Source organism: Pseudomonas sp. GZJR-8 (genome assembly GCF_002916705.1).
Classification (GTDB): Bacteria; Pseudomonadota; Gammaproteobacteria; order Pseudomonadales; family Pseudomonadaceae; genus Aquipseudomonas; species Aquipseudomonas synxantha_A.
This window is the reverse complement of sequence record NZ_JXSI01000002.1, coordinates 115,344-171,377: the sequence shown is the minus strand read 5'-3', so window position 1 is coordinate 171,377 and position 56,034 is coordinate 115,344. Positions and strand designations below refer to the sequence as shown.

Sequence of the window (56,034 nt, the reverse complement as noted above, 5' to 3'; positions counted from 1 at the left end):
CGACTACCTGGACATGAATGCCGGGCAGAAGAGCTGGTTCAACGACACCCTCAAGGAACACCTGGCCTGGCATTGCACCACGCAATTACCGGGCTACCTGGACTGGCTGGACCACCTGCAGCAGATGGTCGACAGCCAGCAAATCACTGACGCCGCGCTGCAAACCCGAACCGTGGAAGCCAAGCAGGCGATTGCCGAGATCGCGCGGGAGATCACCCCGTCCGCCGTGCAGTTGCTGCAGGGTCTGGATGATCAACAGGTCAAGGACATGAGCGACGCCCTGGCCAAAGACCTGCGCAAACGCCAGGATGAATACCTCAAACCGCCGCTGGCCCAGCAGATCAAGGAACGCGCCCAGCGCATGAGCAAGCGCCTGGATGCCTGGATCGGCCCGCTAAGCGCTAGCCAGCAAAACCGTGTAACGGCGTGGTCCAACGCTTTGGGCGAACAGAACCAGGCGTGGATCGGCAACCGCGCCCATTGGCAGGCGCAGTTTATCGAGGCCGTTGAACACCGCCACGACGCCGACTTCCCGCAGAAAATGCAACGTTTGCTGGTGGACAGGGAGAGCCTATGGACGCCTGAATACCGCGCTGCCTATGCCCAGACCGAAGCGGCGGCGCGCAGTCTGATCGTGGACCTGATGGCTGAGAGCACCGAGCAACAACGTCAGAAGCTGAGGCAAAAAATCGACGGCGTACGAGGCGATTTCAAAGCGCTTAAATGCCTCAAGGCCGGCGCAAATCAATAGGGAGGGGAGCAGGGCTCCCACCCACATTGGATTCAGGGGTTAGATAGAGCCACCGGCAATCGCAGCTTTGGAAGAGACTTGATCGAAGGTCGCCTCCTCCAGCGCGTCCTCCTGCTCGTCCATCACTTGACGGGGGTGCTCATTGCCAGGAATCGAGCTGTCGATCAACGCCAGCAGACTTGCACCCCGCTCAGTCAAGATGAAGTTTTCACCATTGCCGCCTTCCTCTTCGGGACGCGACTCAATAAACCCGCGCTTGAACAACAACGCCTCGTAATCCGCAGCGGTTTTTTTCAGCGCATCCAGGTTCCCGGTGTCCTCGCCAGCCGCAGCCTTATCAGCGGCTTCCTGCTCGGCGTATTTACGCGGGGCGAAGCTGCCCTCGCCGTTCTGCACTTCGTGCAGCAGACGTTCGATCAGATCCCAGTTGTAAGTCGTCATCCTGATTCCTCCTGCAGGCCGATGAAAAATTAGCCCGTCATAGGTAGTGACACGTGGGGGCACTGGCCGTTCACCCGGATAGACGGGCGTCATTTCTCTGAACTTTCCAGACGTTCGCCGCCTCAACTGCCTATACCGCCAAGGAGGTCCGACCATGAAAACCCTGATGAACCTGGCGATTGCCGCCACATTGTTAAGCGCCCTGCCCGCCTGGGCTTGCACGCCTGAAGAGGCCACGGCCAAACGCGAAGAACTGGCCAAGCAAGTGACCCAGCTAACGGAGCAGAATCCCCAGAAAGCCAAGGAGATGAATGCCCAGTTGCAGAAAATGGACCTGGACACCGAAAGCGCCGAGTTTCCCGACAAATGCCAACTGATCGACGCCCGGCTCAAAGAACTGAAAGAAGCCGCCTCCAAAGCCAAAAACTGATGGCGAAAAAAAACCGGACATTGTCCGGTTTTTTTCTGCCTGGCTGCTTATTCGGCAGCCGGTGCTTCTGGCTTGCGGCGCTTGAGCGGCGCCATGCCATCCTTGCTGACGAGCGACAGGTTGTCGGTCTTCGGCCGGTTGGCGATCTTGCGCTTGGTCGGCGATTTGGCGCCGGTTTTCTTTTTGTCGCCCTTGGCGTCAGTCTTTTTCTTCTTCACGCCAACGGCCTTGCCCGACGCCTTGACCTTCTTCGGCCCGGTGTAAGTGCCTTTGACTTCCTTGATGGTACGGCGCTCGAACGACTGCTTGAGGTAGCGTTCAATGCTCGACATCAGGTTCCAGTCGCCGTGGCAGATCAGCGAGATGGCCAGGCCATCGTTGCCGGCACGCCCGGTACGGCCGATACGGTGCACGTATTCGTCGCCGCTGCGGGGCATGTCGAAGTTGATCACCAGATCCAGGCCATCAACGTCCAGGCCACGCGCAGCGACGTCGGTGGCTACCAGGATCTTCACGCCGCCAGCCTTGAGGCGGTCGATGGCCAGCTTGCGGTCCTTCTGGTCTTTCTCGCCGTGCAGCACGAACGCCTTGTATTCCTGCGCGACCAGACGCCCGTAGATACGGTCGGCGGCGGCACGGGTGTTGGTGAACACGATGGCCTTCTGGTAGGTCTCGTTGGCCAGCAACCAGTTGAGGATCTGTTCTTTGTGCACGTTATGGTCAGCGGTCACGATCTGCTGACGCGTGGTGGCGTTCAGGTCACTGACGTTGTTGACCTGCAAGTGCTCAGGGTTGTTCAGCACCTTGGCAACCATGTCGCGCAGGGTTGAACCGCCGGTGGTGGCGGAGAACAACATGGTCTGCTGGCGATTGACGCATTCAGCAACCAGGCGCTGCACGTCATCGGCAAAGCCCATGTCGAGCATACGGTCGGCTTCGTCGAGCACCAGTACTTCGACTTCCTTGAGGTCGAGGTTGCCGGCGTTGAGTTGCTCGATCATGCGCCCCGGGGTACCGATCAGGATGTCCGGCACCTTGCGCAGCATGGCAGCCTGGACCTTGAAGTCTTCGCCGCCGGTAATGATGCCGGACTTGATGAAGGTGAATTGCGAGAAGCGCTCGACTTCCTTGAGGGTCTGCTGGGCCAGCTCACGGGTCGGCAGCAGGATCAGGGTCTTGATGCTGACGCGGACCTTGGCCGGGCCAATCAGACGATTCAGAACCGGCAAGACGAAAGCGGCGGTCTTGCCGCTGCCGGTTTGAGCCGTCACCCGCAGGTCACGCCCTTGGAGCGCGAGCGGGATGGCCGCTGCTTGCACAGGCGTAGGCTCGACAAATTTAAGCTCGGCCACGGCTTTGAGCAGGCGTTCGTGCAGGGCGAATTGGGAAAACACGGGTGCTACCTCGAAGAAATACAAAATATCAGCGCCATAGGTTACCGGTTTCGGGCGGCCAAACCGAGTTTCTTTACGCGAACAGGGCTAATCAGCTGCTTTTTTGTGAGCGATTTTGTCCAGAGCGTCAACTTTGTTGCACTTAAATGCTCTAATCGCCCCGTGTTGTCTTACAGAAGAATCGGTTCACTCATGGATATCAAACAGCTCTGGCTCAACGTCCAAGACCTTTGGGGCGCCCTCGATGAACACCCGGTCCTGCATTCCAGCCTCGGCTTGCTGGTGCTGCTGGTGGTGGCATTGCTGGTTGGACGGGTAGCGCGTTACCTCATCCTGCACGCGGTCAAATTGCTTGGCCGGCAACCGGCCCTGCACTGGCTGAACGATCTGCGACATAACAAAGTCTTCCATCGGCTGGCGCAAATGACGCCGTCCCTGGTGATCCAGTTCGGCCTGTACCTGGTACCTGACCTGAGCAAGACCGCCATTCTGTTTATCGGCAATGTGGCCCTGGCGATCACCATTCTGTTTATGGTGCTGGCCATGAGTGCCCTGCTCAATGCGCTGCTGGATATCTACGCACGCACCGAACACGCACGCACCCGCTCGATCAAGGGTTATGTGCAGTTGGCAAAAATGGTGTTGTTCGTGTTTGGCGCAATCATCATCGTCGCCACCCTGATCGACCGTTCGCCGCTACTGCTGCTGTCGGGCCTGGGTGCGATGTCGGCGGTGATTCTGTTGGTGTACAAGGACACGCTGCTGTCGTTCGTCGCCAGTGTGCAATTGACCAGCAACGACATGCTGCGGGTCGGCGACTGGATCGAAATGCCCCAGGTCGGCGCCGACGGCGATGTGGTGGACATCACCCTGCATACGGTCAAGGTGCAGAATTTCGACAAAACCATCGTTTCCATCCCGACCTGGCGCCTGATGTCCGAGTCGTTCAAGAACTGGCGCGGTATGCAGGCCTCCGGCGGGCGGCGCATCAAGCGCAGCCTGTATATCGATGCCAGCGGCGTGCGCTTTTTGCGCGATGACGAAGAAGTGCGCATGACCCAGGTGCACCTGCTCACCGGCTACATCGGTCGCAAACAGGCCGAACTCAAGGCCTGGAACGAGGCCCAGGGCCACAGCGCGCAACTGTCGGCCAACCGCCGGCGCATGACCAACCTCGGCACGTTCCGCGCCTATGCCCTGGCGTATCTGCAAAGCCACCCGGACATCCAGCCGAACATGACCTGCATGGTGCGCCAGATGCAAACCACCGCCCAGGGCGTGCCGCTGGAGATCTACTGCTTTACCCGCACCACCGCGTGGGCGGATTACGAGCGGATCCAGGGGGATATTTTCGATTATCTACTGGCAGTGTTGCCGGAGTTCGGGCTGAGCCTGTATCAGCAGCCGAGTGGCAACGACCTCCGCGCCGGCGTATTGCCGGCGTTGGCCGGGGCCGCGCAACTACCCGCCATCGAAACGGCGTGAAGTGATCCGAACGGGATTACGGCAGTGATGCCGTAATCTCCTGGCGGCAAACCTCAAGCACTTCATCAGCCAAAGCGGAATCATCCGGGCACGCCCGCGATAACATGATTGCGCCAATGGCATGGGCCATCCTGTTGAGCATTTTCGCGCGCACGTCTTGCTGTGGCTCGTCCTGCGTCGTGTTGTACTTTGCCTCCAGGGCTTGCAGCGTGTTTTCCAGCCCGTTGGCGAAAGTCTCCTTAAGCGTGTCCGATTGACGCGCAGCGTCTGCACACAACGCCGCCAACGTGCACCCGCCGCCGCGATGATCGCGGTGCTGCCTGGACAGGTAAACCTCGAAAAACTCCCCCGCCTCCATCTCCACGCTGCTGGCGAGCGACTGCGCCAGGCCATTGGCGGCCGCTTCTGCCATCAAATCCGCCTTGGAGCCGAAGTGCTTGTAGAAGCCGCCCTGGGTAAAACCAGCGGCAGCCATCAATTCGGCCACACCCACCCCATCGAAACCACGTTCACGAAACAGCGCGGAAGCCGTTGCGACGATATGCGCTCGATTGTTCTGTGATTGCGTCTTGGTGATCTTCATTTCTATGCGCTCCTGCTGCCCTGCGATAGAGGGATCTTACTATGATGTCGATCATAATCAAAACCGTTGACAGCTTTGATTATGATCGACATCATAAAACCTCCCTGCACTCACTGAGCATCACACCATGAGCACTTCCAAGACCGTTCTCATCACTGGCGCCTCGACCGGCATTGGTGCCGCCTACGCCGAACGTTTTGCCCAGCGTGGTCACGACCTGGTTCTGGTCGCCCGCGATACCAAGCGCCTGGAAGCGCTCGCTGCACGTCTGCGTGAAGAGCACGCCATCACGGTTGATATCCTCCCCGCTGACCTGACCCAGATCGCTGACCTGGCAGCGGTCGAAGCACGTCTGCGCGAAGATTCCAGCATCGGTACGCTGGTCAACAATGCCGGTGCCGCACAGTCCGGCAGCTTCATCGAACAGTCCACCGACAGCGTCGCTCAATTGGTCGCGCTCAACACCACGGCGCTGGTACGGCTTGCCAGCGCCATTGCCCCACGCCTGGCGGCAGCCGGGAATGGCGCTATCATCAACATTGGCTCGGTGGTGGGCCTGGCGCCGGAGTTCGGCATGACCGTATATGGCGCGACCAAAGCATTCGTACTGTTCCTGTCCCAGGGCATGAGCCTGGAGTTGGGCGCCAAAGGTGTCTATGTACAAGCCGTGCTACCGGCCGCTACGCGTACCGAGATCTGGGACCGGGCAGGCATTGACATCAACACCCTCACGGACGTGATGGAAGTAGGTGACCTGGTGGATGCGGCGCTGGTCGGTTTCGACCGTCGTGAGCCCGTGACCATCCCGCCCTTGCAGGACGGCGCACGCTGGGATGCCTTGCAGGCAGCCCGACAAGGCTTGCTGTCGCAGATCAAGCAGTCCGAGGTTGCCGAGCGGTACCTGACCCAAGCCTGATCAACCTGTTGCAGGCGCGCTCTATGCGCCTGCCCTTCCTCTCGAAGCGATGAGCGTTGAACCATGAAGGCATTTTCCATCGAACGTTACGGCAAACAGACCGGTCGCATCACCGAAGCGCCAACACCAGTGGTGGGTGAGCATGACGTGCTGGTTCAAGTACATGCCAGCAGCGTCAACGTTCTGGATGCAAAAATCGCCAAGGGCGAATTCAAACTGATTCTGCCGTATGCATTGCCGTTGATACTGGGCAATGACCTGGCTGGCGTGGTACTCAGCGTCGGGGCCGCGGTGCGACGCTTCAAGCCGGGTGACGAAGTGTATGGCCGCCCTCCACAGCAGCGTATCGGCACGTTCGCCGAGCTGATTGCGGTACGCGAGGACGCACTGGCACGCAAACCTGCAAACATCACGATGGAGCAAGCCGCCGCCCTGCCTCTGGTCGCATTGACGGCATGGCAAGTACTGGTTGAAACAGCGAGGCTGAAAAAAGGCCAGAAGGTCTTCATTCATGCCGGTTCCGGCGGAGTCGGCAGTATCGCCATCCAGCTTGCCAAGCATTTGGGCGCATTTGTCGCAACGACGACCAGCACCGCCAATGTCGAGTGGGTCAAGGCACTGGGTGCCGATCTAGTGATCGACTACAAGCAGCAAAACTTCGAAACCCTGCTCAATGATTATGACGTCGTCTTGAACAGTCTCGGTCCGGACGCACTGGCAAAGTCACTCGACATTCTCAAACCGGGCGGTCAACTCATCTCCATCTCCGGGCCACCGACGCAGGCGTTTGCTCGCGAGCAGCAGCTGTCGTGGCTATTGGGCCTGGTCATGGGTGTGTTGAGCAGCGGTATACGCCGCAAAGCGCGCAAACAAGGCGTGCGTTATGACTTCCTCTTCATGCGCGCCAGCGGCGCCCAATTGGATGAACTGACCGCGCTGGTGGAAGCCGGCATTATCAAGCCGGTGATCGACCGCACCTTCCCTTTCGAGTCCACAGCCCAAGCCCTGAGCTATGTCGAACAAGGCCGCGCCAAAGGCAAAGTGGTGATCACGATGACAGCGCCGCCCGCGCCTGGCGTGCGCCGAGCCGACTGATCCACACCGCGCCCAGAATCACCAGGCCGCCCAGGGCCAGTCGGCCCAGCGGCTCATGCTGATTCCAGATCAGCAGGTTCAACAGCAGCCCCACCGGTACATGCAGGTTGTTCATCACCGCCAGGGTACCGCCATTGACCAGACAGGCGCCCTTGTTCCACCAGTACATGCCCAGCGCGGTGCTGACCAAACCAAGGAACACCAGCACGCCCCATTGCAGCGGCGCTTGCGGCAAGAAGTCAGCCTTGCCGAACAGCAGGAACGCCGGCAACACCACCAGCAAGGCGCCCAGGTAGAAATAACCGAAACGCCGGAAGTGCGGTTGGTCACTGGGATAACGCGCCACCAGATGCTTGTACATGACTTGCCCGGCGGCGTAGGTGAAGTTGGCCAATTGCAGCAGCAAGAATCCCATCAGGAAGTGCGGGGTGATCTGATCGAAACGAATCACCGCCGCACCGCCCACCGCCACCAGGGCCGCGACCAGTGCCCAAGGATTGAAGCGCCGATTAAGCGCGTCCTCGATCAGGGTCACATGCAGCGGTGTGAGGATGGTGAACAGCAGCACTTCCGGCACCGTCAGCACGCGAAAGCTCAAGTACAGGCATACGTAGGTCACACCGAACTGCAATGCACCGATCACCAACATGCCGCGCATGAACGCAGGCTCCACCGAGCGCCAGCGCGTCAGCGGGATAAAGATCAGCCCGGCCAGCACCACGCGCACCAGCACTGCGAAGTAGCTGTCGACGTGACCGGCGAGGTATTCGCCGATCAAGCTGAAGGAAAATGCCTGAATCAGGGTGACAACCAGTAAATAGCCCATGCGCGCCTCGTTTCGAATGGGCGCGACATTAAAGCTTTTCCAGCCTTGAAGAAACTCAAGGCAAAAAAAACCCGACCTCGCTAAAGCGGCAGTCGGGCAGGAGCACTCAGGAGCAACAAGTGCAAAGGGAGGTTCGATACGCGTACTTGAAGGGTTGGCGTGGCGTTATATAAACAGCCCGCGATTATCTGGCGATTAACGGATCACGCCACCTGTGCGAGCAGGGCTTTGGCATGGTTGATGCCTTTTTCCTGAAAATCGCTGCTCAGGTTCACCCCTTCGGCGTGAATGAAGGTCACGTCGTGAATGCCGATAAAGGCCATCACCTGGCGCAGGTAGGGTTCCTGGTGGTCCGAGGTGGCCCCGGTGTGAATGCCGCCACGGGCGGTCAGCACAATGGCACGTTTGCCGGTCAGCAAGCCCTGCGGCCCGGTGGCGGTGTACTTGAACGTTACGCCGGCGCGCAGGACGTGATCCAGCCAGGCTTTGAGGGTGCTGGGGATGGCGAAGTTGTACATCGGTGCAGCCATTACCAACACATCGGCGGCGAGCAATTCGTCGGTCAATGCGTTGGAACGCTCCAGGGATACCTGCTCGCTGTCGTTACGCTGATCTTCAGGTTTCATCCAGCCGCCAAGGAGGTTGGCGTCCAGGTGTGGAACCGGGTTGAGTGCCACGTCGCGCACGGTGATCTGATCGGCTGGGTGGGCAGCCCGCCATTGGCTGATGAACTGTTGCGTGAGCTGGCGAGAGATAGAATCCTGCTGGCGCGCACTGCTTTCGATGATCAGAACGTTGGACATGGCTATGTAGGCTCCATCGGTGAATGTTGTAAGTCGATGGAGAAGAGATTAACCAGGGCTCATTCGATAAAAAAGCGCAAAAAACTGCTATAACCCATCTATAAATTTGTTTATAAGCGGAGTACTCCTGTAGAAAGGCTCCGCTATCGCTTTATTTGGGGCTGCAGTCCAAGGCAATGCGCATCTTGATGATGGAGCGGTTGAACTTGACCGTGGTGTTGGTGCTTTTGCCTGCTGGCACGCTCACGGTGCGACGGCGCGGCGATTCCGGGCCGTTGGTGAAGATTACCGAACACACAGCATCCTGGGTGCCGTAGTTGTTCAGCTGAATCGAGCTGATGTCTGCGTCCACGTCGGAGGCGGTGTAATCAATGCTGACGCCATCGATCTTTTTCGTCACGTCGATAGGGTAGGCAAATACGCTCATCGGCAGCAGCGCCAGCAACACACAACACAATTTTCTCATTCGGCAGTCTCCAATAAGGACCGCCAGCTTAGGACAAGAGGAGCTCATGTTGAAAGCGCCCCGCGTTACCCTCGATCAATGGCGCACGTTGCAGGCCGTGGTTGACCATGGCGGCTTCGCCCAGGCGGCTGAAGCGCTGCACCGTTCGCAATCCTCGGTGAGCTACACCGTGGCTCGTATGCAGGATCAACTCGGCGTGCCGCTGCTGCGCATCGACGGGCGCAAGGCGGTGCTGACCGAGGCCGGTGAAGTGCTGCTGCGTCGCTCCCGGCAGTTGGTGAAGAACGCCAGTCAACTTGAGGACCTTGCCCATCATATGGAACAGGGATGGGAGGCCGAAGTGCGCCTGGTAGTGGATGCGGCCTATCCCAATGCGCGCCTGGTGCGCGCCCTGACTGCGTTTATGCCGCAAAGTCGCGGCTGCCGCGTGCGCTTGCGTGAAGAGGTGTTGTCCGGCGTCGAAGAACTGCTGATCGAAGGCGTAGCCGACCTGGCAATTTGCGGTTTCAGTATCCCCGGTTACCTGGGCACCGAAATGAGCGATGTGGAATTTATCGCCGTGGCCCACCCCGAACATGCGTTGCACCGCATGAATCGCGAGCTGAGTTTCCAGGACCTGGAAAGCCAGATGCAGGTGGTCATCCGCGACTCCGGCCGCCAGCAACCGCGCGACGTGGGTTGGCTGGGCGCCGAACAGCGCTGGACCGTCGGCAGCCTGGCTACCGCCGCCGCCTTCGTGGGCAGCGGCCTGGGCTTTGCCTGGCTGCCACGGCACATGATCGAGCGCGAACTGGCCGAAGGTGTACTCAAGCAACTGCCCCTGGAACAAGGCGGCAGCCGTCACCCGACGTTCTATCTCTACTCCAACAAAGACAAACCCCTGGGGCCGGCGACGCAGATTCTCGTGGAGCTGCTGCGCACGTTTGACACCGCTCCCCTGGACGCGCCTTTCGCCGCTCCCCGACAAGCCTGAAACGGAGTTCATCCATGGCCTGGTTCGACCACGAAGGCTGCAGCCTGCACTACGAGGAATACGGCCACGGCACGCCGCTGATCCTGATCCACGGCCTGGGCTCCAGTAGCCAGGATTGGGAGCTGCAAGTGCCGGTACTGGCTCGGCACTATCGCCTGATCGTGGTCGACGTGCGTGGGCATGGCCGCTCCGATAAGCCCCGCGAGCGCTACAGCATCCAGGGCTTCACGTTCGACCTGCTCGCCCTGATCGAGCACCTGGACCTGCCGCCCGCCCACGTTGTGGGTTTATCCATGGGCGGCATGATCGCCTTCCAACTGGCGGTGGACGACCCCGCGCGAGTCAGAAGCCTGTGCATCGTCAACAGCGCGCCCGAAGTCAAGGTGCGCAGCGCAGGTGACTATTGGCAGTGGGCCAAACGCTGGACCCTGGCCCGCGTACTCAACCTGCGCACCATCGGCAACGCCCTGGGCGAACGACTGTTTCCCAAACCTGCCCAGGCAGACCTGCGCCGCAAGATGGCCGAACGCTGGGCAAGCAACGACAAACGTGCTTATCTCGCCAGCTTCGACGCGATTGTGGGCTGGGGCGTGCAGGAACAACTTTCGCGAATTACCTGTCCAACCCTGGTCATCAGCGCCGACCACGACTACACCCCCGTGGCGCAGAAAGAAATCTATGTAAAACTGCTGCCCGATGCGCGACTGGTGGTGATCGAAGATTCCCGCCATGCCACGCCCTTGGATCAACCCGAAGTCTTTAACGCGACCTTGCTCGATTTTCTAAAGACAGTCGAAACCACTACCCAGGATCACTGACCCATGCTGAAAAAAATCGCCTTCTTTGCCGGTTCTGTTTTGTTCGCTGCCAACCTGATGGCGGCCGAACCGGCCAAGGCGCCCCACGTATTGATCTCCACCACCAATGGCGACATTGAAATCGAACTGGACCCGGTCAAGGCGCCGATCAGCACCAAGAACTTCCTCACCTATGTCGACAAGGGTTTCTATACCAACACGATTTTCCACCGCGTGATCCCGGGCTTCATGGTCCAGGGCGGCGGGTTCACCCAGCAGATGTCGCAAAAACCGACTGAAGCACCGATCAAGAACGAAGCCAGCAATGGCCTGCATAACGTGCGCGGCACGCTGTCGATGGCCCGCACCAATGACCCGAACTCGGCCACCAGCCAGTTCTTCATCAACGTAGCCGACAATGCCTTCCTCGACCCGGGCCGCGATGCCGGTTACGCCGTGTTCGCCAAAGTGGTCAAGGGCATGGATGTGGTCGACATCATCGTCAACTCCCAGACCACCACCAAACAAGGCATGCAGAACGTGCCAATCGATCCTGTGTTGATCAAGTCGGCCAAGCGCATCGACTGAGGTCTGCAGGTAGCTTCGCGTGGTGCCCACACGGCACCGCGCGCATTTGAAAGGAGAGCCCGCCCGGCGGGCGTCAAACCCAATGCTCTATCGTCGCTTTGAACAACTGATCGATATTTTCCGCGACGCTCCCAGCGCGGCCCCTCCCGAAAAAGTCCTGCCCTTCTATCTCTATTACCTGCGCCAGGTCTGGCCCTGCTTCGCCGCACTGTTGGTGGTGGGGCTGGTCGGTGCGCTTATCGAAGTGGCGCTGTTCAGCTATCTGAGCCGCATCATCGACCTGGCCCAGGGCACACCACCGGCGAATTTCTTCCAGATCCACAGCGCCGAGCTGATCTGGATGGCCGTGGTCGCCCTGCTGCTGCGCCCGGTTTTCAACGGCCTGCATGACTTGCTGGTGCACCAGACCATCAACCCAGGCATGACCAGCCTGATTCGCTGGCAGAACCACAGCTACGTGCTCAAGCAGAGCCTGAACTTTTTCCAGAACGATTTCGCCGGGCGCATCGCCCAGCGGATCATGCAAACCGGCAACTCCTTGCGTGATTCGGCAGTGGCGACGGCAGAAGCCATCTGGCACGTATCGATCTATGCCATCAGTGCCCTGGTGCTGTTTGCCGAGGCCGACTGGCGGCTGATGATCCCGCTGATCACCTGGATCATCTGCTACAGCCTGGCCCTGCGTTACTTCGTACCGCGCGTGAAGGAGCGCTCGGTGATTTCCTCGGAGGCGCGCTCCAAATTGATGGGCCGAATTGTCGACGGCTATACCAATATCACCACCTTGAAGCTGTTCGCCCATACGCAGAATGAACAGGAATACGCCAAGCAAGCGATCATCGAGCAGACCGAAAAAACCCAACTGGCCGCCCGTGTGCTCACCAGCATGGACACCGTGATCTGTATCTTGAACGGCCTGCTGATTGTGACCACCACCGGCCTGGCCCTGTGGTTGTGGACGCAGTCGCTGATTTCCGTCGGTGCGATTGCCTTGGCCACTGGCTTGGTTATCCGCATCGTCAACATGTCCGGTTGGATCATGTGGGTGGTCAATGGCATCTTCGAAAATATCGGCATCGTGCAGGACGGCCTGAAAACCATCGCCCAGCCACTGGCCGTGACCGACCGTGAAAACGCCCCGCGCCTGAAAGTCCCCAATGCCCAAGTGCACTTTGAGCAGGTGGATTTCCACTACGGCAAGAAGAGCGGGATCATTGGCGGCCTCAACCTCAACATCAAGGCCGGGGAAAAGATCGGTTTGATCGGCCCGTCCGGCGCGGGCAAGTCGACCCTGGTCAACCTGCTGCTGCGCCTCTACGACCTGCAAGGCGGCCGCATCCTGATCGACGGCCAGAACATCGCCGAAGTGGCCCAGGAAAGCCTGCGTGCACAGATCGGCATGATCACCCAGGACACATCGCTTCTGCACCGTTCAATCCGTGACAACCTGCTGTATGGCAAGCCCGACGCAACTGAGGAAGAACTCTGGGCTGCGGTGCACAAGGCTCGCGCCGATGAGTTCATCCCGCTGTTGTCGGATTCCGAGGGCCGCACCGGGCTGGACGCCCATGTCGGTGAGCGCGGGGTGAAACTCTCTGGCGGTCAACGTCAACGTATCGCCATCGCCCGCGTGCTGCTCAAGGACGCACCGATCCTGATCATGGACGAAGCCACCTCGGCATTGGACTCGGAAGTGGAAGCGGCAATCCAGGAGAGCCTGGAAACTCTGATGCAGGGCAAGACCGTGATTGCGATCGCCCACCGGTTGTCGACCATCGCACGAATGGACCGCTTGGTAGTGCTGGAGAAAGGCCAGATTGCCGAAAGCGGCAGCCATGCCGAGTTGCTGGCGCAGGGCGGGCTTTATTCGCGGTTATGGCAGCACCAGACCGGTGGATTCGTCGGAATAGACTGATTTCATTGGATAGGTGCCCGGGCAATTCCGAACAATTCTGACAGTTTTCTCTATCGAACTGGTCTTGCGACACAATCCTGCTGTACTGCAATCAGGCCCCAGGAGGGCCCTGATTTAGGCGGCAGGGAAGCTTCACAGACCGTTAATCAGATAGAGCAATCTAAGGAAGTGTTCATGTCACTGTTCAAACGTTCCGTAACGGAAGGGCTGGGTACGTTTTGGCTGGTGTTGGGCGGTTGCGGGAGTGCGGTGCTGGCCGCAGCGTTCCCCAATGTCGGAATCGGCCTGCTCGGCGTGGCCCTGGCCTTCGGGCTCACAGTGCTGACCATGGCGTTTGCCATCGGGCACATCAGCGGCTGTCACCTCAACCCGGCCGTTTCGGTGGGGCTGGTAGTGGGCGGAAGATTTCCGGCCAGAGAGTTGCCAGCCTACATCGTGTCTCAGGTGATCGGTGCCACCATCGCCGCTGCGCTGCTGTACTTTATTGCCAGCGGCAAACCCGGCTTTGAACTGGCGAGTGGCCTGGCCTCCAACGGCTATGGAGAACACTCACCCGGTGGTTACTCGATGGCAGCAGGATTGGTCTGTGAGCTGGTGATGACGGCGATGTTCGTGCTGATCATCCTGGGCGCTACCGACCGCCGTGCCCCCGCGGGCTTTGCCCCCATCGCCATTGGCCTGGGGCTGACGCTGATCCACCTGATCTCGATCCCGGTCACCAACACCTCGGTCAACCCGGCCCGCAGCACGGGGCCCGCGTTGATTGTCGGCGGCTGGGCGCTCGAACAGTTGTGGCTGTTCTGGCTTGCGCCGATCCTGGGCGCGGTGATCGGTGGCATTACGTACCGATGGTTGGGCGCAGAAAAGCCTGCCTGACCAAACCCCTCTAGGAGCGAGCTTGCTCGCGAAAAACGTCAACGATGACGCAGGCTTCCAGATGCAGCCCGCTTCGCCTAAGCGTTCTTCGCGAGCAAGCTCGCTCCTACAAGGTGTTTCACTTGCTGTCAGGTTGCCGATAAGGCAAAGCCGCCCTCGCCTCTTCGGCATACGCCAGAATCCCCACCCGTTCACGTTCAAGAAAGTCGTGCACGGCACTCTTGAGCCCCGGATGGCGCAGGTAGTGCCAGGACCGCGTGATCACCGGCTCAAACCCGCGAATCAATTTGTGCTCGCCCTGGGCCCCCGCATCGAAGCGTTGCAGGCCGTGGGCGATGGCGTAGTCCATGCCCTGGTAGAAACAGGTTTCGAAATGCAGCCGGTCGAACTCCCCCAGGCAGCCCCAGTAGCGGCCGTAGAAGCTGTCGCCACCGATCAAGCTGAACGCCATGGCCACCGGACGCGGGCCTTGCTTGGCCAGCACCACGCGGATCGCCTCGGGCATACGTTCGGCCAACAGGCTGAAAAACGCCCGTGTCAGATAGGGCGCTTGGCGGCGCACCGCATAGGTGTTGGCATAGCAGGCATAAACAAAATCCCATTGGGCCTCGCTCAATTGATGACCTTGCAGCCACTCGAACTCGATGCCCTGCCCGGCCACTTGTTCACGCTCTTTGCGCATCTGCTTGCGCTTGCGTGAACTCAAGGCATCAAGGAAGTCCTGGAAGTCGCGATAGCCACGGTTCTGCCAATGAAACTGGCAGCCCAGGCGTTGCATCCAGTCGGGCTGCCGGGCCAAGGCGTCGTCGGCCAAAGCGTCGGTGAAATTGATATGGGCGCTGGAGAGCCCTTCGATTTCCAGGTAACCCGGCAAACTTTTGAGCAACTCAAAGCCGTCTTCGGCACTGGCGGCCAATAAACGCGGCCCGCTGACCGGACTGAACGGCACGGCTGTCAGCAGCTTCGGGTAGTAATCAATCCCGGCACGCTCGCAGGCGTCGGCCCAGCCATGGTCGAACACGTACTCGCCATAGGAGTGCCACTTGCGGTAACTGGGTAATGCCGCCACCAAACGCGGGCCTTCCCAATGCAGCAGATGTTCCGGCTGCCAGCCTGTTTGCGGGCCCAGGCTGGCGCTGTCTTCCAGCGCGCTCAAAAACCCATGCCGCACAAAAGGCTGGGCCTGCGGCACCAGGGCATCCCAAGTGTGAGCAGCGATTGCGGACAGGCTGTCCAGGCGTTGCAGTGGCATCGACATCCTCATTGTTTCGCGGCATGAAAGCCTGGGCAGTATCGCTTATCGCAGCCTGGCGTACATCTGCAAAACGCGCCGACAGAACGCCCAAGCGTTAGTTCCTTCCCGTTACAAGCTGTCATCTACATGAAATCACTTAGCCACTACTCCGTCATAAACGGCCGCGATACTGACGCCAGTTTTTAGAGCGTCCGGATCTACCGGGCGACATTTTTTCCGTCCGTCATGGGTCGGTTGTGTCCTGGATGGTTTGCCATCCCTCCTCACTTTCGGAGATTGATATGCGTCTTGCTTCCACTAAAACTGCGGCGCTCCTGTGTGGCGGCCTGTTGCTGGCCCTGAGCGTACCGGCCAGCGCTGCAGTCGACGCTAAATTGCTCGACATGCTCAAGGCCAACGGCCAGATCACCGCGTCGCAGTACACCGAACTGCAAGCGGAACTGGCCAAGGACCAGAAAGAACAGCAGATCGCACGCCAAGCTCAACAAGAGACCAACGAGCAGATCGCAGCCACTGCGAAAAAAACCAACGAGCTGAGCAGCTTCGACCAAAAGCTGGCCTGGGCCGCCAAGACTCAATTCAAGGGTGATGTACGCTTCCGCCAGGAAACCATCAAGATCGATGGCGAACCCAACAACGGTGGGCGTGACAAAGACCGTCAACGTATCCGCGCCCGCCTGGGTGCCTACACCGAAATCAACCCGCAGGTGGACACCGGTATCCGTATCGCCACCGGCGGTGGTGACGATGCGCGTTCTACCAACCAGGATCAGGACGGCTACTTCGATAAAAAATCGATCTGGCTGGACCTCGGTTACATCGACTACCACCCGGACCAGATCAAGAACCTGCACGTGATCGGCGGCAAGATGCTTCAGCCTTGGGTAAACATGGGCGACGTGATCTGGGATAGCGATATCAACCCTGAAGGCCTGGCCGTCACCTACAAATACCCACTGGGCAGCAGCGCCGAACTGTTCGGCAGCCTGGGTAACTACAACCTCAAGGACAACGTCGACGGCGACGGCGTGCAGTTCCGCCACGACCTGCGCCTGACGTCCGGCCAGTTGGGTACGCGTTTCTCGGTCACCGACAACCTGAAAATGACCCTGGGCGGCAGCGTCTACGCCTACAAAAATGACGAGGACAGCCGCTGCACAACCACTACCACACCTTGCGCGTTGGCGGTCAACGGCAACTCAGCCAACAACGAGTTCCGCCTGTACGAAGGCTTTGCCCAGGCAGACATCGGCGGCTTGGCAGTGCCACTGTCGTTCTACGGCCAATACGTGAAAAACAACGATGCCGTGACCGACCAGGACACCGCGTGGTTGCTGGGTGCCAAGTCCAAGGTGTTCGGTTTCAACCTGGACTACAACTACCGCGATGTTCAGCGTAATGCCGTCGTAGGCGCGTTCACCGATTCGGACTTCGCCAACGGTACCACCGGTTCGCGCGGCCACAAGATGAAGGTCAGCTACGACATCGACAAGAACTTCGCCCTGGGCGCCACCTACTTCCTGACCAAGGCGGACTACGCCAGCCGTACCCAGCGGGATGCCAACACCAACACCCTGCAGCTGGATGCTGAAGCCAAGTTCTAACCGTTACTGTAGGAGCGAGCTTGGTGAGCTCGCTCTTACATATCCTTACGGCGCTCGGCTGCCATCTGTTCAGCCAGCGCATCAGCACCGTCCACCGGCTCCTGCGGCATACGCTTGAGCGTCGCCTGCAACAGGCGCATCTGCCGGATAAACCGTCGGCAGTTCGGGCAGAACATCAAGTGATGACGCACCATCAGACGTTCACGGAAGGTCAATTGACCATCCAGATAGTCACTGGAGCGCGCTACTTGCTCTTTACAGGTCAACATTCGCCCGTCTCCTCAAAATGCTCCACCGTAGCAAAGACTTTAAGCCGTGCTCGATGCAGGAGCACACGAACGTTGGAGAGCGAAAGGCTCAGAAGATTACAGATTTCCTCCAGTTCCAGACCCTGGCGTTCACGCAACACCAGCACGCTGCTTTGCAGTTCGGACAAACTCAGAATCGTATGCTCCAGGCATTTGCGCAGTTCATCTTCGGTCAGCAGCGCTTCAGGGGTGTCCTGGTGCCAGGCATACGGGGCGACAGCCCAATGGCCATCATCCGGGCTGAAGCGATCATCACCAATGGTGCCGTGGGGCGAAGGCAAATCGTCGAGCAGCACTTCCCGACGATTCTGTTTGTAACGTCCCTTGGCGGCGTTGGCGGTAATGGTCAATAACCATGTCTTGAGGCTCGATCGCCCTTCGAATCTGGCCAGGTTGCGTACGACCGAAACCCAGGCGTCTTGCACGATTTCGTCGGCGTGGCGCTGACCGACGATGGCGTAGGCCACCGCCCGCATTGCGCTCTGGTAAGTGGTGACCAATTCCTTGTAGGCCCGCTGCTCACCCTTGAGCAGGCGTTCAAGCAGGTGCGCGTCGTCCGCTGCTGCCATTCAAACCTCTATTTAAAAGTGCACACCCGGTCCTGTGGGAGCTGGCTTGCCTGCGATGCAGACACCTCGGTGTATCAGTCACACCACAGTGATGCCATCGCACGCAAGCCAGCCCCCACACAATCAGCGTTTGCGCAGGATCACACTGCCAATCGAATACCCGGCGCCAAAGGAGCTGAGTACGGCAACCGAGCCCTTGGGCAAGTCATCCTGGTAAGTGTGAAACGCAATCACCGAGCCGGCCGAGCTGGTATTGGCGTAAGTATCGAGGATCACTGGCGCTTCTTCCACCGACGCGTCGCGCCCCAGCAGCTTTTTCACGATCAGGTGGTTCATGCTCAGGTTGGCCTGGTGCAGCCAGAAGCGCTTCACATCGGTCACACTCAACTGATTTTCCGCCAGGTGCGCGCCGATCAATTCGGCCACCATCGGGCAGACATCGCGAAACACCTTGCGGCCTTCCTGCACGAACAGCTTGTCGGGGGCACCGACACCTTCTTCCGCCGTGCGGTTGAGGAAGCCGAAATTGTTGCGGATGTTGTTGGAGAACTTGGTCAGCAGCTTTGTACTCACCACATCGAACTGGTGCTCGGACGTCGCCAGGTCAGCGCGTTCCAGGATCACCGCAGTGGCGGCGTCACCGAAGATGAAGTGGCTGTCGCGATCGCGGAAGTTCAGGTGGCCGGTGCAGACTTCCGGGTTGACCATCAAGATCGCCCGGGCCTGGCCCAACTGGATGCTGTTGGCCGCGTTCTGGATGCCGAAGGTGGCCGAAGAACACGCCACGTTCATGTCAAAACCGAAGCCCTGGATACCCAAGGCTTCCTGGACTTCAATGGCAATCGCCGGGTAGGCACGTTGCAGGTTGGAACAGGCAACGATCACGCCATCAATGTCGGCGGCGGTCTTGCCGGCGCGTTGCAGGGCTTGTTCGGCGGCACCGACCGCCATCTGGCAGAGCACCGACCATTCGTCGTTGCTACGCTCGGGCAGGCGTGGCGCCATGCGCTGCGGATCGAGGATGCCGTCCTTGTCCATCACAAAACGGCTCTTGATGCCGGATGCCTTTTCGATGAATGCCGCGCTCGACTCCGTCAGCGCCTGCACCTCGCCACGCTCGATGGCGGCGGCGTTGTCTGCGTTGAACTGTTGCACATAGGCATTGAAAGACTGCACCAGCTCTTCGTTGGAGATGCTGTTGGCCGGGGTGTACAGGCCAGTGCCGCTGATGACGACGTTATGCACGGTCGTTCCTCTAAATCTGTCAGGCAGAAGATATTGGTACCGTCGTACCAAACTTAAAGTCGTTTGATTCCGTCCAGCAGGCATCAAACTGGCGACGCTTTATTCAATCTTGTAACCGCGAAGTTTGCCACAACCCTGGAGATTTGGCGCTATAGGCCAGACAAACACCTTGAATGTGGGAGGGGCGGTGCGACGATTCGACTTGCTCCCTCCCACATTTGGCCCTGCCCGGATCGGGAAACCCGGAAAGGTTCAGGGCTCTACCTGGCTCCACTGCTTGCTCAAGCGTTTATCGGAAATCGGTACCTTGGTGCCCAACTGCTGGGCAAACAACGACACCCGGTATTCCTCCAGCCACCAGCGGTACAGCTCCAACTGTGGGTCACGCTTGCCTTCCTGGGCGTGTTTGTTCAAGCGGTTCTGGTATTGAGCCCACAGGCCGCCCAATTCGCTGCTCCACACGCGGTCCTTTTGCACCTGGCTCGGCAGTTTTTCCAGGCGCAGTTCAATAGCCTTGAGATAGCGCGGCAGCTCCTTGAACCATTGCGCCGGGGTTTCGCGCACAAAACCTGGGTACACCAGGTTGCTCAGTTGCTGCTTGATATCATTCAAGGCCACCGCCTGGGCCAGGTCGATCTTGCCTTTGAAGCGCTTTTGCAGGCCGTGCCAGAGTTTCAGCACCTCCAGGGTCAGGCGTGCCAGGCGCTCGGCGTGTTCGGTCCAACCGCCACGCTTGCGCTCGGCCAGGGCAGCCAGGCCCGCGCCATCACGCGGCAGGCTGTCTTCGCCATCAAGTACACAGGTGTCGAGGCTGGCCAGCAGAATGTCTTCCACCAACGCGTCAATACGCCCCAGTTCGCGGTACATCAAGCCCAGCTCGGTCAGGCCCGGCAATTTGCCGCGCAGGAATTTCGCCGGTTCCGCCAGTTGTTGCATCAGCAGGCGCTGCAACGCGCGGCGATGCTGGAACTCGGCTTCGGCGGCGGTGGAGAAACGCCCTTCCTTGACCGTGCCGTTCTCTTCCACCAGCGCCGGGTACACCGTCATCGACAGGCCGGCGATGTTTTGCTGGGTCTTTTCAGCCACCGCCGCGAACACCTTGGCTTCTACCGGCTGTTGGCTTTTTGCGGTTTGCGGTACGGCCAACGCGGCCTGGCTGGCCTCTGCAAAACGTGCGGTCAGTTCGGCCAGGTCGCGACCTTCGCCAAGGAACTTGCCTTGGCCGTCGACCACTTCCAGGTTCATCTTCAGGTGGCTTTCTACCTGCTGCGCCGCTTCGGCCCAGGCTTCATCGCTGACCCGCGCACCGGTCATGCGCAGCAACTCGCGCCCCAGCGCCTGGGGCAGCGAGCCCTGGCCGAATTCGATGCGTTGCAGCGCCGCCTTGACGAAGTCCGGCACCGGCACGAAGTTCTTGCGCAATGCCTTGGGCAGGTTGCGTACCAACGCGATGCATTTGGCTTCGATCACGCCCGGCACCAGCCACTCCAGGCGCTCGGCCGGCAACGCCGGCAGCAACGGCGCAGGTACACGCAGGGTGACGCCATCGCGAGGGTGGTTGGGTTCGAAGTGGTAGCTCAAGGCCAACGCCAGGTCACCCAGGTGCAAGGTGTCCGGATAATGCGCAGCGGTAACCTCACTGGCCTCGCGGGCCAGCACATCTTCTTCGCGCATGATCAGCAGTTGCGGGTCTTTCTGGCTGTTGACCTTGTACCAGCTGTCGAACGTGGCGGTCTGGTGAATCTCCGCTGGCAGGCGCGCATCGTAGAACGCGTAGAGGGTTTCTTCGTCGGCGAGGATGTCGCGGCGGCGTGCCTTTGCCTCCAGTTCGTCGAGCTGCTCCAGCAATAGCTGGTTGGCCGCCAGGCACTTGGCCCGGGATTGAATCTCGCCGCGCACCAGGCCCTCACGAATAAACAACTCGCGAGACACCACCGGGTCAATCGGCCCGTAATGCACCGGCCGACGCCCGACCACAATCAGCCCGAAGAGGGTGATCTGCTCAAACGCCACCACCTGGCCGCGCTTCTTCTCCCAATGGGGTTCGAAGTGGTTTTTCTTGATCAGGTGCCCGGCCAGCGGCTCGATCCAGTCGGCATCGATCTTCGCCACCATGCGCGCATAGAGCTTGGTGGTTTCCACCAGTTCGGCGGTCATCAGCCATTGCGGGCGCTTCTTGCCGATGCCGGACGAGGGATGGATCCAGAAACGCCGCTGCCGCGCACCGAGGTAATCGCCGTCTTCGGTCTTCTGGCCGATCTGGCTGAGCAGGCCGGACAGCACCGCCTTGTGCAGTTTGGGGAAGTCCGCCGGCTCTTTATTGATGTTCAGCTGCATGTCGCGGCAGATCAGGCTCAACTGGCGATGGGAGTCGCGCCACTCGCGCAGGCGCAGGTAGTTGAGGAAGTTCTTGCGACACCAGTTACGCAACGGGCTGGCGGTCAGTTCCTGGCGCTGCTCTTCAAACCCGCGCCACAAATTGACCAGCCCGGCGAAGTCCGAATCCGGGTCTTTCCATTGTGCGTGGGCCTGGTCGGCCGCTTGTTGGCGCTCCGGCGGGCGCTCGCGCGGGTCCTGGATCGACATGGCGCTGGCGACGATCAGCACTTCCTGCAGGCTGCCGAGCTTGGCGGCTTCGAGCAACATGCGGCCCATGCGCGGGTCCACTGGCAAGCGTGCAAGCTGGCGGCCCAACGGCGTGAGCTGGCTGTTACGGTCCACCGCCGAGAGTTCCTGCAGCAGGTTGAAACCGTCGCTGATCGCCTTGCCATCTGGCGGTTCGATAAACGGGAAATCGGTGATTTCGCCCAGGCGCAGGTGCAGCATCTGCAGGATCACGGCGGCGAGGTTGGTACGCAGGATTTCCGGGTCGGTGAATTCCGGGCGCCCGATAAAATCTTCTTCGCTGTACAGGCGCACGCAAATGCCCGGCTCAACCCGGCCGCAACGGCCTTTACGCTGGTTGGCGCTGGCCTGGGAGATCGCCTCGATCGGCAGGCGCTGCACCTTGGCGCGGTAGCTGTAGCGGCTGATGCGCGCCGTGCCGCTGTCGATCACATAGCGAATGCCCGGCACCGTCAGCGAGGTTTCCGCAACGTTGGTCGCCAGTACCACGCGCCGGCCTGGGTGGGATTGGAAAATGCGCTGTTGCTCGGCCGGTGACAGCCGTGCGTACAACGGCAAAATCTCGGTGTGCTTGAGCTGGGCCTTGCGCAGCATGTCGGCGGCATCACGAATCTCGCGCTCTCCGGGCAGAAACACCAGCACATCGCCGGGGCTGCGTCGCTCGCTGCGCTCATAGGCGGCGATTTCATCGAGGGTGGCGAGGATCGCCTGGTCGACGGTCAAGTCATCCTCGACGCGGTTGCCCTCTTCGTCCTGTTCCAGGGTCAGTGGGCGATACCAGGTGTCCACCGGGAAAGTACGGCCCGAGACCTCGACAATCGGCGCATCGTCGAAGTGCTTGGAAAAGCGCTCCAGGTCGATGGTCGCCGAGGTGATGATGACTTTCAGGTCAGGGCGACGCGGCAGCAGGGTCTTGAGGTAGCCGAGCAGGAAGTCGATGTTCAGGCTGCGTTCATGGGCTTCGTCGACGATGATCGTGTCGTAGCGTTCCAGATAACGGTCGTTCTGGGTTTCGGCCAGCAGGATGCCGTCGGTCATCAGTTTGATCAGGGTGTTGGAATCACTCTGGTCTTCGAAACGCACCTGATAGCCGACCAAGGCGCCCAATGGCGTGGCCAGCTCTTCAGCGACACGGCTGGCGACGCTGCGCGCTGCGATCCGGCGCGGCTGGGTGTGGCCGATCAGGCCGTACTGGCCGCGGCCGATTTCCAGGCAGATTTTCGGCAACTGGGTGGTCTTGCCCGAGCCGGTCTCGCCGGCAATGATCAACACCTGGTGTTTGAGCAGCGCGTCCTTGATCTCATCGCGCTTGGCGGCAATCGGCAGGCTGTCGTCGTAGCGAATCACCGGCAGGCTGGCGCGCCGCGCCGTGACCTGGGCACAGGATGCCTGCATCCGCGCCACCCACTGCGCCAGCTTGTCCTCATCGGGTTTCTTGCGCAGCTCAAGCAACTGCCGGCGCAAGCGGTGGCGGTCGGCGAGCATGGCGTGATCGAGGGTTTTGAGCAGTTGGTCGATGGTGGGTGCTTGGTCAGTCATCAGCTACTTCGACGGTCATCTATGTTATGCGCGGCCGGCAAGTGTGGCAGAAAATCGACTTATCTGGCAGGTCAAACATGTGGGAGGGGGCTTGCTCCCGATGAAGGTGGGTCAGCCAATGAAGGTGTTGACTGATTCACCGTCATCGGGAGCAAGCCCCCTCCCACAAGAGAAAGCGTTATAGCGGGTCTTTTCGGCGATAGGGGAATACGTCGATAACCTTGCCGGCGCGAATCGCGTCCTGCAGGCCCTTCCAGTAATCGGCGTTGTACAGCTCGCCATGCAGCTCATCGAACAACCTGCGTTGCCCGGCGTCGGCAAACAGGAACGGCGGGAACTCTTCGGGGAATACGTCCAGCGGGCCGATGGAGTACCAGGGCTCTGAGGCCATTTCGTCCTCGGGGGTGCGCGGTGCGGGAATATGGCGGAAGTTGGCTTCGGTCAGAAAGCAGATTTCATCGTAGTCGTAGAACACCACGCGGCCATGACGGGTGACGCCGAAGTTTTTCAGCAGCATGTCGCCAGGGAAGATATTCGCCGCCGCCAGTTGCTTGATTGCCAGGCCGTAGTCTTCCAGGGCTTCGCGCACCTGGGCGGGGTTGGCGTTGTCGAGGTAGAGGTTGAGCGGGGTCATGCGCCGCTCGGTCCAGCAGTGGCGGATCAGCACGCTGTCGCCTTCCACTTCGACCGTGCCGGCCGCGACTTCCAGCAGCTCGGCCAGGCACTCGGGCTCGAACTTGCTCAAGGGGAAACGGAAGTCGGCGAATTCCTGGGTGTCGGCCATGCGCCCTACCCGGTCGACACTCTTAACCAGCCGGTACTTCTCGATCACCGTGGCGCGGTTGACGTTTTTCGACGGTGAAAAGCGATCCTTGATGATCTTGAACACGGTGTTGAATCCCGGCAGCGTGAACACGCTCATGACCATGCCGCGCACGCCGGGGGCCATGATGAACTGATCGTCGGTGGTGGCCAGGTGGTTGATGAGTGCGCGGTAGAATTCGGACTTGCCGTGCTTGTAGAAACCAATGGAGGTGTACAGCTCGGCAATGTGCTTGCCCGGCAGGATGCGCTTGAGAAAACCGATGAATTCGGCAGGCACCGGCACGTCGACCATGAAATAGGAGCGGGTGAACGAAAAGATGATCGACACGTCGGCTTCGTCGGTGATCAACGCATCGATCTGGATGCCGCGCCCTTCGCGGTGCAGCAACGGGATGACCAACGGCCACTGTTCGTCGCGGGTATAAATGCGCCCCACGAGATAGGCGCCTTTGTTGCGGTAGAGCACGGAGGAAAACAGCTCGACCTTGAGGTCCGGGTCCTTGCACACCCAATCCGGCAGGTTTTCCCGCAGCTGGGCTTCGAGGCGACGCAGGTCGGCAGGAAGGTCGGCGTAAGGCTCGCTGAAGCTGTAGTCAGAGAAAATCTGCGCCAGCATGTCTGATATTTTACCGGCCGGCGTGTAGACCCGGGTTTGCGCCGCCCGCGCCCGGCGCAGGCTCGGCCGGGTGGTGTGGATGAACATGCAGCCGTCGCTGATCAGGTCATGGCTGAACAGGCCGCAGAAGATCGAGTTGTACCAGGTCTCGGACAACTCATCGTCAAAGCGCAGGTCGATCAGGCCGATATAAGCGCTTTTCACCAGGGGCCACAGCTCGATGTCCTGCAACGCACTCGCTTCGAAACCGGCGCGCAGGCGGGCAGTGACCTCGGCAACTTTCTCTTCATACAGGTTGATGCGTGCCGCAGACGCCGCCTGCCCTTGCTGCCACTGGGCCTTCTCGAAACGCTCGCGGGCCCCATCGGTGATCTGGCGAAAGTGCTCACGGTAATCGTCGAAACCGTCGAGGATCATCCGGGCGATAGCGAGGGCGGGCTGCGACATGCGGGAAACCTCGAACGGGTAGCGGGAAGCTCAGAGCTTAGCCAGTGAACGCTGGCAGGAGAAGGAGGATTTTTAAGGGGCCGTCGTAGTTAGCGATTGTGTCGGCCTGAGCACTGGGCAACACTCCCCGCCTGATTGGCGTAGGAGTTTTCCGTGAGACCTGTTGACACCCTCTACTTGCTGGGACTGGCTGCCATCTGGGGCGCGAGTTTCCTGTTCATGCGCATCATTGCGCCGGAAATCGGCACAGTGCCGACTGCGTTTTTCCGCGTGTCGATTGCCGCCGCCGGGTTGCTGGTGATCCTGGCGATGCTGCGCGTGAGCTGGGATTTCCAGGGCAAGTTCAAGACCGTTTTGCTGTTGGGGGTGATCAACTCCGGGATTCCGGCGACCATGTATTCAGTGGCAGCGCAGGTACTGCCGGCGGGTTATTCGGCGATTTTCAACGCCACTACGCCGCTGATGGGCGTGCTGATTGGCGGGTTGTTTTTCAGCGAGCGCCTGACACCGTCGAAAATAGCGGGCGTTGCCTTGGGGCTGTTTGGCGTCGCCGTGCTCACGCGCGCGGGGCCAGTGGCCTTTGATTTGCAATTGTTGATGGGCGCGTTGGCGTGCCTGCTGGCGACCACCTGCTACGGTTTTGCCGGTTTCCTGGCACGACGCTGGCTGGATCAGCGCGGCGGGCTGGACAGTCGCCTGTCGGCCTTGGGCAGTATGCTCGGCGCTACCTTGTTTCTATTGCCGCTCTTTGCCTACAGCGCCATCAGCCATCCACCGGCAAGTTGGGGCGGCTGGCAGGTGTGGGCGTCGCTGCTGGGCTTGGGGCTGGTGTGTACGGCGTTCGCCTACATTTTGTACTTCCGCCTGCTGTCATCCATTGGCCCGGTCAAGTCGATGACCGTGACCTTTATGATTCCGCCGTTCGGCGTGCTGTGGGGGGCGTTGCTGTTGGATGAGCCGCTGTCCATGGCTCACCTGTATGGCGGGGTGCTGATTGCCGGGGCGTTGTGGTTGGTACTGCGCCCGCAAAAACTATAGGAGCGCGCCCTTGCTCCTGGGGGTGCTTCGCCCCCCAGCGCAAGCAAGCTTGCTCGCCACAGCAAGCTTTGCTCCTACAGGGATAGGTTTTAGTGTTTACGGAATACAAACACCAAGCCGACGATGATCAACGCCATTCCCAGCACGCTTAACAGCGCAAGGCGATTGCCGAAGATCAGGTAGTCCATTACCGCGGTCACCGCTGGCATCAGATAGAACAAACTGGTGACATTCACCAGGTTGCCGCGGGCGATCAGCCTATACAGCAACAGCGTCGCCAGCACTGACACCACCAATCCCATCCACAGCACCGGCAGGTAAAAGCCCCAACTGTGCTCGAAATGGAAGGGCTGGAACGGCACGAACACCGCACACAACAGCATCCCGGCCAGGTATTGCAACGGCAACGTGCCCAAGGGGTTGTCGGTGATGCGCTTTTGCATGATCGAGCCAAACGTCATGCTCGCCAGCGCCAGCAGCCCGAACAGCATCCCGGCCAGGGACATGCCCGCCAGCCCGATGCCCTGGTACACCACCATGATCAACCCGGCCAGGCCCAACCCCAGGCCGAACAGCCGGCGTAACGAGCGCTGACGCTCCATCAGCACCACGGTGAGGATCGGCTGGACGCCCATGATGGTCGCCATCACCCCGGGGGTGACTTTGAGGTCCAGGGCCAGCAGATAGAAAATCTGGTAGGCCCCCAACAACACCAGGCCCGTCGCCGCCGCATACAGCATGGGCTTGCCGGGACGTGGCAGCTTCAACTTGAGGATCGGCACCAGCACCACCAACCCCACCAGGGCGATGGCAAAGCGGATCAGCAGAAAGGCAAAGGGCGAAGCATGGGCCAGGCCCAACTTGGAGAAGATCGCCCCGCTGCTCCACAGCAAGACAAACAAGCTCGTCGAGGCCGCCGCGGCCACGGATTGTTTCGAAAGAACAGACATGAGTTACCACCTGTTATCAGGCAAAAAAGCCGATTCAGTAAGGACTGAATTTCAGTAGGTTTTTTTCAGGCAGGCACAGGGCAACAGCAAACAGCTGATCAGCCCGAAATGCCAACGCCCGGCGGTGATACGACTGCGTACACCGGCGTGCTACTGACAGGTGGGGGGTAGTGACTGATCTGCGCAGGCTGCTTTGCGCCGCACGGCACGACCACAGCGTTGACCGCTGAATCGACTACCGCTAAGCGCTGGGAAGCTGGCATGTGCTGATCTTTTTGAAGGGAGAAAGACGCGACGACTATAACCAGCCGCAAACATACTTTGCAATCCTTTCCCCCTTACCTTGTACGTAGAGGCATTTTCATGCCCCCGAACCAGACCTCTCGCTATAATGCCGCCCGGTTTTTGTTAAGGATTTCACATGATTGCTCTGCCCTGGCTGTACCTCACACTACTTTGCATTGGCTATGTCACGGCCTTGATCTACGGCCAACTGGGCATACTGGCGGCGGTGTCAGTGGCGCTGTTGCTGGTGGCCGGCTACGCCGTACGCCAGCAACGCACTCCTTGGGCACGCTACCTGGGCCACGGCTTGTTTATCGTCCTGGCCCTGGGGCTAGCGATGCACTGGCTGCCGGGTTTCTACAATGGCCGAGGTATTGCACCCCAGCGTTTTACCCCGGACTCAGTGCCCTTCTCGATGTACCTGAACCAGGACAAACCCCTGATCGGCTTCTGGCTGTTGCTGGCCTGCCCATGGATTGTGGCGCGACGCTCATTGCGCCTGTCGATCTGCGTCACCGCTTTGGCACTGACCCTGACCGCCATCGCAGCCCTGGGTGGCGCGGCCCTGATGGGGATGATCAGTTGGGCCCCCAAATGGCCGGACCAGGCATGGCTGTGGGTACTCAATAACCTGCTGCTGGTGACGCTGGTGGAAGAAGCGCTGTTTCGTGGCTATGTTCAGGGCGGCCTGAGCCAGCGTTTCAAACACCTGCCCTACGGCGAGAACCTCGCGCTGCTGCTGGCTTCGCTGTTATTCGGCCTGGCGCATTTTGGTGCGGGTTGGCAATGGGTAATGCTGGCGAGTATTGCCGGGGTCGGTTACGGCCTGGCGTATCGCTTTGGCGGGCTCGGCGCAGCGATTGCCACGCACTTTGGCTTGAATCTGCTGCACTTCGGGCTGTTCACCTACCCGATGCTGGCCGGCTGAGCCTTTCTTGCTGTAGGAGCGAGTTGTTGTGGCGAGGGAGCTTGCTCCCTCACCACAGCCAGCCCACTGCTCCCAGAATTGTTGCAAAAATAAGTTAAATAAATGCCCGCCATGGCCGATACCCCCTGAAAGCCTTGCGGATTGAACAATCATGCGTAATAACCAACCCGTTACCCAGCGCGAACGTACCTTCCCCGCTCAGCAACGGTTGATCTCCACCACAGATGCCAAGGGTGTCATTACCTACTGCAACGACGCGTTTGTCGAAATCAGTGGGTTCACCCGCGACGAACTGATCCGTGCCCCGCACAACCTGGTGCGCCACCCGGATGTGCCCTCGGCCGTGTTCGCGCACATGTGGTCCACGCTCAAACAAGGCTTGCCATGGATGGGCATTGTCAAGAATCGCTGCAAGACCGGTGACCATTACTGGGTTAACGCCTATGTGACTCCGGTGTTCGACGGCAACCAGGTGATCGGCTACGAATCGGTGCGCATCAAGCCCACCGCCGAGCAGATCCGCCGGGCCGAGGCGCTCTATCAACGCATCAACCAGGGCAAGTCGGCCATCCCCCAGCGCGACAAATGGCTGCCGGTGCTACAGGACTGGCTGCCGTTTATCCTGGTCAGCCAACTGAGCTTCATGATCGGCGCCACCCTCACCTCCCAGTGGGGCTTTGCCCTGGCTGCGGTGCTATCGGTGCCGTTGGGCCTGCTGGGCCTGAGCTGGCAGCAGCGCGGCCTCAAGCGCTTGCTGCGGCTGGCCGAGCAGACCACCTCCGATCCGTTGATCGCGCAGATGTACACCGACAGCCGTGGCGCCCAGGCCCGACTGGAAATGTCGATCCTCAGCCAGGAAGCGCGCCTGAAGACCTGCCTGACCCGTCTGCAGGACACCGCCGAGCACCTCAACGACCAAGCGGCGCAGTCCAACACCCTGGCGCACAGCAGCTCCAGCGGCCTGGAACGTCAGCGCGTGGAAACCGAACAGGTGGCCACCGCCGTCAACCAGATGGCCGCGACCACCCAGGAAGTCGCCAGCCATGTGCAGCGCACCGCCGATGCCACCCAGGAAGCCAACCGCCTGACCGGTCGCGGCCGCGATATCGCCGGGGAAACCCGCGAGGCGATTCAGCGGCTGTCGGTTGCGGTGGGCGAGACGGGTGTGACCGTCACTCAACTGGCCAAGGACAGCGATGAAATCGGCGGCGTGGTCGATGTGATCAAAGGCATCGCCGACCAGACCAACCTGCTGGCGCTCAATGCCGCTATCGAAGCCGCGCGTGCCGGTGAGATGGGCCGTGGATTTGCGGTGGTCGCCGATGAAGTGCGCCAACTGGCGCAGCGTACGGCCGAATCCACCGGGCAGATCCATACCCTGATCGCCAAGCTGCAACACACGGCGGCTGCGGCTGTGCAAACCATGGACGCCGGGCATCGCCAGGCTGAAGAGGGTGTAGCGCGGGTGATGGAAGCGGATCAGGCGTTGGTGGGCATCAGTGAGGCGGTGGCCAATATCACCGACATGACCACCCAGATTGCCGCTGCTACCGAAGAGCAAAGCGCCGTGGCCGAGGAGATCAGCCGCAATATCAGCACCATCGCGCTGTTGGCAGATCAAACTTCAGAGCAGGCGATGAACTCGGCGCAGTTGAGTGAGGAGTTGACGCATACCGCCAATACCCAGTACTCGCTGGTGGAGCGTTTTAACCGATAAACCGCTATCGCAGGCAAGCCAGCTCCCACACTGGACGGTATTCACCGATAGAAATAGGTGAACCCAGTCCAATGTGGGAGCTGGCTTGCCCCCGATAGGGCCCTAACAGGCCCTGAGAAACTCAGCCACCTGCACCGCCGCCGCCTCCAAGTGCTGCTCATGGCTGAACCCCGAAGCCTTCAACGGCTTCAAGTCATGATCGCCCGCCACCAACCACATCACTTCAATACTCTCTGACAACTCATAATCCTGCACCGCTGCCCGATTGCCCAAGGCATCACGCTCGCCCTGCACAATCAACGTTGGCGTCGTAAGCGCAGCCAAGTGCTCCACCCGGGGTTTCTCTGGCTTGCCCACCGCATAGAACGGATAGCCCAGGCACACCAACCCATCGGCGCCCAGTTCATCGGCCAGTAAACTGGCCATCCGCCCACCCATGGACTTGCCGCCAACTGCCAGTTTCCCAGCGACATGACGTCGCACCTCGCCATACACCTCGCGCCAGCACTCCAGCAGTTTCGGCGCCGGATTCGGCGGGCGCTTGCCGCCATCCATACGGCGCTGGGCCATGTACGGGAACTCGAAGCGCACCACGTTCACGCCATGCCCGGCAAGGCGTGCCGCCATGTCGTTCATGAACGCCGAGTCCATCGGTGCCCCGGCGCCGTGGGCCAGGATCAGCGTGACCGGCTCGCCCGAAGCCGTGCCCGTGGCGACATCCCACAGCCAGCCGCGTTCGCGCACACACTGCGCCCATTGATCCCCGTCAATACTGGCCTTGTGCTCTTTGCCCATGCTTGCCTCGCTTTTTAGTCTGCCTATAACTCCAGCCCAAGTGCCGCACTTGCTTGGGTTGAACCGTGGATGGGGAACCATGAACACTACTTTAAGTACCGCCTATAACTACAAGGTGGTCCGCCAATTCGCCATTATGACGGTGGTGTGGGGCATCGTCGGCATGGGGCTCGGGGTTTTTCTCGCCGCCCAATTGGTTTGGCCTGCGCTCAACTTCGATTTACCCTGGACCAGCTTCGGCCGCCTGCGCCCGTTGCACACCAATGCGGTGATTTTCGCCTTCGGTGGCTGCGCGCTGTTCGCCAGCTCCTTCTACTCGGTACAACGCACCTGCCAGACTCAGCTGTTCGCACCAAAAGTGGCCGCGTTCTGCTTCTGGGGCTGGCAGCTGGTAATTTTGCTGGCCGCAATCAGCCTGCCGCTGGGCTACACCAGTTCCAAGGAATACGCCGAGCTGGAATGGCCGATCGATATCCTGATCACCATCGTATGGGTCGCCTATGCCATCGTGTTCTTCGGCACGATCATGAAGCGCAAGACCAAGCACATCTACGTCGGTAACTGGTTCTTCGGTGCGTTCATCATCACCGTGGCCATCCTGCATATCGTCAATAACCTGGAAATCCCGGTCAGCCTGACCAAGTCCTACTCGCTGTACGGCGGTGCGACGGATGCCATGGTGCAATGGTGGTATGGGCACAACGCGGTAGGCTTTTTCCTCACCGCAGGCTTCCTGGGGATGATGTACTACTTCGTACCCAAGCAGGCCGAGCGTCCGGTGTATTCCTATCGCTTGTCGATCGTGCACTTCTGGGCGCTGATCACCCTGTACATCTGGGCCGGCCCTCACCACTTGCACTACACCGCCTTGCCGGACTGGGCGCAGTCCCTGGGCATGGTGATGTCACTGGTGCTGCTGGCGCCAAGCTGGGGCGGCATGATCAACGGCATGATGACCCTCTCGGGTGCCTGGCATAAGTTGCGCAGCGACCCGATCCTGCGCTTCCTCGTTGTGTCCCTGGCCTTCTACGGCATGTCGACATTCGAAGGTCCGATGATGGCGATCAAGACCGTCAACGCTCTTTCCCACTACACCGACTGGACCATCGGCCACGTACACGCCGGGGCGCTGGGCTGGGTGGCGATGATCTCCATCGGCGCGCTGTACCACATGATCCCGAAAGTCTTCGGTCGCGAGCAGATGTACAGCCTCGGCCTGATAAACGCGCACTTCTGGCTGGCCACCATCGGCACCGTGCTCTACATCGCCTCGATGTGGGTCAACGGCATCGCCCAGGGCCTGATGTGGCGTGCGGTCAACGAAGACGGCACCTTGACCTACTCCTTCGTCGAAACCCTGGTGGCCAGCCACCCTGGCTTCATCGTGCGGCTGGTGGGCGGTGCGATCTTCCTCACCGGCATGTTGCTGATGGCTTACAACACATGGCGCACCGTGCGTTCGGCGCAGCCAGCCGAAATCAGCGCCGCAGCGCAGATGGCCTGAGGAGTCGATGATGAAACACGAAACGATTGAAAAAAACGTCGGCCTGCTGATGCTGCTGATGGTGCTCGCCGTGAGCATCGGCGGCCTGACCCAGATCGTCCCGCTGTTCTTCCAGGACGTGACCAACAAGCCGGTGGAAGGCATGAAGCCCTACACCGCGCTGCAGCTGGAGGGCCGCGACATCTACATCCGCGAAGGCTGCGTGCAGTGCCACTCGCAGATGATCCGCCCGTTCCGCGCCGAGACCGAGCGCTACGGTCACTACTCGGTGGCCGGCGAAAGCGTTTGGGACCACCCGTTTCTGTGGGGCTCCAAGCGCACCGGGCCGGACCTGGCCCGCGTCGGCGCACGCTACTCGGACGACTGGCACCGCGCGCATTTGTACAACCCGCGCAACGTGGTGCCGGAGTCGAAAATGCCGGCCTATCCGTGGTTGGTCACCGCCGCCGTCGACAGCAGCCACACCGAGACCAAATTGAAAGTGATGCGTACCCTCGGCGTGCCTTACACCGACGACGACATCAACGGCGCGGTCGCCAGCCTCAAGGGCAAGACCGAGATGGACGCGCTGGTTTCCTACCTGCAAGTGCTCGGCACCGCCATCAAGAGCAAGAGGTGAGCCATGGGATTTGAATTCGATGCGGGCACCATCCGCGGCCTCGGCACACTGGTGGTCGCCATCGCCTTTATCGGCCTGTCGCTGTGGGTGTTCAGCCCACGGCGCAAGTCGGAGTTTGACGATGCGACCATGCTGCCGTTTGCCGATGAACCCTCCCCAACCGACGCTCAAGCAGAGCCAGTAACAAGGAGCACTCGGCCATGACTACTTTTTGGAGTACATGGATCTGCGTATTGACCCTCGGCAGCCTGATCGGCCTGACCTGGCTGTTGGTCGGCACCCGCAAGGGCGAAACCAAGGGCAGCGTCGACCAGACCATGGGCCACGCCTTCGACGGTATCGAGGAGTACGACAACCCGCTGCCCCAGTGGTGGTTCATGCTGTTCGCCGGCACGCTGGTATTTGCCGTCGGCTACCTGATTCTCTACCCGGGCCTGGGCAACTGGAAAGGCGTGCTGCCGGGCTATGAAGATGGCTGGACCCAGACCAAGGAATGGGACAAGGAAATGGCCAAGGCCGACGCCAGGTTCGGGCCGATCTTCGCCAAGTTCGCGGCGATGCCCGTGGAAGAAGTCGCCAAGGACCCACAAGCGTTGAAGATGGGCGGCCGCCTGTTCGCCTCCAACTGCGCGGTGTGCCACGGCTCGGATGCCAAGGGCGCCTATGGCTTCCCGAACCTGGCAGACAGCAACTGGCGCTGGGGTGGTTCGGCCGAAGCGATCAAGGCTACCATCATGGCCGGTCGCCACGCGGCCATGCCGGCCTGGGGTGAAGTGCTGGGCGAGGACGGGGTGAAAAACGTCGCCGCCTATGTGCGCCACGACCTGGCCAAGCTGCCCTTGCCGGCGGACAACACCGCTGACCTGGCCGCGGGCCAAGCCGCATTCAGCACCACCTGCGTGGCTTGCCATGGCCCACAAGGCCACGGCGTGGAAGCCATGGGCGCGCCGAACCTGACCGAACCAAGCGGGTTTATCTACGGCACCAGCCTGGCGCAGTTGCAGCAGACCATCCGCCATGGTCGCCAGGGCCAGATGCCGGCCCAGGAAGTGCTGCAGGGTAATGACAAGGTGCATCTGCTGGCGGCGTACGTGTATAGCCTGTCCCATAATGCTGATGGTGCAACGCCAGACAGCCAACCGCAGTAAAAGCTCTACCTGTGGCGAGGGAGCTTGCTCCCGCTGGAGTGCGAAGCGCTCCCAAGATTTTGGGGCCGCTGCGAAGCCCAGCGGGAGCAAGCTCCCTCGCCACAGGCATAAGTCGCGACCAAGTGTCGCACCCTCGCAACACCCAACTTTCCCCCCCTCCTATTCGGGTCTACGCTTGTTCCCACAGTGGAGCAATTCTGGCGTAGGCGACGGTATCCGTTGCGCCCCCTAAAATTCCTGTCCACTTGATCAGCTTTCTATTTCGGATTTAATCCTTACGCCAAACATGGAAAGGGCGCAGAATCTGGCGTGGAACGCATTGATACAGGTCAGCCATTGCGTTGCAATGGCCCCTCGCTTTCTACATACTTGCGACCGATTTTACCTATAAAAAAACCTAAACCGTGGAACCTTAGAATGAGCACAGCAATCAGTCCGACTGCTTATAACTATAAGGTAGTCCGCCAGTTCGCCATCATGACGGTGGTCTGGGGGATCCTTGGCATGGGGCTCGGGGTGTTCATCGCCTCGCAACTGGTCTGGCCGCAATTGAATTTCGACCTGCCCTGGACGACCTTCGGTCGTTTGCGCCCGCTGCACACCAACCTGGTGATCTTCGCCTTCGGTGGCTGTGCACTGTTTGCCACCTCCTACTACGTGGTGCAACGCACCTGCCAGACGCGATTGATCTCGGATAGCCTGGCCGCGTTCACTTTCTGGGGCTGGCAGGCGGTTATCGTCGGCGCCATCATCAGCCTGCCGCTGGGCTACACCACCACCAAGGAATACGCCGAGCTGGAATGGCCGATCGCGATTCTGCTCGCCATCGTCTGGGTGACCTACGCGGTGGTGTTCTTCGGCACCATCGTCAAGCGCAAGACCAAGCACATTTATGTGGGCAACTGGTTCTACGGGGCGTTCATCCTGGTCACGGCGATGCTGCACATCGTCAACCACGCGTCCTTGCCGGTCAGCCTGTTCAAGTCCTACTCGGCCTACTCTGGCGCGACGGACGCGATGATTCAATGGTGGTACGGCCACAACGCCGTAGGCTTTTTCCTCACCACCGGCTTCCTGGGGATGATGTATTACTTCGTGCCCAAGCAGGCCGAGCGCCCGATCTACTCCTATCGCCTGTCCATCGTGCACTTCTGGGCGCTGATCACCCTTTACATCTGGGCCGGCCCCCACCACCTGCACTACACCGCCTTGCCGGATTGGGCACAGTCCCTGGGCATGGCGATGTCGATCATCCTGCTGGCACCAAGCTGGGGCGGCATGATCAACGGCATGATGACCCTGTCGGGCGCCTGGCATAAGCTGCGCACCGACCCGATCCTGCGCTTTCTGGTGGTGTCGCTGGCGTTCTACGGCATGTCGACCTTTGAAGGGCCGATGATGGCGATCAAGACCGTCAACTCGCTGTCCCACTACACCGACTGGACCATCGGCCACGTACATGCCGGCGCACTGGGCTGGGTAGCGATGATCTCCATCGGCGCGCTGTACCACATGATCCCCAAACTGTTCGGCCGCGCTCAGATGCACAGCGTCGGGCTGATCAATGCGCACTTCTGGCTGGCGACCATCGGCACCGTGCTCTACATCGCTTCGATGTGGGTCAACGGCATCACCCAGGGCCTGATGTGGCGTGCGATCAATGATGACGGCACCCTCACCTACTCCTTCGTCGAAGCGCTGCAAGCCAGCCACCCGGGCTTTATCGTGCGTGCCCTGGGCGGTGCATTCTTTGCCAGCGGCATGTTGTTGATGGCCTACAACGTCTGGCGCACCGTACGTGCCTCCGACCCGGCGCAAGCTGAAGCCGCCGCCAAGATCGCCGTTGTGGGAGCTCACTGATGAAGCATGAAGTAGTCGAGAAGAATATCGGCCTGCTGGCCTTCTTCATGGTCATTGCCGTGAGTATCGGCGGCCTGACCCAGATCGTGCCGCTGTTTTTCCAGGACGTGACCAACAAGCCGGTCGAAGGCATGAAGCCGCGTACCGCCCTTGAACTGGAAGGCCGCGACGTCTACATCGCCAACGGTTGCGTGGGCTGCCACTCGCAGATGATCCGCCCGTTCCGCGCCGAAACCGAACGCTACGGCCACTATTCGGTCGCCGGTGAAAGCGTGTGGGACCACCCGTTCCTGTGGGGTTCCAAGCGCACCGGCCCGGACCTGGCCCGGGTCGGCGGGCGTTACTCCGATGACTGGCAGCGTGCGCACTTGTACAACCCGCGCAACGTGGTGCCGGAGTCAAAAATGCCGGCGTACCCGTTCCTCGTGGAAAACAAGCTCGACGGCAAGGACACCGCGAAGAAGATGGAAGTCTTGCGCACCCTGGGCGTGCCCTACACCGACGAAGACATCGCCGGTGCAGCGGCCGCTGTGAAGGGCAAGACCGAAATGGACGCACTGGTGGCCTACCTGCAGGGCCTTGGCACCATCATCAAAAGCAAACGGTGACCTACATGGATATCGGGATGATTCGTGGCCTGGGCACCGTTGTGGTGATGGTGGCCTTTGTCGGCCTGGCGCTGTGGGTGTTCAGCCCGCGGCGCAAGTCGGAGTTTGACGACGCGACCATGCTGCCCTTTGCAGATGATCCCGAAGCCATCAAGCACGTCGAGCAAGCTTCTAGGAGTAACAAAGAATGACTACGTTCTGGAGTCTGTACGTCACAGTCCTCAGTCTGGGTACCATCTTCGCCCTGACCTGGCTGCTGCTGTCGACCCGCAAGGGCCAGCGCACCGAGCAGACGGACGAGACCGTCGGCCACTCGTTCGATGGCATCGAGGAGTACGACAACCCACTGCCCAAATGGTGGTTCATGCTGTTTGTCGGCACCATCGTCTTCGCCCTCGGCTACCTGGTGCTCTACCCCGGCCTGGGTAACTGGAAGGGCCTGCTGCCGGGCTATAACTATCTGGACAACGACAAGCAAACCGCCTTTGCCAACGGCCAGACCGGCTGGACCGGCGTGCACGAATGGGAAAAGGAAATGGCCAGATCGGAAGCCAAGTTCGGGCCGATCTTCGCCAAATTCGCATCGATGCCCATTGAAGAGGTGGCCAAGGACCCGCAAGCCCTGAAGATGGGCGGCCGGCTGTTTGCCTCCAACTGCTCGGTGTGCCACGGCTCCGACGCCAAGGGCGCCTACGGTTTCCCTAACCTGACCGACGCTGACTGGCGCTGGGGCGGCGAGCCGGAGACCATCAAGCAAACCATCATGCAAGGCCGCCACGCAGTAATGCCAGGCTGGGCCGAAGTCATCGGCGAGCAAGGCGTGGCTGACGTAGCAGGCTTTGTGGTGACCAACCTCGATGGCCGCAAGCTGCCCGAAGGCGCCAAGGCAGATGTAGCCAACGGCGAGAAACTCTTCGCCGCCAACTGCGTGGCGTGCCACGGCCCGGCCGGTAAAGGCACGCCAGCCATGGGCGCCCCCGACCTGACGCACCCGGGCGCATTCATCTACGGCTCAAGCTTCGCGCAATTGCAACAGACCATTCGTTATGGCCGCCAAGGTCAGATGCCAGCGCAGGAGTTGCTGCAAGGCAATGACAAAGTGCACTTGCTGGCGGCGTACGTGTACAGCCTGTCCCATGGGGATAAGAAGGCAGAAGAGCAATAAATCCTCGCACACAAAAAAGCCCCGCCCAGCGAAAACTGGCGGGGCTATTTTGTTTCTGGCTTGCGAGTGACTCGTCGATTGCCGCAACCGCTCTGGTTCATGGGCTTACCGTGGTCACACGCAACGTCAGCGACTTCAAGTCCAGCGGCGTTGCGCTGATCAATCCATGGGGCGAATGACCGTCTTGCGAGCAAAAACCGTCCGTACTTCACAAGTCAATTGATCCAGGCAAAGTCCCCCAACTGCAACAGATCATTCGCTCTGGTCGCTGAGATTAATACTTAAACATCTTATTAAATTCCCGTCGGCGATTACGCAACGGCGCATGAAAATTATCCAGCCGTTCCAAATCAAACTTATCAATACTGCCCTCCGATGAGGGAGCACCTACTTTATCAACACCATGGGCACTACAAAGCTTATTCAAAAGTCCGGGCATTAGAAAAATCATCTTAACCAACTCGACGTTCCTTTCCGACACCTCAGGCTTAAACCCGCAAAGCACTTCAACCAAACTCCCAACCGTAATGCGTCCTGGAGAACCTGGATCTTCAAACACGTTGAAGTTTTGCAGCAGTCGTTCCACCACCTCGCCCTCTATCACCTTCGAGTCATCAGGCACTCGATTGCCAGAAAAGGATGGTTGAACGGCAAAACTACGCAACGTCATCGCGCTCGCGGGTACAGCATGATCTGAAGGTGGCAGACCCAAGATAGAGCGCAGATTAAAAACCTCGAAATCTGAAGCATTAAAAACATTATCACTTATCATCTAACACCTCGAAAAAATAGATAAGACCAGCAAAAAAAACCACACACCCATTAGTGAATACCACTTACCAGACAGTTCAATCCGCAGAGCAAAAACATGTAAATGCATGTATACATACTTGGCGACTGGCCACCAGTGAAAACTTCATGCGCAGCAAGTAGTAAACAACCAATCGCACTTGATGCTTGCCTATATATTTACAGCTTATGCCATGGCTATAAAACAGCCGAGCCAGCCTGACACGGCAATATAAAAATATCGCCAAACTTGAATCTGCGCTTTTCCGTGACTCACCCTGCTCACGCCACATCAGCGACTTCTGGCCCAGCGGCGCGCCACTGATTGACCCGAGGGACGAATGACCGGCACACCCACCAAAACCGTCCATACTTCACAAGTCAATTGATCCAGGTCACGTACACCATCATTTGATTTCTCCCAACGCGACCAAAGGTCGCACCCTTTGCACAACATCGGGGGCGTATCATTAGGCCACTGCAACACCCCCCATTTGACCCTGGCTGGCACGTACTGGCCGAGGCAAATCTCCACCGCCGTGGGATGCAATGATGAGCAACCAGATACCGGTACATGACGTTACCCCGCCTGCCAAAAACGCGAGCAATAGCGTCGACCTCTACGCCTCGCGAGAGAAAATCTATACCCGTGCCTTCACCGGCCTGTTCCGCAATTTGCGCATGCTCGGTGGCGCCGGCCTGTTCCTGCTTTACTTCGGCACCGTGTGGCTGAACTGGGGCGGCCACCAGGCGGTGTGGTGGAACCTGCCGGAGCGTAAGTTCTTCATTTTTGGCGCCACCTTCTGGCCCCAGGATTTCATCCTGCTCTCGGGCATTCTCATTGTTGCGGCCTTTGGCCTGTTCTTTATCACCGTGTACGCCGGACGGGTGTGGTGCGGCTATACCTGCCCGCAAAGCGTGTGGACGTGGATCTTCATGTGGTGCGAAAAGGTCACCGAAGGCGACCGCAACCAGCGCATCAAGCTGGACAAGGCGCCCATGGGCGCCAACAAGTTCCTGCGCAAGTTCAGCAAACACACGCTGTGGCTGTTGATCGGTTTCGCCACCGGCATGACCTTCGTCGGCTACTTTTCGCCGATCCGCGAGCTGGTGTTCGATTTCTTCACCGGCCAGGCCGACGGCTGGTCGTATTTCTGGGTCGGCTTCTTCACCCTCGCCACCTACGGCAACGCCGGCTGGCTGCGCGAGCAGGTGTGTATCTACATGTGCCCTTACGCGCGCTTCCAGAGCGTAATGTTCGACAAAGACACCCTGATCGTTTCCTATGACCCGCGCCGTGGCGAAGTGCGCGGCCCGCGTAAAAAGGGCGTCGACTACAAGGCCCAGGGCCTGGGAGACTGCATCGATTGCACCATGTGCGTGCAGGTGTGCCCGACCGGCATCGATATCCGCGACGGCCTGCAAATCGAGTGCATCGGCTGCGCCGCCTGTATCGATGCCTGCGATAACATCATGGACAAGATGGACTACCCACGCGGCCTGATCAGCTATACCACCGAGCACAATCTGTCCGGTCAGAAGACCCATAAGTTACGCCCACGGCTGATCGGCTATGCGCTGGTGCTGCTGACCATGATCGGCTTGCTGGTCGGCGCATTCTTCATGCGCTCGCTGGTGGGTTTCGATGTCAGCAAGGACCGCGTGCTGTACCGGGAAAACGCCGAAGGGCGCATCGAAAACGTCTACAGCCTGAAGATCATGAACAAGGACCAGCACGACCACACCTACGTGCTCGACGCCGCCGGCCTGCCGGACCTCAAGTTGCAGGGGCGACGCGAAATCAAGGTGGCCGCCGGCGATATCGTCAGTATGCCGGTGGAGTTGTCGAGTGCGCCGGAGCAACTGCCGTCGAGCACCAACGAGGTGACTTTCATCCTCAAAGATGCCGATGACACCAGCGTTCATATTGAAGCCAAGAGCCGATTCATCGGCCCACAAGTTCGTTAAACAGGGAACACAAGAATGCCCGCAACCACTGCTGCAAGCCCTTGGTACAAGCACCTCTGGCCCTGGATCATCATCGCGATCCTGGCCTGCTCGGTGACGCTGACCCTGTCCATGGTGACCATCGCGGTCAACAACCCGGACAACCTGGTCAACGACAATTACTACGAGGCCGGCAAAGGCATCAACCGCTCCCTGGACCGTGAACGCCTGGCCCAGACCCTGCAACTGCGTGCCAAGTTGCACCTGGATGAACTGACCGGCGAAGTCGAGTTGCACCTGACCGGTAACAGCGGCCCTGCAACCCTGGAACTGAACCTGATTTCCCCGACCCAGCCGGAGAAGGATCGCAAGATCGTCCTGGCCCGCAGTGATAGCGAGCAGGGCCGCTACATCGGCCAGGTCACCGACAAGGTTGAAGGCCGGCGTTTCGTGGAACTGCTTGGCGTGGAAGGCAGCAACACCTGGAGGATGTTCGAGGAAGAAGAGGTCAGCCACGACAAAGACTTGCTGTTGGGTGACGAACCATTGCAGGGTGCCGAAGACCTGAAAAAATAGCAGCGCCCATGACCAGCCCAATCCCCTGCTACCACTGCGCCCTGCCCGTCCCATCCGGCAGCCGGTTCACCGCCCGGATCCTCGGCGAACGCCGCGAACTCTGCTGCCCCGGCTGCCAGGCCGTGGCCGAAGCGATTGTGGCCGGTGGGCTGGAAAGCTATTACCAGCACCGCAGCGAAGCCTCGGCCAACCCCGAGGCGCTCCCGGTGCAACTGGTGGATGAGCTGGCGCTGTACGACCGCGCCGATGTGCAAAAACCCTTTGTGCGCCATCAAGGCGACTTGGCCGAAACCACTCTGTTGATGGAAGGCATCAGCTGCGCCGCCTGCGGCTGGTTGATCGAGAAACACCTGCGCAGCCTGCCCGCGGTGGCCGAGGCGCGGCTGAACCTGTCCAACCATCGCTTGCACGTGCGCTGGGCCGATGGGCAACTGCCGTTGAGCCAACTGCTCAGCGAACTGCGCCATATCGGCTACGCCGCCCACCCCTACCAGGCCGACCGCGCCGCCGAACAATTGGCCAGCGAAAATCGCCTGGCCCTGCGTCAACTGGGGGTTGCCGGCTTGCTGTGGTTCCAGGCGATGATGGCAACCATGGCGACCTGGCCGGAATTCAATATCGACCTGAGCCCGGAGTTGCACGTGATCCTGCGCTGGGTTGCGATGTTTCTCACCACACCCATCGTGTTCTATAGCTGCGCGCCGTTCTTCAAAGGGGCGCTGCGTGACATACGCACGCGACACCTGACCATGGACGTATCGGTATCCCTGGCAATTGGCGGTGCGTACCTGGCGGGCATCTGGACCGCGATCACTGGCGTGGGCGAATTGTATTTCGATGCCGTGGGCATGTTTGCGCTGTTCCTGCTGGCCGGGCGTTACCTTGAGCGCCGCGCCCGGGAGCGCACCGCAGCGGCCACCGCTCAATTGGTCAACCTGTTGCCCGCCTCCTGCTTGCGCCTCCAAGGTGATGGTCAGAGCGAACGCATCCTGCTCAGTGAACTGGCATTGGGTGATCGTGTCCTGGTGCATCCCGGCGCGGTGCTGCCGGCGGATGGCGTGATCCTCGACGGCCAATCCAGCATCGATGAATCCCTGCTGACCGGCGAGTACCTGCCACAGCCGCGGCGGGTCGGCGACAGCGTTACGGCTGGCACGCTGAATGTCGAGGGCGCACTGACGGTCGAGGTGCGCGCCCTGGGCCACGACACGCGTCTGTCCGCCATTGTGCGCCTGCTGGAGCGCGCCCAGGCCGAGAAACCACGCCTGGCGCAAATCGCCGACCGTGCCGCGCAGTGGTTCCTGCTGTGCTCGCTGATCGCCGCCGTGCTGATCGGCCTGCTGTGGTGGGAACTGGACCCGTCACGCGCATTCTGGATTGTGTTGGCGATGCTGGTGGCGACTTGCCCGTGTGCACTGTCCTTGGCCACCCCAACCGCCCTGACCGCTGCCACCGGCACCTTGCACACCCTGGGGTTGCTACTGACCCGCGGCCATGTGCTTGAAGGCCTGAACCAGATCGACACGGTGATTTTCGACAAGACCGGCACCCTCACCGAAGGACGCCTGGCGTTGCGCGCCATCCAGCCCCTGGGCGCGCTGGACAGCGACCAGTGCCTGGGCCTCGCCGCCGCCCTGGAGAACCGCTCGGAACACCCGATTGCTCGTGCCTTTGGGCGTGCGCCACTGGCCGCTGATGAAGTGTTGAGCACCCCTGGCCTGGGCCTGGAGGGTCGGGTGGGGGACCGCCTGTTGCGTATTGGCCAACCGGGTTTTGTCTGCGAACTCAGTGGCTGCGCGATTCCCGCCTCACCGGACGAAGCCGGGCAATGGCTGCTGTTGGGTGACAACAGCGGCGCCCTCGCCTGGTTCGTACTCGACGACCGCCTGCGCAGCGACGCCCCTGCGCTGCTCGCAGCGTGCAAGGCACGCGGCTGGCGTACGCTGCTGCTCTCGGGCGACAGCTCACCGATGGTCGCCAGTGTGGCCCTTGAGTTGGGCATCGACGAAGCCCACGGCGGCCTGCGCCCTGATGACAAGTTGCAGGTGCTGCAAAACCTGCACAAGCAAGGCCGCAAGGTGCTGATGCTGGGCGATGGCGTCAATGATGTGCCGGTGCTGGCCGCCGCCGATATCAGCGTGGCCATGGGCTCGGCCACTGACCTGGCGAAAACCAGCGCCGACGCGGTGCTGTTGTCCAACCGCTTGGAGGCACTGGTGCAAGCCTTCAGCCTGGCACGGCGCACCCGTCGAGTGATCATTGAGAACCTGCTGTGGGCCGGGCTGTACAATGGCCTTATGCTGCCGTTTGCGGCCTTGGGCTGGATCACCCCAATCTGGGCGGCGATCGGCATGTCCCTCAGCTCATTGACCGTGGTGCTCAACGCCTTGCGCCTGACTCGCCTGCCGAGCGCGCCAGCCACCGGCACCACCTTGATAACCCGCCCGCTGCCGGCCTGAGCCGCGTGGGCATGGAGTGCAGATGCCAGCTCTATACGTGATGATACCGGCGGCGCTGCTGTTAGTGGGTGTGGCGATCTACATCTTCTTCTGGGCCGTGGACAGCGGCCAGTACGAGGATCTCGACGGCCCCGCCCACAGCGTGTTGTTCGACGACCAGGACCCGAACCACCTGGCCGCCATCGACCAAGCCAACAGCCCCGAACAACCGCCCAAAGATCCACCCCATGCTTGAGCTGGCGCCCCTGCTGGTCTCGGCGCTGATCCTCGGCCTGCTGGGCGGCGGCCATTGCCTAGGCATGTGTGGCGGACTGATGGGCGCCCTGACCCTGGCGATCCCCAAGGAGCAACGCAGCCGCCGCTTTCGCCTGCTGCTGGCGTACAACCTGGGGCGCATCCTCAGCTATGCCACGGCCGGCTTGCTGATTGGCCTTGCCGGCTGGGCGGTGGCCAACAGCCCGGCGGCGATGTTCATGCGCGTACTCGCCGGGTTACTGCTGATTTGCATGGGCCTGTACCTAGCCGGTTGGTGGAGCGGCCTGACCCGCATCGAAAGCCTCGGACGCGGCCTGTGGCGGCATATACAGCCCGTTGCCAACCGTTTGCTGCCGGTGTCGAGCCTGCCGCGCGCCTTGCTGCTGGGCGCGCTGTGGGGCTGGTTGCCGTGCGGCTTGGTCTACAGCACCCTGCTGTGGGCCGCGAGCCAGGGCAATGCGCTGGACAGCGCGTTGCTGATGCTCGCGTTCGGCCTCGGCACCTGGCCGGTGCTGCTGGCCACCGGGCTGGCGGCGGAGCGTGTCACCGCGCTCTTGCGTAAACGCAGCGTGCGCATGGCCGGCGGCCTGTTGGTGATCATCTTCGGTATCTGGACCTTGCCGGGCCCGCATCAGCACTGGCTCATGGGTCATTGAAAGCCCCTGTGGCATAGCGCCGCTCCCCGTTGATGCAAATCAACATGCCTTGCCAGCCCTGCCCCTAGACTCGGCCCACTAGCCAATCCGGGGGACCGCCCGCATGCTCGACGCCATTCGTTGGGACACAGATCTGATTCACCGCTACGACTTGGCGGGGCCGCGCTACACGTCCTACCCTACCGCCGTCCAATTGGACAGCCAGGTCGGCACCTTCGACCTGCTCCATGCCCTGCGCGAAAGCCGCAAGGCGGTACGGCCGTTATCGGTGTATGTGCACGTACCGTTCTGCGCCAACATTTGCTACTACTGCGCCTGCAACAAGGTGGTCACCAAGGACCGTGGTCGCGCCCAGGCCTACTTGCAGCGCCTGCAGCAGGAAATCCAGCTGGTGGCCTGCCACCTCGATCCGAAGCAGCCAGTGGAGCAATTGCACTTTGGCGGCGGCACACCGACTTTTCTCAGCCACGACGAACTGCGCCAGGTGATGAATTGCCTGCGCCAGCATTTCAATTTGCTCGATGATGATTCGGGCGACTATGGCATCGAAATCGACCCTCGCGAAGCCGACTGGGCCACCATGGGCCTGCTGCGCGAGCTGGGTTTCAACCGCGTAAGCATCGGCCTGCAAGACCTTGACCCCGAGGTGCAACGAGCGGTCAATCGCCTGCAAAGCCTGGAAGAGACCCGCGCAGTGATCGATGCGGCACGTACCCTGCAATTTCGCTCGATCAATATCGATTTGATCTACGGCTTGCCCAAGCAATCACCGCTGAACTTTGCGCGCACTGTGGAAGAAGTCATCCGCTTGCAGCCGGACCGCTTGTCCGTATTCAACTACGCCCATCTGCCGGAACGTTTCATGCCCCAACGGCGGATCAACACCGACGAGCTGCCCTCGCCGGCCGAAAAACTGCTGATGCTGCAAACCACCATTGAACAACTGACCCAGGCCGGCTACCGCTATATCGGCATGGATCACTTCGCCCTGCCGGACGACGAACTGGCCATCGCCCAGGAGGAAGGCAAGCTGCAGCGCAACTTCCAGGGCTATACCACCCACGGGCATTGCGATCTGATTGGGTTGGGCGTTTCGGCGATCAGCCAGATTGGCGACTTGTATTGCCAGAACAGCAGCGACCTCACCCACTACCAGAACGCCTTGGCGGGCGCACAACTGGCAACCAGCCGTGGTTTGGTCTGCACCACTGACGATCGTCTGCGACGGGAAGTGATCCAGCAGTTGATCTGCAATTTCAGCCTGGGGTTCGAGGCGATCGAACAGGCGTACAACATCGACTTTCGCGGCTACTTCGCCGAGCTATGGCCGCAATTGGAGACGATGGCCACCGATGGCCTGATCGAGTTGGACGCCCGGGGCATTCGTGTGCTGCCGGCCGGGCGCTTGCTGGTGCGTTCAGTGTGCATGGTGTTCGATGCCTATCTGGAGCACCAGAACAGGCAACGATTTTCGCGGGTCATCTAGACGTACTTACTTCATGGCCAGGCTCGCGGCCTTGACCGCATCACCCGCGCTCATGTCTTTCATCGCCTTGGTGAGGGACGCCTGGGCGCTGGTCAAGCTGGCTTGCAGCGCACTTAAGGCCGACTGCAGCCCGGAAAGCCGGGCACGGGCCTGTTCAGGGCTGAGACTTCTGTCGGCCATTACCGCTGCCATCTCAGCCTGTTTCTCGGCAATCTGCTTTTTGATCTCACGAATCATCTTGAGCAGATTCTTGACGTTTTCCGCCAGGCCGCTTTCGTCGATGTCACTGTTTGAGGTTTTTTCCGCCGCGGCAGCTTTCATTGCGGCGCCGGAAATGGTCACGGAAACGGCAGGCTTGGCTTCATCCGCTGTCGGAATCGCGGCAACATCGGAATCGGCAGCTTTCTTGGTTTCGGGCTGTGCCTGGATCTGAGTACGCGAAGCGAGTTGAGTACTGAGGGCTAACATGTTTTGAGTCGCCGTGTTTGTAGTCGATAGCAGTACTATCGGCGGTTTTAGCCAGATCTTTATATACCGACAGGTTTTTTGTACACGCTGGCCTCCATACCCCCCAGTGCGTTACCCTTACGTCTTATGTGTGTTTTCCCACAAGGATTTAAGAAATGTCCGAGCCAGTTAAACTGCGCGCTCACAGCCAGGCCCATTGCAAGGATTGCAGCCTGGCTCCCCTCTGCCTGCCACTTTCGTTGAATCTGGAAGACATGGATGCGCTGGACGACATCGTCAAACGCGGCCGCCCATTGAAAAAAGGCGAATTTTTGTTTCGCCAGGGCGACAAGTTTGATTCCGTCTATGCAGTACGTTCGGGCGCATTGAAGACGTTCAGCCTCAGCGACGGCGGCGAAGAACAAATCACCGGCTTCCACCTGCCCAGCGAGTTGGTCGGGCTGTCGGGAATGGACACCGAGATTCACCCGGTGTCGGCCCAGGCCCTGGAGACGACGTCGGTGTGCGAAATTCCTTTCGAGCGCCTGGACGAATTGGCCCTGCAATTGCCACAACTGCGCCGCCAATTGATGCGCGTGATGAGCCGCGAGATTCGTGACGATCAACAAATGATGCTGCTGCTGTCGAAGAAAACCGCCGACGAGCGCATCGCGACGTTCCTGGTCAACCTGTCGGCGCGCTTCCGTGCCCGTGGTTTCTCGGCCAACCAGTTCCGCCTGAGCATGTCGCGTAATGAAATCGGCAATTACCTGGGCCTGGCAGTTGAGACCGTGTCCCGCGTGTTTACCCGCTTCCAGCAGAACCAGTTGATTGCTGCCGAGGGCAAGGAAGTGCATATCCTTGACCCAATCCAGCTTTGCGCATTGGCCGGGGGCTCACTGGAGGTCTGATCCAGACACTGCGGCCGCGCCAATCGGCAAGGCCGCAGGTATACTTCGAGTCCGTTTTCCGCCCAGGACTCTGCGACGATGACCTTCGATTCGTTCGACATCAAATCCCTGATTCGCCCTGTCATCGACTTCCCCAAGCCTGGGGTTATCTTTCGTGACATCACCCCGCTGTTCCAATCACCCCGCGCCCTGCGCCTGGTAGCCGACAGCTTTGCCCAGCGCTATGTCGAAGCCGATTTCACGCATATCGGTGCGATGGATGCCCGCGGTTTCCTGATCGGTTCGATCATCGCCTACCAGCTCAACAAGCCGCTGATCCTGTTTCGCAAGCAAGGCAAGCTGCCGGCGGACGTGCTGGCCGAGGGTTACCAGACCGAGTACGGCGAAGCCTTCCTGGAAGTACACGCCGACAGCCTGTGCGAAGGTGATTCGGTGCTGATATTCGATGACCTGATCGCCACGGGTGGCACCCTGATTGCTGCAGCCAACCTGGTACGGCGCATGGGCGCGCAGATCTTTGAAGCGGCGGCGATTATTGATTTACCGGAATTGGGTGGTTCGCAGCGGTTGGAAGACATGGGGATTCCCACGTTTTGCCTGACGCAGTTTGGGCTGACTGAAAGGTAAGGGTCGTCAGTACTGCAGTCATCGCGGGCAAGCCCGGCTCCCACCTTGGAATGCATTCCCCTGTGGGAGCCGGGCTTGCCCGCGATGAGGCCCGAGAGAACACCCCGGTTCACAACCCCATCTGCTTACTGATGATTTCATTCATCACTTCGCGCGTCCCGCCCCCGATCGACAGAATCCGGTTATCGCGATACAGCCGCTCCACCAGGCTACCCCGCATGTACCCCTGCCCGCCCAACATCTGCACCGCGTCATAGGTCACCCGGTCAGCTGTATCCGTGGCCAGGTTCTTGGCCATGGAAATCTCCTTGATCACGCTCTTGCCCGCGGCCATCTTCGCCGCCTGACGGTAAGTGAACTCGCGGGACACTTCCACGGCAGTGGCCATTTCCGCCAGGCGGTGCTTGAGCACCTGGAACTTGCCGATGGGTTTGCCGAACGCTTCGCGCTGGGTGGCCCACTTGAGGCTTTCTTCCAGGGCCAGTTGCGCGGTCATGTTGGCCATCAGCGCCAGCGCCAGGCGCTCGCTCTGGAAGTTGCCCATGATGCAGGCAAACCCCATGTTTTCAGCGCCGATGAGGTTGCCGACGGGCACGTGGCAGTCGTCGAAAAATAACTCGGCCGTGTCCGACGCCCACCAGCCCATCTTCTTCAGCGGCTGGCCAACGGTGAAACCGGGGGTGTCTTTTTCAATCAGCAACAGGCTGATACCGCCGAAGCCCGGCCCGCCGGTGCGCACCGCCACAGTATAGAAATCCGACCGACTGCCGCTGGTGATAAAGGTCTTGGCACCGCTCACACGGTAGTGCTCACCGTCACGCACGGCGCGGGTGTGCAGGTTGGCGACATCAGAGCCGCCACTCGGTTCGGTAACCGCCAGGGCGATGATCTTCTCGCCGGCCAGCACCAGGGGCGCTATACGCTCCCGCACTTCAGGCCGGGCCCATTTGACGATGGGCGGCAAACCGATATCCAGGGAGCCGAGCCCGGCCACCACACCACCGGAACCGCAACGCATCAGTTCTTCGCTGGCGGCGACCTTGGCGAACAGATCGCCTTCGTGGCTTCCACCCAATGCCTCGGGGTAACCGATCCCAAGAATGCCCGCCGCTCCGGCTTTGAGGTAAAGCTCACGAGGAAAGCTCTCAGCCTCCTCCCAGTGCTCGATGCCCGGCAACATCTCGCGCTCGACAAACCGGCGCACGCTGTCGCGGACCAATTGGTGGCTGGGGTCGAAGTATTCCTGATAGGCAGACATCGGCAAGCTCCATGGCGAGATGGAACGAACTTACCAAGCGCTTGCTTGGTTATCAAGCTGTACACGATTTTCACCGACACCACAAAACCAATGTGGGAGCCGGGCTTGCCCGCGATGCAAGCGCCTCGGTTTTTCAGTTACACCGTGGTGATGCTATCGCAGGCAAGCCAGCTCCCACATTGGGGGCTGCAATGGGCGTTAAAGGGCGATCGGCTTGCGGCCTGCGAACGAGTGCGCCAAGGTACCGCCATCCACCAACTCCAACTCGCCCCCCAACGGCACGCCATGGGCAATCCGAGAAGTGATCAAGCCCTTGTTGGTCAGCAGTTGGGCGATGTAATGCGCCGTGGCTTCACCTTCCACCGTCGGGTTGGTCGCCAGGATCACTTCGCTAAAGGTGCCCTGCTCTTCAATGCGCGCGACCAGTTGCGGGATACCGATGGCTTCCGGCCCCAAACCGTCGAGCGGCGACAGGTGGCCCTTGAGCACAAAGTAGCGGCCGCGATAACCGGTCTGCTCCACTGCATACACATCCATCGGCCCCTCCACCACGCAGAGCAACGTGTCGTCGCGACGGGGGTCGGCGCATTGCGGGCAAAGTTCTTCTTCGGTGAGCGTGCGGCACTGACGGCAGTGGCCCACGCCTTCCATGGCCTGGCTCAGAGCCTGGGCCAGGCGGGTGCCGCCACTGCGATCACGCTCCAGCAGTTGCAGCGCCATGCGCTGGGCAGTTTTCTGGCCAACACCTGGCAAGGTGCGCAGGGCGTCGATCAGTTGGCGAATCAGGGGGCTGAAGCTCATGGGCGAAGGGTCCGACAAAACAACGAGACGCGGTTTATACCCGCGCCCCGGATTAGCGTCAAATACTCAATCTTGCGCGACGCGCACCACCAACTTGCCGAAGTTGTGTCCCTCCAGCAAGCCGATAAAGGCTTCAGGCGCTTGCTCCAGGCCATCGACCACATCCTCGCGGAACTTGATCTTGCCATCGCGCACCCACGGCGCCATGGCGCTGAGGAATTCCGGCTGGCGGTCGCCATAGTCGTCGAACACGATAAAGCCCTGGATACGCACACGCTTGGTCAGCAAGGTGCGTTGCAGTGCCGGCAGGCGATCAGGGCCGCTGGGGGTTTCATGGGCGTTATAGCCGGCGATCAACCCGCACAGCGGCACGCGCGCCTTGGCATTGAGCAGCGGCAGCACCGCATCGAAGACCTTACCGCCGACGTTTTCGAAATAAATGTCCACGCCTTTGAAACAGGCCAGGGCCAACTCATGGGCGAAGTCTGCGCTCTTGTGATCGATACAGGCGTCAAAGCCCAGCTCATCCACCACATAGCGGCACTTGTCGGCACCGCCAGCAACCCCCACCACGCGCAAGCCCTTGAGCTTGGCCACCTGCCCTACCACCGAGCCCACCGCGCCGGACGCAGCCGCCACCACCAGGGTTTCCCCGGCCTTCGGCTGGCCGATATCCATCAGGCCCATGTAAGCGGTCATGCCTGGCATACCCAACACGCCCAGAGCCATCGACGGGCTCGCAAGCCCCTTGGGCAATGGCATCAGGTTCTTGCCGTCGCAGATACTGTGGCTCTGCCAGCCGGTGGCACCGACCACCAGATCACCTACCTCGAATTTCGGGTTGCGTGATTGCTCGACACGGCTGACAGCACCGCCGGTCATCACTTCGCCGATTTCCACGGGTGCGGCGTAGGACGGCGCGTCACTCATGCGTCCACGCATGTAGGGGTCCAAAGACAGGTACAGCGTCTTGAGCAGCACCTGACCGTCTGCCAGATCCGGCAGGCTTACACGTTCCAGGCGGAAGTTTTCCGGCGTGGGTGCGCCTTGAGGGCGTGAGACCAGAACGATGCGTTGGTTGAGCGTCATTTCTTGAGGCATCAGCGGGGCTCCTTTTATCGATGAGAATTCAGCGGTATAGGGTGCAGACCATAGGCAACGGGCCGGGGTTCGATGTTTCGTGCGCGCAAAAAAAATGCCAGGCGCAATGCCCGGCATTTGAGTCTAGCCAACGTTTGTATCAGAACGGCAGTTTCATGCCCGGTGGCAGCTGCATGCCAGCCGTCACGCCGGACATTTTGTCCTGGCTATTGGCTTCGATCTTGCGCACAGCATCGTTGACGGCTGCGGCGAACAACGCTTCGAGCATTTCCAGGTCATCTTCGCCCACGCCAGGCAACACGCTCGGGTCGATGCTGACACGCTTGATGTCGTGACGACCGGTCATCACCACGCTGACCATATCGCCACCGGCTTTACCGGTGACTTCGGCGTTGGCCAGTTCTTCCTGCATCTTGGCCATTTTTTCCTGCATCTGCTGTGCCTGCTTCATCAGGCCGGCCATGCCACCTTTCATCATGGGAATCACCTCAAAAGTACGTGGATCAATAAATAGCCCGGTGTCATGACGCTTGGGGCACCGGGGCTTCGACAGGTTCAATAGTATCGTGGCGGACGACCGCACCGAACTGTTGCATCATTTGTTGGATAAGCGGATCAGCGTGGATCGAATCCTCAGCCTCGCGCTGGCGGTTCAGACGCCGACGGGTCGCGGCCTGGGCCGGGGTTTCCTGCTCGGGCTTGATCAGTTCGATGGCGATGGTCAGCGTGCGCCCATGGTATTGGTTGAGCGCATCGTTGAGCCGACGCTGCTGGGTCGCATTGAACAAGGCGCTGTGGGCCGGATCCAGGTGCAGCAGCCAATGGTCGCCCTCGATGGAGATCAGTGTGCAGTTGGCGGCGATACTCCCGGTCATGCCGGAGATCGGCAATTTCGGAAACAATTCCAGCCATTGCAGGGCCAGGCCGGTGGCCGGGGCCGCAGCCGGTTCTGCCTCGGGCTGGGGCGCTGGCTCGGCGGTATGCTCGCTGGCCAATTCGTCCAGGTAGCTGTAGGCCGAATCCATGTCCGGCTCGATGTAGTCTTCGTCCAGCGGCGGTTCGTCGTCCAGGTCGATGCCGGGGGTCGCGGCCTCGACCTGGGCTACCGTCGGCTCGGGAACCGGCGCCGATACCCACTCAGGGGCATCCGGCACCACGCTGTCCGGGGTCGGCGCAGGCATCGGCGTCAGCTCCGGCTGCTCGCCGGCAGTTTCCAGTACGGGTTCTACGGCGGGCTGTTGCTCAGCCTCGGGCTCAGTCTCTGCTTCGACCGGATCGTTCCAGGGCAGGTCGACCACGGGGGCGGGCTCGATAACCGGCTCGGGCTCAACCACAGGTGCCACTGTAGCCGGCGCAGGTTCGGGCTCAGGTGCCGGCGCCACCGGCGCAGGCGCAGCCACTACTGGCGCGACAACGGCCGCGCCAGCCACTGGTTTGGCGGAATCAACTGTGGCCTGGCTGATCCCCACTGGCTTTAGCGGCTGTCTCGGCGCGTCTGCCGAATCCGCCGGCCGGAACGCCAGCATCCGCAGCAGCACCATTTCAAAGCCACCTCGCGGGTCCGGCGCCAGGGGCAGGTCGCGGCGGCCGATCAGGCCCATCTGGTAGTAAAACTGCACATCCTCGGCCGGTAATGCCTGGGCCAGGGCCAACACGCGGTCGCGATCGCCATGGCCGTTATCCACGCCTTCCGGCAGGGCCTGGGCGATAGCGACGCGGTGCAGCACATTGAGGATTTCCGAGAGCACGCCATTCCAGTCCGGGCCTTGCTCCGACAGGTGGCGCACCGCTTCGAGCAACGCCTTGGCGTCACCCTCGATAAGCGCGTGCAGCACGTCGAACACCTGGCCGTGGTCCAGGGTACCGAGCATGGCGCGCACATCGGCAGCCATCACCTTGCCTTCGCCAAAAGCGATGGCCTGGTCGGTGAGGCTCATGGCGTCGCGCATCGAACCGTCGGCGGCGCGGCCCAGCAACCACAGGGCGTCGTCTTCGAACGGTACGTTCTCGACACCCAGCACATGGGTCAAATGCTCGACCACGCGCTCTGGCGTCATGTTCTTCAGCGAGAACTGCAGGCACCGCGACAAAATGGTTGCAGGAAGTTTCTGCGGGTCGGTGGTGGCCAGGATGAACTTAACGTAGGGCGGCGGCTCTTCCAGGGTTTTCAACAGCGCATTGAAGGAGTGGCTGGACAGCATGTGCACTTCGTCGATCAGGTAGACCTTGAAGCGCCCACGGCTCGGCGCGTACTGCACGTTGTCGAGCAGCTCGCGGGTGTCTTCGACCTTGGTGCGGCTTGCGGCGTCGATCTCGATCAGGTCGACGAAACGCCCTTCGTCGATCTCGCGGCAGACCGAACAGGTGCCGCAAGGCGTTGACGTGATACCGGTCTCACAGTTCAGGCACTTGGCGATGATGCGCGCAATGGTGGTCTTGCCCACCCCGCGAGTACCGGTGAACAGATAGGCGTGGTGCAGCCGCTGGCTGTCCAAGGCATTGATCAGAGCCTTGAGCACATGGGTCTGGCCGACCATTTCGCGGAACGAGCGCGGGCGCCATTTACGTGCAAGAACCTGATAACTCATCGAAAACCGTCGCAACTGGGAAGCGGAAGCCGGTAATGCTAGCGGAGCAGGGGGGAAATTGCATCCGGCACGCTCGTCTAATCTGACGAAGCTGGCTTGATTGCCCGTCCAGATGGCGTCTGCGGGTGTGCCGGCCGCACGATTGAGCGCCAGCGTCCCTCCAGGCTGATAGCGGCGACGCTGGTCAGCACGATCACCGCACCCAGCATCACCTGCAGGGTCACCTGTTCACCGAGCAGCGTGGCGGCCATCACCATGGCAACCGGCGGAATCAGGTACATCGCCACCGAAGCGCGGCTGACTTCGACGTGCTTGAGCACATAACCCCAGGCCAGATAGGCCAACGCACTGGGAAAAATACCCAACACCAGCACCGCGAGGTTCTCCCGCAACGGCGCCTGCACGATAGCGGCAGGCAGGCCCGGCAGGTTCACGCACAGCATCAAGGTGCCGGACCAGACCATGTAGCACGCCATCGTCAACGGACTGTAGCGATGGGCGTAATGCCTCTGGATGGCGAAGTACACGCTCCATGAGCAGGCCGCCAGCAGGATCAACAAGCCGCGCGGGTCGATATCGCCTACACCATGATCGCCCCAGATCACCACCAGCACGCCGGCCAACCCCAACAGTACACAGCTCCAACGCCAGATGCTGACGCGCTCCTGCAAACAGAAAAAAGCGATCAACACACTGAACAGCGGCGCCGACTGTGCCAACACACTCGACGCCGCCGCTGTCACCCATTGCTGCCCGTGATTGAGGCTGGTGTGGTGCAGGAACACCCCGAAGAAACCCAGCACCAGCAGCCACGGCAGGTCGCGCACCTGGGGCCGGCCAATGCCGACTACCCAGGCCACAGCCGCCATGAATAGCGACGCAATCAAGAAACGCAGCAACGCCAATTGGCCAGGGCTGTAGCTGTGCAGCCCCATATGCACGCCTATGGGTGAATAAGCCCAACAGAGGATGACGCTGGCAATGACTAGCGTAAGCTTGAGCGGTGACGGGGTACTCATCGATGGCATCCATAAAAGAAGGAGTGCCGTCAGTCTTGGCCCGGGCCAGGCGTAGGACAATTAAGCGTTTCTGACTTCTGAAATCACTGGAACTGAGCAATGGAACTGGCCCAACTGAAAATGGTGCGAGCCGTGGCGCAAACCGGCAGCGTGGCCCAGGCCGCCCTGCAACTGCACTGTGTGCCGTCCAACATCACCACCCGCATCAAGCAGCTGGAAAGTGAGTTGGGCACACCGTTGTTTATCCGCGCCGGCCGCGGGCTGGCGATCAGTGCTGCGGGTGAGATCTTCCTGGATTACTGCGAGCGCATCCTGGCGTTGGTGGATGAGTCCAAGCGTGCGGTGGATGCCAGCGCGATTCCCCGTGGCACCTTGCGCATCGGCGCGGTGGAATCCAGCGCCAGCGGCCGCCTGCCGCCGCTGTTGGCGGAGTATCACCGGCGTTATCCCGAGGTCAGCCTGGAGTTGGTGACCGGCGCCTGGGCGCAACTATTGGACGACCTGCAACACCATCGTCTGGATGTGGCCCTCGTGGCCGCCAGTGGCAAACACACGAAGCTGGAGCACAGCGTGGTCTACAGCGAACGCCTGGTACTGATCGCCAGCGCGTCCAGCGCGCCCATCCATAGCCCCGAAGACCTGGCTGGCCGCACATTATTGGTGTGGCCGCCCGGCTGCCCCTACCGCGCAACACTGGAAAACTGGCTCAAGCCCCAGGACTTCAAGCCGGCGATTGCCAGCTATACCAGTTGGGGCACGATCATCGGCTGCGTCAGCGCGGGGATTGGCGTGGCTTTGGCGCCGGAGGGCATCCTGGCGCGTTATGAGCAGGCCAATCAGCTGGCATCGTACCGGTTCGACGAACTGGCAGCGGTAGACAACTTGCTGTTCTGGCACAAAGATACCCATCGGCATCTTGCACGGGATGCATTCTCCGGGCTACTGCGCGAAACCTTCGGCTAACACCGCCAAAATGTGGGAGGGGGCTTGCTCCCGATAGCGGTGGGTCAATCAATATAGGTGCTAGCTGACGCTTCCTCATCGGGAGCAAGCCCCCTCCCACATTTCAGAGCTTCTCAGAGCTTCGGTGCAGCCAACCGTGTGTACTGGCCCTGGCTGATCCAG

The 56,034-nt window shown here is 60.5% G+C and carries 54 protein-coding genes and 1 pseudogene (2 of these 55 running past the window's edge); 32 read left to right on the top strand and 23 right to left on the bottom strand.

Features of this window, described 5'->3' with window-relative positions; genetic code table 11:
• A protein-coding gene (locus TK42_RS04100; RefSeq protein ID WP_103733657.1) for a DUF6279 family lipoprotein crosses the window boundary here: on the top strand, positions 1 to 751 show its 3' portion. The gene continues 119 nt to the left of window position 1, outside the view; the window shows 751 of its 870 coding nt (coding positions 120-870); its start codon lies off the left edge, out of view; its stop codon occupies positions 749 to 751.
• A 39-nt stretch (positions 752 to 790) separates the two neighbouring features.
• Here TK42_RS04100 and TK42_RS04095 read toward each other — a convergent pair whose 3' ends face one another.
• Entirely contained in the window at positions 791 to 1,192 is a 402-nt protein-coding gene (locus TK42_RS04095; RefSeq protein WP_103733656.1) for a transcriptional regulator, read from the bottom strand.
• Between the two features lie 154 nt (positions 1,193 to 1,346).
• On the opposite strand from TK42_RS04095, the gene TK42_RS04090 reads away from it, so the two are divergent.
• A complete protein-coding gene (locus tag TK42_RS04090) occupies positions 1,347 to 1,622 on the top strand; it encodes a hypothetical protein (RefSeq protein ID WP_032879994.1) in 276 nt (91 codons plus the stop codon).
• Positions 1,623 to 1,669: 47 nt separating this feature from the next.
• Here the strand turns inward: TK42_RS04090 and TK42_RS04085 are convergent, their stop codons facing one another.
• Complete coding sequence (locus TK42_RS04085) at positions 1,670 to 3,016, bottom strand: DEAD/DEAH box helicase (RefSeq protein WP_005790219.1); 1,347 nt, start codon at positions 3,014 to 3,016, stop codon at positions 1,670 to 1,672.
• 192 nt (positions 3,017 to 3,208) lie between these two features.
• Between TK42_RS04085 and TK42_RS04080 the strand changes: the two genes are divergently transcribed.
• Positions 3,209 to 4,501, top strand: coding sequence for a mechanosensitive ion channel family protein (locus tag TK42_RS04080; RefSeq protein ID WP_103733655.1), 1,293 nt, complete (start codon positions 3,209 to 3,211; stop codon positions 4,499 to 4,501).
• Between the two features lie 16 nt (positions 4,502 to 4,517).
• Here the strand turns inward: TK42_RS04080 and TK42_RS04075 are convergent, their stop codons facing one another.
• Complete coding sequence (locus TK42_RS04075) at positions 4,518 to 5,084, bottom strand: TetR/AcrR family transcriptional regulator (protein ID WP_078822015.1); 567 nt, start codon at positions 5,082 to 5,084, stop codon at positions 4,518 to 4,520.
• A 127-nt stretch (positions 5,085 to 5,211) separates the two neighbouring features.
• On the opposite strand from TK42_RS04075, the gene TK42_RS04070 reads away from it, so the two are divergent.
• Both TK42_RS04070 and TK42_RS04065 read left to right on the top strand, forming a co-directional pair.
• On the top strand, positions 5,212 to 6,000 hold the full coding sequence (locus tag TK42_RS04070) for an SDR family oxidoreductase (protein ID WP_103733654.1): 789 nt from the start codon (positions 5,212 to 5,214) through the stop codon (positions 5,998 to 6,000).
• A 63-nt stretch (positions 6,001 to 6,063) separates the two neighbouring features.
• Positions 6,064 to 7,095, top strand: a complete 1,032-nt coding sequence (locus TK42_RS04065) for an NADP-dependent oxidoreductase (RefSeq protein ID WP_103733653.1) — start codon at positions 6,064 to 6,066, stop codon at positions 7,093 to 7,095.
• Here the strand turns inward: TK42_RS04065 and TK42_RS04060 are convergent.
• The 3 genes from TK42_RS04060 to TK42_RS04050 form a co-directional block, all read right to left on the bottom strand.
• Positions 7,049 to 7,921 (bottom strand): carboxylate/amino acid/amine transporter, encoded by an 873-nt coding sequence (locus TK42_RS04060; RefSeq protein ID WP_005790229.1) that lies wholly within the window; start codon positions 7,919 to 7,921, stop codon positions 7,049 to 7,051. The genes TK42_RS04065 and TK42_RS04060 overlap by 47 nt on opposite strands.
• A gap of 203 nt (positions 7,922 to 8,124) precedes the next feature.
• Entirely contained in the window at positions 8,125 to 8,724 is a 600-nt protein-coding gene (locus tag TK42_RS04055; RefSeq protein ID WP_103733652.1) for an FMN-dependent NADH-azoreductase, read from the bottom strand.
• 151 nt (positions 8,725 to 8,875) lie between these two features.
• The gene (locus TK42_RS04050) at positions 8,876 to 9,190 is read right to left on the bottom strand and encodes a hypothetical protein (RefSeq protein WP_032879985.1); all 315 of its coding nucleotides are present in this window, start codon (positions 9,188 to 9,190) and stop codon (positions 8,876 to 8,878) included.
• A gap of 49 nt (positions 9,191 to 9,239) precedes the next feature.
• Here TK42_RS04050 and TK42_RS04045 point away from each other — a divergent pair, with 49 nt between their 5' ends.
• The 5 genes from TK42_RS04045 (at position 9,240) to aqpZ (ending at position 14,339) form a co-directional block, all read left to right on the top strand.
• Positions 9,240 to 10,163 (top strand): LysR family transcriptional regulator, encoded by a 924-nt coding sequence (locus TK42_RS04045; RefSeq protein ID WP_005790234.1) that lies wholly within the window; start codon positions 9,240 to 9,242, stop codon positions 10,161 to 10,163.
• 14 nt (positions 10,164 to 10,177) lie between these two features.
• Positions 10,178 to 10,981 carry an alpha/beta fold hydrolase gene (locus TK42_RS04040; protein ID WP_103733651.1) on the top strand — a complete coding sequence of 268 codons (804 nt, stop codon included), beginning with the start codon at positions 10,178 to 10,180 and terminating at the stop codon, positions 10,979 to 10,981.
• Between the two features lie 3 nt (positions 10,982 to 10,984).
• Positions 10,985 to 11,548 (top strand): peptidylprolyl isomerase, encoded by a 564-nt coding sequence (locus TK42_RS04035; RefSeq protein WP_078822021.1) that lies wholly within the window; start codon positions 10,985 to 10,987, stop codon positions 11,546 to 11,548.
• 82 nt (positions 11,549 to 11,630) lie between these two features.
• Positions 11,631 to 13,463, top strand: coding sequence for an ABC transporter ATP-binding protein (locus TK42_RS04030; RefSeq protein WP_032879980.1), 1,833 nt, complete (start codon positions 11,631 to 11,633; stop codon positions 13,461 to 13,463).
• A 174-nt stretch (positions 13,464 to 13,637) separates the two neighbouring features.
• Entirely contained in the window at positions 13,638 to 14,339 is a 702-nt protein-coding gene (gene aqpZ / locus TK42_RS04025) for an aquaporin Z (RefSeq protein WP_005790241.1), read from the top strand.
• Between the two features lie 118 nt (positions 14,340 to 14,457).
• On the opposite strand, the gene TK42_RS04020 is transcribed toward aqpZ, so the two are convergent.
• A complete protein-coding gene (locus tag TK42_RS04020) occupies positions 14,458 to 15,591 on the bottom strand; it encodes a GNAT family N-acetyltransferase (protein WP_103733650.1) in 1,134 nt (377 codons plus the stop codon).
• 284 nt (positions 15,592 to 15,875) lie between these two features.
• Here TK42_RS04020 and TK42_RS04015 point away from each other — a divergent pair, with 284 nt between their 5' ends.
• Positions 15,876 to 17,198 carry a putative porin gene (locus TK42_RS04015; protein WP_005790244.1) on the top strand — a complete coding sequence of 441 codons (1,323 nt, stop codon included), beginning with the start codon at positions 15,876 to 15,878 and terminating at the stop codon, positions 17,196 to 17,198.
• 35 nt (positions 17,199 to 17,233) lie between these two features.
• Here TK42_RS04015 and TK42_RS04010 read toward each other — a convergent pair whose 3' ends face one another.
• The 5 genes from TK42_RS04010 to aceK form a co-directional block, all read right to left on the bottom strand.
• The gene (locus TK42_RS04010; protein WP_032879977.1) at positions 17,234 to 17,467 is read right to left on the bottom strand and encodes a zf-HC2 domain-containing protein; all 234 of its coding nucleotides are present in this window, start codon (positions 17,465 to 17,467) and stop codon (positions 17,234 to 17,236) included.
• Entirely contained in the window at positions 17,461 to 18,075 is a 615-nt protein-coding gene (locus TK42_RS04005; protein ID WP_005790248.1) for an RNA polymerase sigma factor, read from the bottom strand. The genes TK42_RS04010 and TK42_RS04005 overlap by 7 nt, the downstream gene beginning before the upstream one ends.
• A 123-nt stretch (positions 18,076 to 18,198) precedes the next feature.
• Positions 18,199 to 19,320, bottom strand: a complete 1,122-nt coding sequence (locus tag TK42_RS04000; RefSeq protein ID WP_005790250.1) for a beta-ketoacyl-ACP synthase III — start codon at positions 19,318 to 19,320, stop codon at positions 18,199 to 18,201.
• Between the two features lie 252 nt (positions 19,321 to 19,572).
• Positions 19,573 to 23,484 carry an ATP-dependent RNA helicase HrpA gene (gene hrpA, locus TK42_RS03995; RefSeq protein ID WP_103733649.1) on the bottom strand — a complete coding sequence of 1,304 codons (3,912 nt, stop codon included), beginning with the start codon at positions 23,482 to 23,484 and terminating at the stop codon, positions 19,573 to 19,575.
• Between the two features lie 178 nt (positions 23,485 to 23,662).
• Positions 23,663 to 25,372 (bottom strand): bifunctional isocitrate dehydrogenase kinase/phosphatase, encoded by a 1,710-nt coding sequence (gene aceK, locus TK42_RS03990; RefSeq protein WP_103733648.1) that lies wholly within the window; start codon positions 25,370 to 25,372, stop codon positions 23,663 to 23,665.
• 153 nt (positions 25,373 to 25,525) lie between these two features.
• On the opposite strand from aceK, the gene TK42_RS03985 reads away from it, so the two are divergent.
• Positions 25,526 to 26,410, top strand: coding sequence for a DMT family transporter (locus tag TK42_RS03985; protein ID WP_032879973.1), 885 nt, complete (start codon positions 25,526 to 25,528; stop codon positions 26,408 to 26,410).
• An 89-nt stretch (positions 26,411 to 26,499) separates the two neighbouring features.
• Here TK42_RS03985 and TK42_RS03980 read toward each other — a convergent pair whose 3' ends face one another.
• The gene (locus TK42_RS03980) at positions 26,500 to 27,360 is read right to left on the bottom strand and encodes a DMT family transporter (protein WP_103733647.1); all 861 of its coding nucleotides are present in this window, start codon (positions 27,358 to 27,360) and stop codon (positions 26,500 to 26,502) included.
• A gap of 421 nt (positions 27,361 to 27,781) precedes the next feature.
• Between TK42_RS03980 and TK42_RS03975 the strand changes: the two genes are divergently transcribed.
• Both TK42_RS03975 and TK42_RS03970 read left to right on the top strand, forming a co-directional pair.
• Positions 27,782 to 28,573 carry a CPBP family intramembrane glutamic endopeptidase gene (locus TK42_RS03975; protein WP_078822027.1) on the top strand — a complete coding sequence of 264 codons (792 nt, stop codon included), beginning with the start codon at positions 27,782 to 27,784 and terminating at the stop codon, positions 28,571 to 28,573.
• Between the two features lie 151 nt (positions 28,574 to 28,724).
• Complete coding sequence (locus TK42_RS03970; protein WP_103733646.1) at positions 28,725 to 30,290, top strand: PAS domain-containing methyl-accepting chemotaxis protein; 1,566 nt, start codon at positions 28,725 to 28,727, stop codon at positions 30,288 to 30,290.
• A 102-nt stretch (positions 30,291 to 30,392) separates the two neighbouring features.
• Here TK42_RS03970 and TK42_RS03965 read toward each other — a convergent pair whose 3' ends face one another.
• Positions 30,393 to 31,085 (bottom strand): alpha/beta family hydrolase, encoded by a 693-nt coding sequence (locus TK42_RS03965; RefSeq protein ID WP_032879967.1) that lies wholly within the window; start codon positions 31,083 to 31,085, stop codon positions 30,393 to 30,395.
• Positions 31,086 to 31,164: 79 nt separating this feature from the next.
• On the opposite strand from TK42_RS03965, the gene ccoN (TK42_RS03960) reads away from it, so the two are divergent.
• The 9 genes and pseudogenes from ccoN (TK42_RS03960) to TK42_RS27085 form a co-directional block, all read left to right on the top strand.
• A complete protein-coding gene (gene ccoN, locus TK42_RS03960; RefSeq protein WP_005790268.1) occupies positions 31,165 to 32,589 on the top strand; it encodes a cytochrome-c oxidase, cbb3-type subunit I in 1,425 nt (474 codons plus the stop codon).
• Between the two features lie 10 nt (positions 32,590 to 32,599).
• Positions 32,600 to 33,208: a cytochrome-c oxidase, cbb3-type subunit II gene (gene ccoO / locus TK42_RS03955; RefSeq protein ID WP_003193159.1), complete on the top strand. Its 609-nt coding sequence runs from the start codon at positions 32,600 to 32,602 to the stop codon at positions 33,206 to 33,208.
• A 3-nt stretch (positions 33,209 to 33,211) separates the two neighbouring features.
• Entirely contained in the window at positions 33,212 to 33,412 is a 201-nt protein-coding gene (locus TK42_RS03950) for a CcoQ/FixQ family Cbb3-type cytochrome c oxidase assembly chaperone (protein ID WP_032879966.1), read from the top strand.
• Complete coding sequence (ccoP, locus tag TK42_RS03945; RefSeq protein WP_005790271.1) at positions 33,409 to 34,356, top strand: cytochrome-c oxidase, cbb3-type subunit III; 948 nt, start codon at positions 33,409 to 33,411, stop codon at positions 34,354 to 34,356. Before TK42_RS03950 ends, ccoP (TK42_RS03945) begins: the two co-directional genes overlap by 4 nt.
• Before the next feature lie 417 nt (positions 34,357 to 34,773).
• Complete coding sequence (gene ccoN / locus TK42_RS03940) at positions 34,774 to 36,216, top strand: cytochrome-c oxidase, cbb3-type subunit I (RefSeq protein WP_078822029.1); 1,443 nt, start codon at positions 34,774 to 34,776, stop codon at positions 36,214 to 36,216.
• Positions 36,216 to 36,824, top strand: coding sequence for a cytochrome-c oxidase, cbb3-type subunit II (ccoO, locus tag TK42_RS03935; protein WP_003193167.1), 609 nt, complete (start codon positions 36,216 to 36,218; stop codon positions 36,822 to 36,824). The genes ccoN (TK42_RS03940) and ccoO (TK42_RS03935) overlap by 1 nt, the downstream gene beginning before the upstream one ends.
• Positions 36,825 to 36,829: 5 nt before the next feature.
• Positions 36,830 to 37,015 (top strand): CcoQ/FixQ family Cbb3-type cytochrome c oxidase assembly chaperone, encoded by a 186-nt coding sequence (locus TK42_RS03930; RefSeq protein ID WP_005790274.1) that lies wholly within the window; start codon positions 36,830 to 36,832, stop codon positions 37,013 to 37,015.
• Positions 37,012 to 37,989: a cytochrome-c oxidase, cbb3-type subunit III gene (ccoP, locus tag TK42_RS03925; RefSeq protein ID WP_005790276.1), complete on the top strand. Its 978-nt coding sequence runs from the start codon at positions 37,012 to 37,014 to the stop codon at positions 37,987 to 37,989. The genes TK42_RS03930 and ccoP (TK42_RS03925) overlap by 4 nt, the downstream gene beginning before the upstream one ends.
• 65 nt (positions 37,990 to 38,054) lie before the next feature.
• A pseudogene (locus TK42_RS27085) lies at positions 38,055 to 38,168 on the top strand (VapC toxin family PIN domain ribonuclease); the annotation flags it as partial.
• Between the two features lie 95 nt (positions 38,169 to 38,263).
• Here the strand turns inward: TK42_RS27085 and TK42_RS03915 are convergent.
• Positions 38,264 to 38,761, bottom strand: a complete 498-nt coding sequence (locus tag TK42_RS03915; RefSeq protein WP_146097863.1) for a hypothetical protein — start codon at positions 38,759 to 38,761, stop codon at positions 38,264 to 38,266.
• 569 nt (positions 38,762 to 39,330) lie between these two features.
• Between TK42_RS03915 and ccoG the strand changes: the two genes are divergently transcribed.
• The 6 genes from ccoG (at position 39,331) to hemN (ending at position 46,157) form a co-directional block, all read left to right on the top strand.
• A complete protein-coding gene (ccoG, locus tag TK42_RS03910) occupies positions 39,331 to 40,746 on the top strand; it encodes a cytochrome c oxidase accessory protein CcoG (RefSeq protein ID WP_032879961.1) in 1,416 nt (471 codons plus the stop codon).
• 15 nt (positions 40,747 to 40,761) lie between these two features.
• Positions 40,762 to 41,301, top strand: a complete 540-nt coding sequence (locus TK42_RS03905) for a FixH family protein (protein WP_032879960.1) — start codon at positions 40,762 to 40,764, stop codon at positions 41,299 to 41,301.
• Between the two features lie 8 nt (positions 41,302 to 41,309).
• Positions 41,310 to 43,760 carry a heavy metal translocating P-type ATPase gene (locus TK42_RS03900; protein ID WP_103733645.1) on the top strand — a complete coding sequence of 817 codons (2,451 nt, stop codon included), beginning with the start codon at positions 41,310 to 41,312 and terminating at the stop codon, positions 43,758 to 43,760.
• A gap of 22 nt (positions 43,761 to 43,782) precedes the next feature.
• Complete coding sequence (gene ccoS, locus TK42_RS03895) at positions 43,783 to 43,995, top strand: cbb3-type cytochrome oxidase assembly protein CcoS (protein ID WP_032879957.1); 213 nt, start codon at positions 43,783 to 43,785, stop codon at positions 43,993 to 43,995.
• Entirely contained in the window at positions 43,988 to 44,671 is a 684-nt protein-coding gene (locus TK42_RS03890) for a sulfite exporter TauE/SafE family protein (protein WP_032879956.1), read from the top strand. Before ccoS ends, TK42_RS03890 begins: the two co-directional genes overlap by 8 nt.
• A gap of 103 nt (positions 44,672 to 44,774) precedes the next feature.
• On the top strand, positions 44,775 to 46,157 hold the full coding sequence (gene hemN / locus TK42_RS03885) for an oxygen-independent coproporphyrinogen III oxidase (protein ID WP_032879955.1): 1,383 nt from the start codon (positions 44,775 to 44,777) through the stop codon (positions 46,155 to 46,157).
• Between the two features lie 6 nt (positions 46,158 to 46,163).
• Here hemN and TK42_RS03880 read toward each other — a convergent pair whose 3' ends face one another.
• Positions 46,164 to 46,625 carry a hypothetical protein gene (locus tag TK42_RS03880; protein ID WP_103733644.1) on the bottom strand — a complete coding sequence of 154 codons (462 nt, stop codon included), beginning with the start codon at positions 46,623 to 46,625 and terminating at the stop codon, positions 46,164 to 46,166.
• Between the two features lie 155 nt (positions 46,626 to 46,780).
• On the opposite strand from TK42_RS03880, the gene fnr reads away from it, so the two are divergent.
• Together fnr and TK42_RS03870 are read left to right on the top strand one after the other, a co-directional pair.
• A complete protein-coding gene (gene fnr / locus TK42_RS03875) occupies positions 46,781 to 47,515 on the top strand; it encodes a fumarate/nitrate reduction transcriptional regulator Fnr (protein ID WP_005790290.1) in 735 nt (244 codons plus the stop codon).
• Between the two features lie 78 nt (positions 47,516 to 47,593).
• The gene (locus TK42_RS03870; RefSeq protein ID WP_005790291.1) at positions 47,594 to 48,142 is read left to right on the top strand and encodes an adenine phosphoribosyltransferase; all 549 of its coding nucleotides are present in this window, start codon (positions 47,594 to 47,596) and stop codon (positions 48,140 to 48,142) included.
• 109 nt (positions 48,143 to 48,251) lie between these two features.
• Here TK42_RS03870 and TK42_RS03865 read toward each other — a convergent pair whose 3' ends face one another.
• From TK42_RS03865 to TK42_RS03835, 6 genes are all read right to left on the bottom strand, one after another.
• A complete protein-coding gene (locus TK42_RS03865; RefSeq protein ID WP_103733643.1) occupies positions 48,252 to 49,400 on the bottom strand; it encodes an acyl-CoA dehydrogenase family protein in 1,149 nt (382 codons plus the stop codon).
• A gap of 198 nt (positions 49,401 to 49,598) precedes the next feature.
• Positions 49,599 to 50,201: a recombination mediator RecR gene (gene recR, locus TK42_RS03855; protein ID WP_005790294.1), complete on the bottom strand. Its 603-nt coding sequence runs from the start codon at positions 50,199 to 50,201 to the stop codon at positions 49,599 to 49,601.
• Positions 50,202 to 50,267: 66 nt separating this feature from the next.
• A complete protein-coding gene (locus tag TK42_RS03850) occupies positions 50,268 to 51,302 on the bottom strand; it encodes an NADP-dependent oxidoreductase (protein ID WP_103733641.1) in 1,035 nt (344 codons plus the stop codon).
• Positions 51,303 to 51,441: 139 nt separating this feature from the next.
• On the bottom strand, positions 51,442 to 51,780 hold the full coding sequence (locus tag TK42_RS03845) for a YbaB/EbfC family nucleoid-associated protein (RefSeq protein ID WP_003193199.1): 339 nt from the start codon (positions 51,778 to 51,780) through the stop codon (positions 51,442 to 51,444).
• Positions 51,781 to 51,823: 43 nt separating this feature from the next.
• Positions 51,824 to 53,890 carry a DNA polymerase III subunit gamma/tau gene (gene dnaX / locus TK42_RS03840; protein ID WP_103733640.1) on the bottom strand — a complete coding sequence of 689 codons (2,067 nt, stop codon included), beginning with the start codon at positions 53,888 to 53,890 and terminating at the stop codon, positions 51,824 to 51,826.
• 77 nt (positions 53,891 to 53,967) lie between these two features.
• The gene (locus tag TK42_RS03835; protein ID WP_103733639.1) at positions 53,968 to 54,909 is read right to left on the bottom strand and encodes a DMT family transporter; all 942 of its coding nucleotides are present in this window, start codon (positions 54,907 to 54,909) and stop codon (positions 53,968 to 53,970) included.
• Positions 54,910 to 55,008: 99 nt separating this feature from the next.
• Between TK42_RS03835 and TK42_RS03830 the strand changes: the two genes are divergently transcribed.
• A complete protein-coding gene (locus TK42_RS03830) occupies positions 55,009 to 55,872 on the top strand; it encodes a LysR family transcriptional regulator (protein WP_103733638.1) in 864 nt (287 codons plus the stop codon).
• A 113-nt stretch (positions 55,873 to 55,985) separates the two neighbouring features.
• Here the strand turns inward: TK42_RS03830 and TK42_RS03825 are convergent, their stop codons facing one another.
• A protein-coding gene (locus tag TK42_RS03825; protein ID WP_078822042.1) for a hypothetical protein crosses the window boundary here: on the bottom strand, positions 55,986 to 56,034 show its end. Its footprint extends 542 nt past the window's final position; the window shows 49 of its 591 coding nt (coding positions 543-591); its start codon lies beyond the right edge, outside the window; its stop codon occupies positions 55,986 to 55,988.

What these genes read in the sequence shown, in the direction of transcription:
- TK42_RS04095 (WP_103733656.1), bottom strand. Translation starts at nt 1,192, where the DNA reads ATGACGACTTACAACTGGGATCTGATCGAACGTCTGCTGCACGAAGTG.
- TK42_RS04090 (WP_032879994.1), top strand. Translation starts at nt 1,347, where the DNA reads ATGAAAACCCTGATGAACCTGGCGATTGCCGCCACATTGTTAAGCGCC.
- TK42_RS04080 (WP_103733655.1), top strand. Translation starts at nt 3,209, where the DNA reads ATGGATATCAAACAGCTCTGGCTCAACGTCCAAGACCTTTGGGGCGCC.
- TK42_RS04075 (WP_078822015.1), bottom strand. Translation starts at nt 5,084, where the DNA reads ATGAAGATCACCAAGACGCAATCACAGAACAATCGAGCGCATATCGTC.
- TK42_RS04070 (WP_103733654.1), top strand. Translation starts at nt 5,212, where the DNA reads ATGAGCACTTCCAAGACCGTTCTCATCACTGGCGCCTCGACCGGCATT.
- TK42_RS04065 (WP_103733653.1), top strand. Translation starts at nt 6,064, where the DNA reads ATGAAGGCATTTTCCATCGAACGTTACGGCAAACAGACCGGTCGCATC.
- TK42_RS04060 (WP_005790229.1), bottom strand. Translation starts at nt 7,921, where the DNA reads ATGGGCTATTTACTGGTTGTCACCCTGATTCAGGCATTTTCCTTCAGC.
- TK42_RS04055 (WP_103733652.1), bottom strand. Translation starts at nt 8,724, where the DNA reads ATGTCCAACGTTCTGATCATCGAAAGCAGTGCGCGCCAGCAGGATTCT.
- TK42_RS04050 (WP_032879985.1), bottom strand. Translation starts at nt 9,190, where the DNA reads ATGAGAAAATTGTGTTGTGTGTTGCTGGCGCTGCTGCCGATGAGCGTA.
- TK42_RS04040 (WP_103733651.1), top strand. Translation starts at nt 10,178, where the DNA reads ATGGCCTGGTTCGACCACGAAGGCTGCAGCCTGCACTACGAGGAATAC.
- TK42_RS04035 (WP_078822021.1), top strand. Translation starts at nt 10,985, where the DNA reads ATGCTGAAAAAAATCGCCTTCTTTGCCGGTTCTGTTTTGTTCGCTGCC.
- TK42_RS04030 (WP_032879980.1), top strand. Translation starts at nt 11,631, where the DNA reads ATGCTCTATCGTCGCTTTGAACAACTGATCGATATTTTCCGCGACGCT.
- aqpZ (WP_005790241.1), top strand. Translation starts at nt 13,638, where the DNA reads ATGTCACTGTTCAAACGTTCCGTAACGGAAGGGCTGGGTACGTTTTGG.
- TK42_RS04020 (WP_103733650.1), bottom strand. Translation starts at nt 15,591, where the DNA reads ATGCCACTGCAACGCCTGGACAGCCTGTCCGCAATCGCTGCTCACACT.
- TK42_RS04015 (WP_005790244.1), top strand. Translation starts at nt 15,876, where the DNA reads ATGCGTCTTGCTTCCACTAAAACTGCGGCGCTCCTGTGTGGCGGCCTG.
- TK42_RS04010 (WP_032879977.1), bottom strand. Translation starts at nt 17,467, where the DNA reads ATGTTGACCTGTAAAGAGCAAGTAGCGCGCTCCAGTGACTATCTGGAT.
- TK42_RS04005 (WP_005790248.1), bottom strand. Translation starts at nt 18,075, where the DNA reads ATGGCAGCAGCGGACGACGCGCACCTGCTTGAACGCCTGCTCAAGGGT.
- hrpA (WP_103733649.1), bottom strand. Translation starts at nt 23,484, where the DNA reads ATGACTGACCAAGCACCCACCATCGACCAACTGCTCAAAACCCTCGAT.
- aceK (WP_103733648.1), bottom strand. Translation starts at nt 25,372, where the DNA reads ATGTCGCAGCCCGCCCTCGCTATCGCCCGGATGATCCTCGACGGTTTC.
- TK42_RS03980 (WP_103733647.1), bottom strand. Translation starts at nt 27,360, where the DNA reads ATGTCTGTTCTTTCGAAACAATCCGTGGCCGCGGCGGCCTCGACGAGC.
- TK42_RS03975 (WP_078822027.1), top strand. Translation starts at nt 27,782, where the DNA reads ATGATTGCTCTGCCCTGGCTGTACCTCACACTACTTTGCATTGGCTAT.
- TK42_RS03970 (WP_103733646.1), top strand. Translation starts at nt 28,725, where the DNA reads ATGCGTAATAACCAACCCGTTACCCAGCGCGAACGTACCTTCCCCGCT.
- TK42_RS03965 (WP_032879967.1), bottom strand. Translation starts at nt 31,085, where the DNA reads ATGGGCAAAGAGCACAAGGCCAGTATTGACGGGGATCAATGGGCGCAG.
- ccoN (WP_005790268.1), top strand. Translation starts at nt 31,165, where the DNA reads ATGAACACTACTTTAAGTACCGCCTATAACTACAAGGTGGTCCGCCAA.
- ccoO (WP_003193159.1), top strand. Translation starts at nt 32,600, where the DNA reads ATGAAACACGAAACGATTGAAAAAAACGTCGGCCTGCTGATGCTGCTG.
- TK42_RS03950 (WP_032879966.1), top strand. Translation starts at nt 33,212, where the DNA reads ATGGGATTTGAATTCGATGCGGGCACCATCCGCGGCCTCGGCACACTG.
- ccoP (WP_005790271.1), top strand. Translation starts at nt 33,409, where the DNA reads ATGACTACTTTTTGGAGTACATGGATCTGCGTATTGACCCTCGGCAGC.
- ccoN (WP_078822029.1), top strand. Translation starts at nt 34,774, where the DNA reads ATGAGCACAGCAATCAGTCCGACTGCTTATAACTATAAGGTAGTCCGC.
- ccoO (WP_003193167.1), top strand. Translation starts at nt 36,216, where the DNA reads ATGAAGCATGAAGTAGTCGAGAAGAATATCGGCCTGCTGGCCTTCTTC.
- TK42_RS03930 (WP_005790274.1), top strand. Translation starts at nt 36,830, where the DNA reads ATGGATATCGGGATGATTCGTGGCCTGGGCACCGTTGTGGTGATGGTG.
- ccoP (WP_005790276.1), top strand. Translation starts at nt 37,012, where the DNA reads ATGACTACGTTCTGGAGTCTGTACGTCACAGTCCTCAGTCTGGGTACC.
- TK42_RS03915 (WP_146097863.1), bottom strand. Translation starts at nt 38,761, where the DNA reads ATGATAAGTGATAATGTTTTTAATGCTTCAGATTTCGAGGTTTTTAAT.
- ccoG (WP_032879961.1), top strand. Translation starts at nt 39,331, where the DNA reads ATGAGCAACCAGATACCGGTACATGACGTTACCCCGCCTGCCAAAAAC.
- TK42_RS03905 (WP_032879960.1), top strand. Translation starts at nt 40,762, where the DNA reads ATGCCCGCAACCACTGCTGCAAGCCCTTGGTACAAGCACCTCTGGCCC.
- TK42_RS03900 (WP_103733645.1), top strand. Translation starts at nt 41,310, where the DNA reads ATGACCAGCCCAATCCCCTGCTACCACTGCGCCCTGCCCGTCCCATCC.
- ccoS (WP_032879957.1), top strand. Translation starts at nt 43,783, where the DNA reads ATGCCAGCTCTATACGTGATGATACCGGCGGCGCTGCTGTTAGTGGGT.
- TK42_RS03890 (WP_032879956.1), top strand. Translation starts at nt 43,988, where the DNA reads ATGCTTGAGCTGGCGCCCCTGCTGGTCTCGGCGCTGATCCTCGGCCTG.
- hemN (WP_032879955.1), top strand. Translation starts at nt 44,775, where the DNA reads ATGCTCGACGCCATTCGTTGGGACACAGATCTGATTCACCGCTACGAC.
- TK42_RS03880 (WP_103733644.1), bottom strand. Translation starts at nt 46,625, where the DNA reads ATGTTAGCCCTCAGTACTCAACTCGCTTCGCGTACTCAGATCCAGGCA.
- fnr (WP_005790290.1), top strand. Translation starts at nt 46,781, where the DNA reads ATGTCCGAGCCAGTTAAACTGCGCGCTCACAGCCAGGCCCATTGCAAG.
- TK42_RS03870 (WP_005790291.1), top strand. Translation starts at nt 47,594, where the DNA reads ATGACCTTCGATTCGTTCGACATCAAATCCCTGATTCGCCCTGTCATC.
- TK42_RS03865 (WP_103733643.1), bottom strand. Translation starts at nt 49,400, where the DNA reads ATGTCTGCCTATCAGGAATACTTCGACCCCAGCCACCAATTGGTCCGC.
- recR (WP_005790294.1), bottom strand. Translation starts at nt 50,201, where the DNA reads ATGAGCTTCAGCCCCCTGATTCGCCAACTGATCGACGCCCTGCGCACC.
- TK42_RS03850 (WP_103733641.1), bottom strand. Translation starts at nt 51,302, where the DNA reads ATGCCTCAAGAAATGACGCTCAACCAACGCATCGTTCTGGTCTCACGC.
- TK42_RS03845 (WP_003193199.1), bottom strand. Translation starts at nt 51,780, where the DNA reads ATGATGAAAGGTGGCATGGCCGGCCTGATGAAGCAGGCACAGCAGATG.
- dnaX (WP_103733640.1), bottom strand. Translation starts at nt 53,890, where the DNA reads ATGAGTTATCAGGTTCTTGCACGTAAATGGCGCCCGCGCTCGTTCCGC.
- TK42_RS03835 (WP_103733639.1), bottom strand. Translation starts at nt 54,909, where the DNA reads ATGAGTACCCCGTCACCGCTCAAGCTTACGCTAGTCATTGCCAGCGTC.
- TK42_RS03830 (WP_103733638.1), top strand. Translation starts at nt 55,009, where the DNA reads ATGGAACTGGCCCAACTGAAAATGGTGCGAGCCGTGGCGCAAACCGGC.